Origin of the sequence: Pseudomonas sp. IPO3747, assembly GCF_013385245.1 — a bacterium.
Classification (GTDB): Bacteria; Pseudomonadota; Gammaproteobacteria; order Pseudomonadales; family Pseudomonadaceae; genus Aquipseudomonas; species Aquipseudomonas edaphica.
In genome coordinates this window covers 541,254-597,739 of record NZ_JACAQL010000022.1, presented here as the reverse complement: position 1 = coordinate 597,739, position 56,486 = coordinate 541,254, and the positions used below count along the sequence as shown (strand labels likewise).

At 59.3% G+C, this 56,486-nt stretch carries 53 protein-coding genes (1 of these 53 only partly in view); 29 read left to right on the top strand and 24 right to left on the bottom strand.

The genetic code is table 11. The annotated features are described in order from the left end of the window. Positions 1-317, top strand: the 3' portion of a protein-coding gene (locus HX790_RS24150) for a lytic polysaccharide monooxygenase auxiliary activity family 9 protein (protein ID WP_138450233.1). 313 nt of this gene lie to the left of the window's left edge; only the last 317 of its 630 coding nucleotides appear in the window; the start codon falls outside the window, past its left edge; it ends in the stop codon at positions 315-317. Positions 318-323: 6 nt separating this feature from the next. Here the strand turns inward: HX790_RS24150 and HX790_RS24145 are convergent, their stop codons facing one another. Next, a complete protein-coding gene (locus HX790_RS24145; protein ID WP_176992288.1) occupies positions 324-878 on the bottom strand; it encodes a UPF0149 family protein in 555 nt (184 codons plus the stop codon). Between the two features lie 41 nt (positions 879-919). Continuing rightward, positions 920-2,209, bottom strand: coding sequence for a chloride channel protein (locus tag HX790_RS24140; protein WP_138453595.1), 1,290 nt, complete (start codon positions 2,207-2,209; stop codon positions 920-922). Positions 2,210-2,401: 192 nt separating this feature from the next. Here HX790_RS24140 and HX790_RS24135 point away from each other — a divergent pair, with 192 nt between their 5' ends. Next, a complete protein-coding gene (locus HX790_RS24135) occupies positions 2,402-3,214 on the top strand; it encodes a crotonase/enoyl-CoA hydratase family protein (RefSeq protein WP_017139109.1) in 813 nt (270 codons plus the stop codon). A 5-nt stretch (positions 3,215-3,219) separates the two neighbouring features. Then, a complete protein-coding gene (gene nudC / locus HX790_RS24130) occupies positions 3,220-4,053 on the top strand; it encodes an NAD(+) diphosphatase (protein ID WP_176992287.1) in 834 nt (277 codons plus the stop codon). Here nudC and HX790_RS24125 read toward each other — a convergent pair. From HX790_RS24125 to HX790_RS24115, 3 genes are all read right to left on the bottom strand, one after another. Next, the gene (locus tag HX790_RS24125) at positions 4,021-4,800 is read right to left on the bottom strand and encodes a TSUP family transporter (RefSeq protein WP_017139107.1); all 780 of its coding nucleotides are present in this window, start codon (positions 4,798-4,800) and stop codon (positions 4,021-4,023) included. The genes nudC and HX790_RS24125 overlap by 33 nt on opposite strands. Positions 4,801-5,063: 263 nt before the next feature. After that, positions 5,064-5,783, bottom strand: coding sequence for a phosphatidylcholine synthase (gene pcsA, locus HX790_RS24120; RefSeq protein WP_017134682.1), 720 nt, complete (start codon positions 5,781-5,783; stop codon positions 5,064-5,066). Between the two features lie 149 nt (positions 5,784-5,932). Further along, complete coding sequence (locus HX790_RS24115) at positions 5,933-6,847, bottom strand: class I SAM-dependent methyltransferase (RefSeq protein ID WP_017134683.1); 915 nt, start codon at positions 6,845-6,847, stop codon at positions 5,933-5,935. A 191-nt stretch (positions 6,848-7,038) separates the two neighbouring features. Here HX790_RS24115 and mdeB point away from each other — a divergent pair, with 191 nt between their 5' ends. Beyond that, positions 7,039-9,717: an alpha-ketoglutarate dehydrogenase gene (mdeB, locus tag HX790_RS24110; RefSeq protein WP_176992286.1), complete on the top strand. Its 2,679-nt coding sequence runs from the start codon at positions 7,039-7,041 to the stop codon at positions 9,715-9,717. Between the two features lie 7 nt (positions 9,718-9,724). On the opposite strand, the gene HX790_RS24105 is transcribed toward mdeB, so the two are convergent. Further along, entirely contained in the window at positions 9,725-10,588 is an 864-nt protein-coding gene (locus HX790_RS24105) for a LysR family transcriptional regulator (protein ID WP_099548300.1), read from the bottom strand. A gap of 112 nt (positions 10,589-10,700) precedes the next feature. On the opposite strand from HX790_RS24105, the gene HX790_RS24100 reads away from it, so the two are divergent. Next, positions 10,701-11,309 (top strand): LysE family translocator, encoded by a 609-nt coding sequence (locus tag HX790_RS24100; protein ID WP_017134686.1) that lies wholly within the window; start codon positions 10,701-10,703, stop codon positions 11,307-11,309. An 8-nt stretch (positions 11,310-11,317) separates the two neighbouring features. Here HX790_RS24100 and HX790_RS24095 read toward each other — a convergent pair whose 3' ends face one another. Continuing rightward, a complete protein-coding gene (locus HX790_RS24095) occupies positions 11,318-11,806 on the bottom strand; it encodes a DUF1289 domain-containing protein (protein ID WP_176992285.1) in 489 nt (162 codons plus the stop codon). A gap of 130 nt (positions 11,807-11,936) precedes the next feature. After that, positions 11,937-13,187, bottom strand: coding sequence for a ribonucleotide-diphosphate reductase subunit beta (locus HX790_RS24090; RefSeq protein WP_005788524.1), 1,251 nt, complete (start codon positions 13,185-13,187; stop codon positions 11,937-11,939). 248 nt (positions 13,188-13,435) lie between these two features. Here HX790_RS24090 and HX790_RS24085 point away from each other — a divergent pair, with 248 nt between their 5' ends. The 5 genes from HX790_RS24085 (at position 13,436) to HX790_RS24065 (ending at position 18,552) form a co-directional block, all read left to right on the top strand. Continuing rightward, positions 13,436-13,903, top strand: a complete 468-nt coding sequence (locus HX790_RS24085; protein WP_017138438.1) for a GNAT family N-acetyltransferase — start codon at positions 13,436-13,438, stop codon at positions 13,901-13,903. 116 nt (positions 13,904-14,019) lie between these two features. Further along, complete coding sequence (gene fae, locus HX790_RS24080; RefSeq protein WP_017138437.1) at positions 14,020-14,532, top strand: formaldehyde-activating enzyme; 513 nt, start codon at positions 14,020-14,022, stop codon at positions 14,530-14,532. A 10-nt stretch (positions 14,533-14,542) separates the two neighbouring features. After that, the gene (locus HX790_RS24075) at positions 14,543-15,577 is read left to right on the top strand and encodes an aldo/keto reductase (protein ID WP_138450686.1); all 1,035 of its coding nucleotides are present in this window, start codon (positions 14,543-14,545) and stop codon (positions 15,575-15,577) included. Beyond that, on the top strand, positions 15,574-17,007 hold the full coding sequence (locus tag HX790_RS24070; RefSeq protein ID WP_176992284.1) for an NAD-dependent succinate-semialdehyde dehydrogenase: 1,434 nt from the start codon (positions 15,574-15,576) through the stop codon (positions 17,005-17,007). The genes HX790_RS24075 and HX790_RS24070 overlap by 4 nt, the downstream gene beginning before the upstream one ends. Positions 17,008-17,175: 168 nt before the next feature. Further along, positions 17,176-18,552, top strand: a complete 1,377-nt coding sequence (locus HX790_RS24065) for an MFS transporter (RefSeq protein WP_138454051.1) — start codon at positions 17,176-17,178, stop codon at positions 18,550-18,552. On the opposite strand, the gene HX790_RS24060 is transcribed toward HX790_RS24065, so the two are convergent. The 8 genes from HX790_RS24060 to HX790_RS24025 form a co-directional block, all read right to left on the bottom strand. After that, entirely contained in the window at positions 18,499-19,374 is an 876-nt protein-coding gene (locus tag HX790_RS24060; RefSeq protein WP_138454052.1) for a LysR substrate-binding domain-containing protein, read from the bottom strand. The genes HX790_RS24065 and HX790_RS24060 overlap by 54 nt on opposite strands. A 362-nt stretch (positions 19,375-19,736) precedes the next feature. After that, positions 19,737-20,906, bottom strand: coding sequence for a hypothetical protein (locus tag HX790_RS24055; protein ID WP_017135439.1), 1,170 nt, complete (start codon positions 20,904-20,906; stop codon positions 19,737-19,739). A gap of 82 nt (positions 20,907-20,988) precedes the next feature. Beyond that, the gene (locus HX790_RS24050; protein ID WP_017135440.1) at positions 20,989-22,626 is read right to left on the bottom strand and encodes an ABC transporter ATP-binding protein; all 1,638 of its coding nucleotides are present in this window, start codon (positions 22,624-22,626) and stop codon (positions 20,989-20,991) included. Positions 22,627-22,628: 2 nt separating this feature from the next. Further along, a complete protein-coding gene (locus HX790_RS24045; protein ID WP_017135441.1) occupies positions 22,629-23,465 on the bottom strand; it encodes an ABC transporter permease in 837 nt (278 codons plus the stop codon). Next, entirely contained in the window at positions 23,462-24,415 is a 954-nt protein-coding gene (locus HX790_RS24040; protein ID WP_176992283.1) for an ABC transporter permease, read from the bottom strand. Before HX790_RS24040 ends, HX790_RS24045 begins: the two co-directional genes overlap by 4 nt. 63 nt (positions 24,416-24,478) lie before the next feature. Further along, positions 24,479-26,113: an ABC transporter substrate-binding protein gene (locus HX790_RS24035; RefSeq protein ID WP_017135443.1), complete on the bottom strand. Its 1,635-nt coding sequence runs from the start codon at positions 26,111-26,113 to the stop codon at positions 24,479-24,481. A 294-nt stretch (positions 26,114-26,407) separates the two neighbouring features. Next, positions 26,408-27,634, bottom strand: a complete 1,227-nt coding sequence (locus HX790_RS24030; RefSeq protein WP_176992282.1) for a Xaa-Pro peptidase family protein — start codon at positions 27,632-27,634, stop codon at positions 26,408-26,410. Positions 27,635-27,685: 51 nt separating this feature from the next. Beyond that, on the bottom strand, positions 27,686-28,567 hold the full coding sequence (locus HX790_RS24025) for a hypothetical protein (RefSeq protein ID WP_017135445.1): 882 nt from the start codon (positions 28,565-28,567) through the stop codon (positions 27,686-27,688). Between the two features lie 105 nt (positions 28,568-28,672). On the opposite strand from HX790_RS24025, the gene HX790_RS24020 reads away from it, so the two are divergent. Continuing rightward, positions 28,673-29,587 (top strand): LysR family transcriptional regulator, encoded by a 915-nt coding sequence (locus tag HX790_RS24020; protein WP_138453137.1) that lies wholly within the window; start codon positions 28,673-28,675, stop codon positions 29,585-29,587. Here HX790_RS24020 and HX790_RS24015 read toward each other — a convergent pair. Continuing rightward, entirely contained in the window at positions 29,525-30,757 is a 1,233-nt protein-coding gene (locus HX790_RS24015) for an MFS transporter (protein WP_176992281.1), read from the bottom strand. The genes HX790_RS24020 and HX790_RS24015 overlap by 63 nt on opposite strands. 285 nt (positions 30,758-31,042) lie before the next feature. Between HX790_RS24015 and HX790_RS24010 the strand changes: the two genes are divergently transcribed. Both HX790_RS24010 and HX790_RS24005 read left to right on the top strand, forming a co-directional pair. Beyond that, entirely contained in the window at positions 31,043-31,972 is a 930-nt protein-coding gene (locus tag HX790_RS24010) for a LysR substrate-binding domain-containing protein (RefSeq protein WP_176992280.1), read from the top strand. A 69-nt stretch (positions 31,973-32,041) separates the two neighbouring features. Further along, on the top strand, positions 32,042-32,392 hold the full coding sequence (locus HX790_RS24005; protein WP_138453467.1) for a hypothetical protein: 351 nt from the start codon (positions 32,042-32,044) through the stop codon (positions 32,390-32,392). A gap of 408 nt (positions 32,393-32,800) precedes the next feature. On the opposite strand, the gene HX790_RS24000 is transcribed toward HX790_RS24005, so the two are convergent. Further along, complete coding sequence (locus HX790_RS24000; RefSeq protein WP_138453466.1) at positions 32,801-33,313, bottom strand: hypothetical protein; 513 nt, start codon at positions 33,311-33,313, stop codon at positions 32,801-32,803. A gap of 283 nt (positions 33,314-33,596) precedes the next feature. Between HX790_RS24000 and HX790_RS23995 the strand changes: the two genes are divergently transcribed. From HX790_RS23995 to HX790_RS23940, 12 genes are all read left to right on the top strand, one after another. Further along, positions 33,597-34,379, top strand: a complete 783-nt coding sequence (locus HX790_RS23995) for a Fic family protein (RefSeq protein WP_171045895.1) — start codon at positions 33,597-33,599, stop codon at positions 34,377-34,379. 94 nt (positions 34,380-34,473) lie between these two features. After that, positions 34,474-34,692 (top strand): bacteriocin, encoded by a 219-nt coding sequence (locus tag HX790_RS23990; RefSeq protein WP_138453464.1) that lies wholly within the window; start codon positions 34,474-34,476, stop codon positions 34,690-34,692. Between the two features lie 47 nt (positions 34,693-34,739). Continuing rightward, positions 34,740-35,132 carry a hypothetical protein gene (locus HX790_RS23985; protein ID WP_138453463.1) on the top strand — a complete coding sequence of 131 codons (393 nt, stop codon included), beginning with the start codon at positions 34,740-34,742 and terminating at the stop codon, positions 35,130-35,132. Further along, positions 35,119-36,348 carry a retropepsin-like aspartic protease gene (locus tag HX790_RS23980; protein WP_138453462.1) on the top strand — a complete coding sequence of 410 codons (1,230 nt, stop codon included), beginning with the start codon at positions 35,119-35,121 and terminating at the stop codon, positions 36,346-36,348. Before HX790_RS23985 ends, HX790_RS23980 begins: the two co-directional genes overlap by 14 nt. Next, positions 36,305-37,291, top strand: a complete 987-nt coding sequence (locus HX790_RS23975; RefSeq protein ID WP_176992279.1) for a tetratricopeptide repeat protein — start codon at positions 36,305-36,307, stop codon at positions 37,289-37,291. The genes HX790_RS23980 and HX790_RS23975 overlap by 44 nt, the downstream gene beginning before the upstream one ends. A 73-nt stretch (positions 37,292-37,364) precedes the next feature. Then, positions 37,365-38,621 carry an HlyD family efflux transporter periplasmic adaptor subunit gene (locus HX790_RS23970; RefSeq protein ID WP_176992317.1) on the top strand — a complete coding sequence of 419 codons (1,257 nt, stop codon included), beginning with the start codon at positions 37,365-37,367 and terminating at the stop codon, positions 38,619-38,621. A gap of 11 nt (positions 38,622-38,632) precedes the next feature. Then, complete coding sequence (locus tag HX790_RS23965; protein ID WP_176992278.1) at positions 38,633-40,807, top strand: peptidase domain-containing ABC transporter; 2,175 nt, start codon at positions 38,633-38,635, stop codon at positions 40,805-40,807. Further along, positions 40,804-42,219, top strand: a complete 1,416-nt coding sequence (locus HX790_RS23960; protein ID WP_138452807.1) for a TolC family protein — start codon at positions 40,804-40,806, stop codon at positions 42,217-42,219. Before HX790_RS23965 ends, HX790_RS23960 begins: the two co-directional genes overlap by 4 nt. 174 nt (positions 42,220-42,393) lie before the next feature. Further along, on the top strand, positions 42,394-43,818 hold the full coding sequence (gene aldA, locus HX790_RS23955) for an aldehyde dehydrogenase (RefSeq protein ID WP_099549896.1): 1,425 nt from the start codon (positions 42,394-42,396) through the stop codon (positions 43,816-43,818). 76 nt (positions 43,819-43,894) lie between these two features. Then, on the top strand, positions 43,895-45,202 hold the full coding sequence (locus HX790_RS23950) for a nitrate/nitrite transporter (RefSeq protein WP_026013562.1): 1,308 nt from the start codon (positions 43,895-43,897) through the stop codon (positions 45,200-45,202). Between the two features lies 1 nt (position 45,203). After that, positions 45,204-46,421 (top strand): mandelate racemase/muconate lactonizing enzyme family protein, encoded by a 1,218-nt coding sequence (locus tag HX790_RS23945; protein ID WP_017135452.1) that lies wholly within the window; start codon positions 45,204-45,206, stop codon positions 46,419-46,421. 27 nt (positions 46,422-46,448) lie between these two features. After that, complete coding sequence (locus HX790_RS23940; RefSeq protein WP_017135453.1) at positions 46,449-48,059, top strand: GMC family oxidoreductase; 1,611 nt, start codon at positions 46,449-46,451, stop codon at positions 48,057-48,059. 357 nt (positions 48,060-48,416) lie between these two features. Here the strand turns inward: HX790_RS23940 and HX790_RS23935 are convergent, their stop codons facing one another. Continuing rightward, positions 48,417-49,520, bottom strand: coding sequence for a DSD1 family PLP-dependent enzyme (locus HX790_RS23935; RefSeq protein ID WP_138453397.1), 1,104 nt, complete (start codon positions 49,518-49,520; stop codon positions 48,417-48,419). Positions 49,521-49,590: 70 nt separating this feature from the next. Between HX790_RS23935 and HX790_RS23930 the strand changes: the two genes are divergently transcribed. Continuing rightward, positions 49,591-50,217: a transcriptional regulator gene (locus tag HX790_RS23930; RefSeq protein ID WP_017135455.1), complete on the top strand. Its 627-nt coding sequence runs from the start codon at positions 49,591-49,593 to the stop codon at positions 50,215-50,217. On the opposite strand, the gene HX790_RS23925 is transcribed toward HX790_RS23930, so the two are convergent. Together HX790_RS23925 and HX790_RS23920 are read right to left on the bottom strand one after the other, a co-directional pair. Continuing rightward, complete coding sequence (locus HX790_RS23925) at positions 50,205-50,585, bottom strand: RidA family protein (protein WP_017135456.1); 381 nt, start codon at positions 50,583-50,585, stop codon at positions 50,205-50,207. The two genes, HX790_RS23930 and HX790_RS23925, sit on opposite strands and share 13 nt — an antisense overlap. Beyond that, positions 50,582-51,547: a threo-3-hydroxy-L-aspartate ammonia-lyase gene (locus HX790_RS23920; RefSeq protein ID WP_017135457.1), complete on the bottom strand. Its 966-nt coding sequence runs from the start codon at positions 51,545-51,547 to the stop codon at positions 50,582-50,584. Before HX790_RS23920 ends, HX790_RS23925 begins: the two co-directional genes overlap by 4 nt. A gap of 173 nt (positions 51,548-51,720) precedes the next feature. On the opposite strand from HX790_RS23920, the gene HX790_RS23915 reads away from it, so the two are divergent. Beyond that, positions 51,721-52,239 (top strand): sigma-70 family RNA polymerase sigma factor, encoded by a 519-nt coding sequence (locus HX790_RS23915; protein WP_017135458.1) that lies wholly within the window; start codon positions 51,721-51,723, stop codon positions 52,237-52,239. Then, entirely contained in the window at positions 52,236-53,156 is a 921-nt protein-coding gene (locus tag HX790_RS23910; protein WP_017135459.1) for a FecR domain-containing protein, read from the top strand. Before HX790_RS23915 ends, HX790_RS23910 begins: the two co-directional genes overlap by 4 nt. Positions 53,157-53,298: 142 nt before the next feature. On the opposite strand, the gene HX790_RS23905 is transcribed toward HX790_RS23910, so the two are convergent. From HX790_RS23905 to HX790_RS23895, 3 genes are read right to left on the bottom strand one after another with little or no spacing between them, the layout of a single operon-like run. Beyond that, positions 53,299-54,015, bottom strand: coding sequence for an ABC transporter ATP-binding protein (locus HX790_RS23905; protein WP_017135460.1), 717 nt, complete (start codon positions 54,013-54,015; stop codon positions 53,299-53,301). Continuing rightward, positions 54,012-54,839: an ABC transporter permease gene (locus HX790_RS23900; protein WP_017135461.1), complete on the bottom strand. Its 828-nt coding sequence runs from the start codon at positions 54,837-54,839 to the stop codon at positions 54,012-54,014. Before HX790_RS23900 ends, HX790_RS23905 begins: the two co-directional genes overlap by 4 nt. Positions 54,840-54,849: 10 nt before the next feature. Beyond that, positions 54,850-55,821, bottom strand: a complete 972-nt coding sequence (locus HX790_RS23895; protein ID WP_176992277.1) for an aliphatic sulfonate ABC transporter substrate-binding protein — start codon at positions 55,819-55,821, stop codon at positions 54,850-54,852. A 318-nt stretch (positions 55,822-56,139) separates the two neighbouring features. On the opposite strand from HX790_RS23895, the gene HX790_RS23890 reads away from it, so the two are divergent. After that, positions 56,140-56,355 carry a molybdopterin-binding protein gene (locus tag HX790_RS23890; protein WP_003173733.1) on the top strand — a complete coding sequence of 72 codons (216 nt, stop codon included), beginning with the start codon at positions 56,140-56,142 and terminating at the stop codon, positions 56,353-56,355. Positions 56,356-56,486: the final 131 nt, after the last annotated feature.

Below are 56,486 nucleotides of genomic sequence, written 5' to 3'. Positions count from 1 at the left end.
AGGCTGGCCAGGTGTTCAAGGTGCAGTGGGAGTACACCGCCGCCCACGTCACCCGTGGTTATCGCTGGCTGATCACCAAGGATGGCTGGGACCCCAAGCAACGCATCAGCCGTGCGCAACTTGAGGCCAAGCCGTTTTTCGAAGACTTCTACACCCAGGTGCCGTACTACCAGCACGCCGATGAAATGAAGGCCAAGGTCGAACACCAGGTCACGCTGCCCAAGGGCAAGAAAGGGAGGCATGTGGTGGTGTTGATGTGGATCGTGGCCAACACCGGCAACGCGTTCTACCAGGCGTTTGACCTGGACTTCAAATAAGCGCTGTTACCGCTGGGCCAACCAGTAGTCATGCAGCGCCCGCGCGGCGGGTTCGATGGCTCGAACCCGCTGCTGGTGGGCGTTTACATCCAGGTAGGCCGGTAGTTCGAAGTTGTCCTGCTCGGCGCACCAGGAAATCTTCTCCAGCAGCGCCGCCTGTTCGGCCGGCAGTTCTGGCCAGTTGCCAATCGCGGCGCCACGGATATAACCAAAGCACCATTCCTCGGCAAGCGTGACGGTTTGACCTTGGTGCTCGGTGTCATCGAAGCGCGCCTTGAAGCCTTGCGCATTGGTGGCCAATTGCGCCGCCAGCATATTCATATGGTGCACGCACAGCTCGAGGAAGCGCTGGGCTTCTTCGACGTTTTCCCACTCCGGGTTCTGCCCACCCCAGATCGCCGGGAACCACTCACCCACGTCCACCTGTGCCGGGCTGGAGACCAGCGCGGTGAAGTAGCCGTCGAGTTCAGCCAGGTTCAGCACCGAATGATCGTCGCCGTATTTCAACAGCGTTTCGTCGATGAAGTCGAAATCGGCAGGGGTGAGGGGTTGGGCGAGCATGGGCATATCCTTTAAACGTCGAGCGCCGCGAAGTGGGCGGCTTAAAGCGCAGAGGATGGCGCTTGGGCGGGCTTTTTTCCACTTATTTCCCAGCGCTGACACAGCTTGCTCACGCACATCGAACCCACCACCGCCAGAATGATCGGCACCAGAAAGTCATGCTCGATGCGCGTAAATTCGGCCACCAGCACAATCGCGGTCAGCGGCATGCTCATGCTGGAGGCCAAAAACGCCGCCGCGCCGATAATCGCAAACGCGCCGAGCGGCACCCCGGGCCACACCAGGCTCCAGGCACCGCCGAGCAGAATCGCCAGCAGCGCGCCATTGGCCAGGCCCGGCGTCAGCAGGCCACCCTCGGCGCCCGCGCGCAGGCTGCTCGCAGTGATCAGCACCTTGACCAGCAGCAGGATGGCGGCCAGGCCTATCGTCAGCTCATTGTCGAAGCCCAGTTGCGCCGGGCCTTTGCCATTGCCCAGTATCTGCGGCAGCAGCATCGCCAGCCCGCCGATAATGGTGAAGTTGATCAGCGACATGACTGGCAGGCGCCAGCCGCGCGCGGCGTTGGCCCTGGCGGCGCCGGTAAAACGGCTGAACCCATAAGCGGCCACGCCAAACACCGGCCCGCACACTACCGCCCAGGCGATCAGCGCCGGGCTGAGCACAAAGTGCGGCACTGCATATTGCGATTCCGCACCCAGCCCGATCCACGCCACCGAAGCGCCAATCGCCGAGGTCGCCAGCGCAATCACCGCCGCCGGCCAGCTGAAGGCGCCCACCAGCACTTCCAGCACAAAGACAGCGCCGCCCAAGGGCACGTTATACACCGCCGCCAACCCGGCACCGGCACCGCAGGCCACGATCAAACGGTGCATGTGCGGTTCCAGGCGCGCGCGTTGTGACAGCCAGGTCGCGGCCAGCGCGCCGACTTCACGCGGCGCCACTTCACGGCCCAATGGCGAGCCAAGCGCCACGGTGATGATCTGCAGCACGGCGTGGGCGAGGGTGGTCTTGGGCGGCATGATCGGCATCTTTTCAGACACGGCCTGTTTGATGCTCACCAGCGGGCGACCATAGCGATAAATCGTCCACCAGCCCAGCCCGGCGACCAGGCCGCACACCACCAGCACCAGCAGACGGCGCTCCGGTGCGGCAGCGGTGACGCCCCACAAAAAGGTTTCGTGGCTGACCAGGCTGTCGAGGCTGTAACCGTAGGCCAGGTGCTGGATGCCGTGCAGCAGCAACGCCAGCAACATCCCGCCCAGCCCGGCGCCAATGCCGGTCAGCACGACCACCAGGGCCAGAATCAATGATGAACGAAAGGTGGACGGCATAGCGGGCTCCAGGCAATGGCCCTGAGTGTATAGCCGATAAAGTGCGGTGCCTGGGTGAAATGTATCGGCAGGTCATAAACCCCGCGCCCACAACATTTCATTACTTTTGCCAGTCCCGTTTTTGGCCGATGCGCCGTCATGCTCCCTTGTTATAGTTCGAGCCTTATTACTCGCCAGTCAGGGATCACTGCCATGTCCGAATACCAAGCTTTCATCGTCGAACTCACCGGCAACGTTGCCCATGTGCAGATCAACCGCCCGGAAAAAATCAACGCGATGAACGCGGCGTTCTGGACCGAAATCATCGACATCTTCCAATGGGTCGAAGACACCGACGCCGTGCGCGCCGTGGTGCTCAGCGGTGCCGGCAAGCATTTCTCGTCCGGCATCGACCTGATGATGATGGCCTCGGTGGCCAATAGCTTTGGCAAGGACGTGGGCCGCAACGCACGCCTGCTGCGGCGCAAGATCCTCGAGCTGCAAGCCTCGTTCAATGCCGTCGACACCTGCCGCAAGCCGGTGCTGGCGGCGATCCAGGGTTACTGCATTGGTGGCGCCATTGACCTGATCAGCGCCTGTGACATGCGCTACGCCGCCGAAGGCGCGCAGTTTTCGATCAAGGAAATCGACATCGGCATGGCCGCCGACGTCGGCACCCTGCAACGTCTGCCACGCATCATTGGCGACGGCATGTTGCGTGAACTGGCCTACACCGGTCGCCCGTTCGGCGCAGAAGAAGCGCGCAGCATTGGCCTGGTCAATCGTGTGTATCCCGATCAGGACAGCCTGTTGGCCGGTGTAATGGAAATCGCCCATGAAATCGCGAGCAAATCACCGATTGCCGTGGCCGGCACCAAAGCCATGATCAGTTATATGCGTGACCACACAGTCAATGATGGTCTGGAATACGTTGCCACCTGGAACTCGGCTATGTTGCAATCCAACGACCTGCGCGTGGCCATCGCGGCCCATATGAGTAAGCAGAAACCCGAATTCGTGGATTGACTGACATGACCCCAGGCTGGATTACCACAACGCTGCTGGACAACGACGCCCCTGGCGGCTGGGCCGTCGCCCGCAGCCGCGCGGGCTTTTTGCATGACACCAACGGGCCGCTGTTCCCGCGTGAATGGCTCAAGCGCCAGGACCTGTCGGTGTTCGCCGAACACGGCATCGGCCACCTTGACGGCGAGCCTGTTTACTTGCTGGAGCTGAACGCGGCGGCCGAGGTGCCAGGTTGCAGTTGGCAGGGTTTGCGCGGCTTTATGTTGCAGGGCGACCACACCCTGTACAAAGTGCTGGGCTACGCCGCGCAGATCGGCACCTGGGCGCGGGAGCATCGGTTCTGTGGCAGTTGCGGCCAGGCCATGGTGCAGGTGCCGCGCGAACGTGCGATGTATTGCCAGGCCTGCGACCTGCGCAGCTACCCACGCATTTCGCCGAGCATGATTGTGCTGGTGACCCGTGGCGACGAGATCCTGCTGGCACGGTCGCCGCGTTTTGTCACGGGTGTGTACAGCACGCTGGCGGGGTTCGCCGAGCCGGGGGAGTCGGCCGAAGACTGCCTGATCCGTGAAGTGCGCGAAGAAGTGCAGGTGGAGGTCAAGAATATTCAGTACATGGGCAGCCAGTGCTGGCCGTTCCCGCACTCGATGATGCTGGGCTTCCATGCCGAATACGCCGGGGGTGACATCGTGCCCCAGGCTGATGAGATCGAAGACGCGCAGTGGTTCAACATTCACGACTTGCCGCCGTTGCCGGCGTCACGTTCGATCGCGCGTTACCTGATCGACCTCTACCTGGCGCGCCGTTTAGGCCACGCTGAACCAGTGTTGCCAGGCTAGGCGCACCGTCAGGCCGAGGACCACGGTGATAAACACCGGGCGAATGAATTTGGCGCCGCCGCTGATTGCGCTGCGTGCGCCAAAGAACGCGCCACACATTACCGAGAAGCCCATCGCCAGGCCGACGATCCAGTCCACCGAGCCATTGAAGATAAACACCGACAGCGCCGCTGCGTTGCTGACGAAGTTCATGCTGCGCGCCACGCCGCTGGCTTTGACCAGGTCGATGGGGTGCAGCAGCATCGTGCTGACTGTCCAGAACGCGCCGGTGCCGGGGCCGGCCACGCCGTCGTAGAAGCCCAGGCCGAAGCCTTGGGTCGATTGCCATTTCTTCTTGATCGGTGCATCGGCATCCAGCGGCGCCTTGGGCGTGCCGCCGAACAGCAAATACACACCACAGGCGAACACGATCACCGGGAGCATTTTGTTCAGGGTTTCGGCGGGCAGGTAGTGGGCGACCACGGCACCCGCCAATGCGCCGACCAGCGTGCCGACGATGGCGTGTACCCATTGGCGCGGGTGGAACAGCTTGCGCCGGTAGAAGGTGAAGCTGGCGGTGGCGGAGCCGAAGGTCGAGCTGAGCTTGTTGGTGCCCAGCACCAGGTGCGGTGGCATGCCGGCGGTGAGCAATGCCGGTGTGGTGAGCAGGCCGCCGCCGCCGGCGATGGCGTCGATAAAGCCGGCAATAAAGGCCACGCAGGCAAGAATGGCGAGGGTGGTCAGGTCAACGCTGAGTTCGAAGGGCATGGGCAGGGCTTATTATTGGCAGGGCGCAGAAAAGGGCTGCGCCAAAGGCCGGTATCTTACTTGTATCTTGTTGTTCTACGCGATCCAAATGTGGGAGCTGGCTTGCCTGCGATAGCGGCAGGGCAGGCCCAACTGCTGTAACTGACCCGACGCCATCGCAGGCAAGCCAGCTCCCACCTTTAAACCGTGCCCGCCTGACTGTGATCGTTCCCACGCTCTGCGTGGGAATGCCGCCTCTGACGCTCTGCGTCTGCTCTGGATCTTCAGCTGTGACGTTTGTCCAGCCACTCCAACGCCGTGCGCCACACACAAATCCCCAGAAAATACGCCGACATCACCGACCACAACCCGAACGTCCACGGGTTGGTATTGGGGTAGTCCACCACCATCAAAAAGCTGCACAGCAACCAGATGGTGGTCACGGCGATGTTGATCGGCATAAAGCGCTTGACCCGGAAGGGGTGTAGAAACTTCATCGGTGTCACGGTCAGCAGCGCCAGGCCGATCACTGTGGCCAGGGTCACCCAGGCGTCCGGCTGGATGATGTAAACGCACAAGGCCACCACATTCCAGGCCGCGGGAAAGCCGACAAAATAGTTGTCCTTGCTCTTCATGTTCACATTGCAGAAGCAGAACAGCGACGACACCAGGATCACCGACACGGTAAACAGGTGGGTAAAGTCCGGCAGGTCGATATAGCGGTAGATAAACAACGCCGGAATAAACACATAGGTCAGGTAGTCAATCACCAGGTCCAGCACCGAGCCATCAAAGCTGGGCAGTACCGTGCTGACATTCACCCGTCGCGCCAGCGAGCCATCCACGCCATCGACCACCAGCGCCAGGCCTAGCCACAGCAGGCAGGCCTTGGGTGAGTTTTCCAGCAATGCCAGGGTGGCCAGGAACGCCAGCACCACACCGGTGGCGGTAAAGCCGTGGGCGCCCCAGGCTTTGAGTCTGGCTACATGCAGGGTCGATATCACGGGCGGCTCTCCAAAAGATGAAACAGGGCAGCCGACGACGTAACGCCGTCGAGTCTGGCCGGGGAATGCAGGTATCGACCGGGAAGGAGGGAATAAGGTTCACCGCCCCGGTGTATCACTTAGCGTAGCAAGGGTCAGACGTTTCGGCATCAACCCTGACGGAACACCAATGCCTTCAAACCGCTTTGCGGGTCGACATCGGGAAATTCCGGCGGGTTTTCCAATCGCTGCACAAAGCGCAGGCCCGGTGCTTCGCGGGTTACGCCGTCAATCAGGAAGTCTTCACCGAAGGCCGGGTCGTTCATGCAGGCCAACACCGTGCCGTGGGCTGTGAGCAAATCCGGCAGGCGGCGCAGCACGCGTTGGTAGTCTTTGGTCAGCAGAAAGCTGCCTTTCTGGAACGACGGCGGGTCGATGATCACCAGATCGTAAGGGCCGCTGTTCGTCACCTTGGCCCACGATTTGAACAGGTCGTGGCCCAGGAAGCTGACGTTACTCAGGTCATGACCATTGAGGCGATGGTTGTCGCGCCCGCGACTCAAGGCGCCACGGGCCATGTCCAGGTTTACGACATGGTCGGCGCCGCCTTCGATGGCGGCCACCGAGAAACCACAGGTGTAGGCGAACAGGTTGAGCACGCGCTGGCCCTTGGCCTGTTCGCGCACCCAGTTGCGGCCGTAGCGCATGTCGAGGAACAGGCCGCTGTTCTGTTTTTTACCCAGGTCGATCAGGTAACGCAGGCCGCCTTCGGTAATGGTCAGCTCGTCAACGGCCTCGCCCGAGAGCCATTCGGTGGTGCTTTGCGGCAGGTAGCGGTGTTGCAGGGCAACGGTGTAAGCGCTGAACTGCGTTTGCAGCAGTTGTTTAAGGGCTTCGAGCTGCGCAGGCTCGGGTTCCTTGAACAACGAGACCAGCAGCACGCCCTGCAACCAGTCCACCGTCAGTTGCTCCAGGCCCGGCCAGCAGCGGCCACGGCCGTGGAACAGGCGCCGGGTTTCACTCGGCGGGTTAGCCAGGGCGGTGAGCAAATGGGCGTGCAGGGTAGCGAGTGCGTCTGGGTTCATCGTTGAGCGTCAGTCGTTGAGCGGGCGGCATTTTAAACACAGTTGCGGTGCTTCGTCGTGTTTGAGCACAACGTGCTGCAAAAAAGATGATTGGCAGTGATTCATGCTCAAAATGCTTGAGCCTGCGCTTGATAACAGGCAAAAAATCCTCAGGCACCGACATAAACTGGAAAAAAAGCCCGGAGGTGCCCATGAACGGTTTCGCGAGTGCAGTCAATCACACAGCCCAAGACCCGCAAGAACTGGATGAGTGGCGCGACGCCCTGGCCTCGCTGGTGGCCAATGCCGGGCCAGAACGGGCGCGCCAGATCCTCGACCTGCTGGCCCGCGAAGGCAGCGCTGCGCCCATCGACTGGAAACCGCGCCACGGCACGCCCTATATCAACAGCATCAGTGTTGAGCAGCAACCGGCGTTTCCCGGTGACCTGGCCACCGAAGAACGCATCGCCTCGCTGGTGCGCTGGAACGCCTTGGCCATGGTGGTGCGCGCCAACCAGGCGTATGGCGAACTCGGTGGCCATATCGCCAGTTATGCCAGTGCGGCGGACTTGTTCGAAGTCGGCTTCAATCACTTCTTCCGGGCGCGCAGCGACACCTTCGGTGGCGATCTGGTGTTCTACCAGCCGCATTCCGCACCGGGTATATATGCCCGTGCTTATCTGGAAGGGCGTCTGACGGAAAACGACCTGGCGCACTACCGCCAGGAAATCGGCGGGCCAAAAGCCGGCGCACGCGGCCTTTCCAGCTACCCGCACCCGTGGCTGATGCCGGACTTCTGGCAGTTTCCCACCGGCTCCATGGGCATCGGCCCGATCAGCTCGATTTTCCAGGCGCGCTTCATGCGCTATCTGCAACATCGCGGCTTGCTGGACACCACCGACCGGCACGTCTGGGGTGTGTTCGGCGATGGCGAAATGGACGAGCCGGAAAGCATGTCGGCCCTGACCCTGGCTGCCCGCGAAGGCCTGGACAACCTGACCTGGGTGGTTAACTGCAACCTGCAGCGCCTCGACGGACCGGTGCGCGGCAACGGGCGCATCATCGACGAACTCGAAGCCTTGTTTGCCGGTGCCGGCTGGAACGTGATCAAGCTGGTGTGGGGCTCGGACTGGGACGCCTTGCTGGCCAAGGACACTGACGGTTCACTGGTGGAAACCTTGTCGAACACCGTCGACGGGCAATTCCAGACCTTTGCCGCCAAAGATGGCGCCTATAACCGCGAGCACTTCTTCGGCCAAAGCGCGTCGCTGGCGGCCCTGGTGGCGGGCATGAGCGATGAGCAAATCGACCGCCTCAAGCGCGGTGGCCACGATATGGTCAAGATCCACGCTGCCTACCATGCCGCGCGCCGGGTAAAAGGCCAGCCCACGGTGATCCTGGCCCAGACCAAAAAGGGCTTCGGCATGGGCGAAGCCGGGCAGGGCAAGATGACCACGCACCAGCAGAAGAAGCTCGATCGCGACGCGCTGCTCGCTTTTCGCAATCGCTTCCAGTTGCCGCTCACGGATGCGCAGACCGAATCCTTAAGTTTTTTCAAACCCGCCGAGGACAGCGTTGAACTGCGTTACCTGTATCAACGTCGGCACAAACTCGGCGGTTATGTGCCAAGCCGCAGCCCGCTGGCCGCACCCGTCAGCGTGCCGCCGGTGGCGGGTTACGCCGGTTTCGCTACGGCAGCCGAGGGTAAGGAGATGTCCACCACCATGGCGTTTGTGCGCATGCTCACCAACCTGCTCAAGGACAAGGCTCTCGGCCCGCGCATCGTGCCAATCGTTGCGGATGAAGCACGCACCTTCGGCATGGCCAACCTGTTCAAGCAGATCGGCATCTATTCCAGTGTTGGGCAACGTTACGAACCCGAAGACATTGGCTCGATCCTCAGCTACCGCGAGGCCACCGACGGGCAAATTCTCGAAGAAGGCATCAGTGAGGCCAGCGCCATCAGTTCCTGGGTGGCGGCCGCCACCAGTTATTCGGTGCATGGGCTGCGCATGTTGCCGTTCTATATCTATTACTCGATGTTCGGCTTCCAGCGCGTCGGCGACCTGATCTGGGCTGCCGCCGACCAGCGCGCCCGTGGTTTCCTGCTCGGCGCCACCGCCGGGCGCACCACCCTGGGCGGCGAAGGCCTGCAGCATCAGGACGGCAGCAGCCACTTGGCAGCCGCGACGGTGCCCAACTGCCGCGCCTACGACCCGGCGTTTGCCGGCGAGTTCGCGGTGATCCTCGACCACGGTATGCGTCAGATGCTGGAGCACGATGTGGACGAGTTCTACTACGTGACCCTGATGAACGAAAACTACCCGCAACCGACGCTGCCAGCGGGCGTGGAGGCGGCGATTATCAAGGGCATGTATCGGTTGCAAGGTGCTGCGGATGCCAAGGTGCGCCTGCTCGGCTCGGGCACGCTGGTGCGTGAGGCCCAGGCGGCCGCGCAGTTACTGGAGGAGGATTGGCAGGTGGCGAGCGAGGTGTTCAGCGTGACCAGTTTCAGCGAGCTGGCACGGGATGCGCGACAGGTGGAGCGCTGGAATCGGTTGCATCCTCAGGATATGAAGCGCTCCAGTCATGTGAATGCATGTTTGCCTAAAGGTGTACCGGTGATTGCGGTGTCCGACTATGTACGGGCGGTGCCGCAGATGATCGCTTCGTATCTGGACAGCAGCTACACGGTGTTGGGCACCGACGGCTTTGGGCGTAGCGATACTCGGGCAGCGTTGCGTGATTTCTTTGAGGTGGATCGCTATCACATTGTGCTGGCGGCGCTGACGGCGTTGGTGGAGCAGGGCCGTCTGGAACCCGAGGTTTGTCAGCAGGCGATCGAGCGGTATGGCGTACAGGCGGAGCGCGAGCCTTCCTGGACCTCTTGAACCCCTGTTAAGCCTGCTGCCTCAGTGAGCTGATGATGAATGCATGCAGGCTATCAACCGCTTCAGACCCGCGCGAGGCCCGGCTTCGCAGGATTGAAACCTCCATGGGTTCAATCCTGCCCAAGCCGTGCTCGCTGCCCAGAACCTGAAGCGATGCCTGCACGGTACATTGGGTGATTGCGGCAATCGCCAGCCCACCTTCAACGGCGGCTAGTTGGCCGGCAAGGCTGGAGCTGTTGTAAACCACCTTGAATTCACGTCCCTTTTGGCTCAGTGAGTTCACCGCATAACGTCTGGCCAGGCTTGCACTTTCGTAGACGGCGATAGGTAGCGGATCGCGCCTCCACAGTTCGAACTGGGGCGAACCGACCCATACCATGGGTTCCTTAAACAGAAAAGTGCCGCTTTGAGGGGCGTCACGCGACACGAGTGCAAGATCAAGGTCGCCGCTGCGCACACGCGGGATGAGTGCGGCCGACTGTTCGCAAGTCAGTTCTATTTCCACACCCGAATAGCGCGGCAAAAAACGCTTGAGCACCGGCGTGAGATACATCGCCGCGTAGTCTTCCGCAACGCCAAGGCGGATGCGTCCGGTCAATTCTTCACCGTGAAAGGCCGCTTGGGTCTCGGCGTGCAGTGCGAGCAGGCGCCGGGCGTAGCCCAGCAGTAGCTGACCGTCCGCCGTCAGTTGAAGGTGACGCGGGCCACGGCTCAACAACTGCCGCCCCAGCGCTGCCTCCAGTTTTTTCATTTGCATGCTGACGGCGGACTGCGAGCGGTTGACCTCATGGGCCGCGCCAGAGAGCGAGCCGGCATCCACCACGGCCACAAAGCATTTGAGCCAATCGATCTGCAAATTGCTGGCAGGCATCCAGGTGACCTCTATTCGTTAATCGAATGGCTGTGACGTAAATTATGCGCTTTTCAAGAGGTTTGTTCACTCGCAAAATCCTCGCCTCAACCCCTGCCTGCTGGATTTGACCATGCCATTCGACACCTGGTTGCTCTACCTGGTTACCTGCTGCGGCATCGCTATAGTGCCAGGGCCCAATGCGTTATTAGTGCTGACCCATGGCGCCATTCACGGGCGTCGCAAAACACTCTTCACGATTTCGGGCGGCGTGCTCGGATTTGCCGTGGTGCTGTCGTTTTGCGCTTTAGGCTTGGGGGCACTGATCCAGGCGTCTGCCACCTGGTTCACGGCATTGAAGGTGGTTGGCGGGCTGTACCTGATCTGGCTGGGGTTTGGGTTGTGGCGCTCGGCGCCTGTGAGTCTTGAGGCAGCCGTTACGACCAGCCTGCGAAGCTGGCCGCTGTTTCGCCAAGGGCTGGTATCGGCGATTTCAAACCCCAAGGCGCTGCTGCTGTTCACCGCCTTCATTCCACCTTTTCTGGACCCACACCGAAGCCTCATCGCGCAGACGGCCGCTATTGCGCTGACCTACGCCGTGGTGGAGTTTGTTGTTGAATATCTGGTGGCCAGCGCAGCACATCGGGTCAGGCCCTGGTTAGCCCGAACCGGACGCCGATTCAATAAAGTCTGCGGTGGTTTTTTTGTGCTGTTCGGGTTAGCGCTGCCTGTCCATAGCTGACGGCAAGTCTAGAAGGTGGCGATCAGTGCTGGCCCAAAGGCTTCTTTCAAGAAGCCCGGCGCGATATAGCGTTCGTAATGCGCCTCGGACAGCAGGAAAAACTCGCGGTCAATCGCATCACGCAAATCTGCCAGGTGACGCTCGCGAAACTCCGGCAGCAACGCCAGCCCATACGCGTCCAGCTTGGATATCACCCGCGCGCCCCGGGCAATCAACTGGTACGCCCAGCAGTACGGCGACTGGTGTGGCATAAAGCGAATTTTGCGGGTTTCAAGTTGCTGGCGCAAAAGCTGCGGGTCAAACACCTCAAGCTTGCTGGCCATCACCTGCACCAGCAACTGTTCCAGGCGCAGCCACACCGCCTGCTTTTCGTCGGCGTTGTAGCCATTCCATTGAATGACTTCATGGTGATAACGCTTGCAGCCCCGGCAGACCAGGTCGCCGTAAACGGTCGAGCACAGGCCGACGCAGGGCGTTTTGATGGTTTGGTTGGGCATAAAGTTTGTACGCAAGTCTAAAAAATACCGCTAACCCATGTGGGAGCGGGCTTGCCCGCGATAGCTGAGTGTCAGCCAATATATGCTTAACTGACCCGCCGCCATCGCGGGCAAGCCCGCTCCTACATTTTTAATCCCAGCTCAGCGCGCCGCCAGTCTGGTACTCGATCACACGGGTTTCGAAGAAGTTTTTCTCTTTCTTCAAGTCCATGATCTCGCTCATCCAAGGGAACGGGTTAGTCGTCCCTGGGTACTCTTCTTTAAGACCAATCTGCGACAGGCGACGGTTAGCGATGAACTTAAGGTAATCCTCCATCATCGCCGCGTTCATGCCCAACACCCCACGCGGCATGGTATCCCGCGCATATTCAATCTCCAGTTGCGTCCCCTGCAGAATCATCTGGGTCGCTTCTTCTTTCATCTCGGCATCCCACAAATGCGGGTTTTCGATTTTGATCTGGTTGATCACATCGATACCGAAGTTCAGGTGCATCGACTCGTCACGCAGGATGTACTGGAACTGCTCGGCCACGCCGGTCATTTTGTTGCGGCGGCCCATGGAGAGGATCTGGGTGAAACCGCAGTAGAAGAAGATGCCTTCCAGGACGCAGTAGTAGGCGACCAGGTTGCGCAGCAGCTCTTTATCAGTCTCGACGGTGCCGGTTTCGAACTTCGGATCGGAGATCGAACGGGTGTATTTGAGGCCCCAGGCGGCTTTTTTAGCCACCGATGGGATCTCGTGGTACATGTTGAAGATCTCGCCTTCATCCATGGCCAGGGATTCGATGCAGTACTGGTAGGCGTGGGTGTGGATCGCTTCTTCGAAGGCCTGGCGCAGGATGTACTGGCGGCACTCCGGGTTGGTGATCAGGCGGTACACGGCCAGCACCAGGTTGTTGGCAACCAGGGAGTCGGCGGTGGAGAAGAAGCCGAGGTTGCGCATGACGATGCGGCGTTCGTCGTCGGTGAGGCCTTCGGGGTTTTTCCACAGGGCGATGTCGGCGGTCATGTTGACCTCTTGCGGCATCCAGTGGTTGGCGCAGCCGTCGAGGTACTTTTGCCAGGCCCAGTCGTACTTGAAGGGTACGAGTTGGTTGAGGTCGGCGCGGCAGTTGATCATGCGCTTTTCGTCAACGGCGACGCGGGCGGCGGAGCCTTCCAGCTCGGCGAGGCCTTCGGCGACGTCGAGTTTGTCCAGGGCGGCCTTGGCGCGGATGATCGCGGCCGAGTCGTTGGCGGTCACGTTGCGCGCTTCCAGAGCAGCAGCGGCGCCGGCACCGTCAAGGCGGTCCATGTTGGCTTCGCTGGCGTGGCCGGCGTTGGCGCCTTTGATCACCGCTGCACCGGTGTCTTCGTTGTCGACTTCATCCCAACTCAACATTGAAATTCTCCTTCCTGGTACTCGAAAAATAGGTTTTTGCAGGCTTCAAGGCATTGAAATACTGCGCAGAGTGTGGTCGGTAAATACCGATACTGCACACTATGTAGTGGTGATTTGTGTTTGTGGGCACACTATATGGTGTGTAACAAAACAGGTCAACGCACAAGATGTGCGGTCTTGGGTCGCGGCACATCGCCGGTTGAGCTATAAAACCTGGGTTCATTGGCTGCCGGTGGAATTTCAAGGGAATGAAAAACGTACTGATCCGATCCGCCCTGCTGGACGACGCGCAAAGCATCTTCGAGGTGCATAAGCATTCCGTCGAAAACCTCTGCACGGGCGACTACGGCCCCGAGCAGATCGCCATGTGGCTCAACGGCCGCTCACCCGCCACCTACCGCGAGGCCATTGCTGCCGGCAACCTGTGGCTGGCACACACCGACAGGCTGCAGGGTTTTATCGAAATCGACGGCCATGAAATCAGCAAACTGTTTGTGCGCGGCGATGCCGCCGGGCAGGGCATTGGTGCGCGCCTGCTCAATGAGGCCTTGCAGCGCATCAAGAACGCCGGCCATGCCAAGGCCTGCCTGGAAGCGACCCTCAACGCCGAAAACTTCTATGCCGCCTTCGGGTTTCGCAAGGTCGGCGAGGGCACCTTCAGTCGGGGCAACAGCCCGGTGTCCATCGAGATTATCAAGATGGAGCTCGCGCTGTAGCGGGGGTATGATAAAAACTCACAGCCCCATGACTTTTAATGGTTACGGGCGCTTTTGCCGTCAGTGCTAAAAATTCGCCAACCAGCTCCCCATAACAACAATGAGCGTTTGCGAAAATGAAAGCACTTGATCTGTACATCGGCGAAGGCTTCGAAGGCCCAGGCGTCAATGCTGCCCACATCAATATTCTGATCGGCCCCCGCAACGGCCCTGCCGGCCAAGCGTTCGCCAACAGCCTCGCGTCCCCAAGCCAGGGCCATTGCCCGTTCATGGTGATTGCCCAGCCGAATATCCCGGTCAAACCCATGACCCTCTACGTCAACAAAGCCGCGATCGGCAGCGATCTGCATGGCAACGCCACTTGGGGCGCGTCCCAGGCCGGCATCGCCAAGGCGGTGCTCGAAGCCTTGCTGGACGGCACCTTGCCGCCGGAAGCCGAAGACGAGTGGGCAATTGTCACTGCCAACTGGGTCAACCCGGGCTGCGACGACCTCGATGCGGTCTACCTGAACAACTACAACGCCTGCCGCACCGCCATCCGCGCGGCCCTCAATGGCACGCCGTACACCGCGCAACTGGCGGATGTGGTCAACCACATCAGCAACCCTTTCTACACGCCAAAGGCCTGAGGAGACTGCCATGCAATACATTCGTTTGGGCAACTCCGGCTTGCAAGTCTCGCGTCTGTGCCTGGGCACCATGAACATGGGCACCCCGGACTGGAAACCGTGGATTTTCGATGAAAAGCAAAGCGAGCCGATCGTCGCCCACGCCCTGGACAACGGGGTTAACTTCATCGATCTGGCCGACTTCTATTCCGCAGGCGTCGGCGAAGAAGTGGTGGGGCGCATCCTCAAGCGCGTGGCACGGCGTGAAGACATTGTGGTCACCACCAAGGTCGGCTACGGCACCCGCAGTGGCATCAATGCCAGCGGCCACTCGCGCAAGCACATCATGGACAGCATTGACGCATCCCTCAGCCGTCTGGGCATGGATTACGTCGACGTGTTCATGCTGCATTACTTCGATGTGAACACCCCGGTCGAAGAAACCATGGCGGCGATGAACGACATCGTGCGTTCCGGCAAGGCTCGCTACATCGGCGTGTCGACCATGCTCACCGGTCAACTGGCGAAAATCCTCATGGCCTGCGAACGCAATGGTTGGGTCAAGCCGATCAATATGCAGCTGCAACTGAACTGCGCCTACCGCGAAGAAGAGCGCGAGATGATCCCGTTCTGCCGCGACCAGGGCCTGGGCGTCTCGGTGTTCAGCCCGCTGGCCCGTGGCCTGTTGACCGGCGAAGTGCAGTCGACGCGCAACCAGACCGACTTTTTCACCCAGCAGATGTACAGCGACCAGGCCTCGTTCGACATCGCCCATTCGGTTCAGCGTGTGGCGCGTGCCCGTGGCGTGTCCAATGCACAGATCGCCCAGGCCTGGGTCGCCAACCACCCAGGCGTCGACGTGATGCTGGTGGGCGCCGATACCACCGCGCAGTTCGACAGCGCGCTGGCGGCCTTGGACACCCAGCTCGACGCCGAAGAACTGCACGAGCTGGAACGCAATTACACCCCGTGCGACGTGATTAATGATTACACCGCCGGCAAGCGCATCCTGCGCGAGGCCCGCCCGGGCCTGGACCGTTTCAACCTGATCGAGGCCGTGGCATGAACCCGCTGATCCGTACTGGCAACTACATCGATGGCCAATGGTCCAGCGGTGGGCCGAGTTATCCGGTGGTCAACCCGGCCAATGGCGCGCTGATCGTTGAGGTGCAACGCGCTGGCGCTGAAGAAACCCACCTGGCCATCGACGCCGCCAACCGCGCACTGCCGGCCTGGCGCAAGCTCACCGCCAAGGAACGCAGCCAGCGCCTCAAGCGCTGGAGCGAGTTGATGCTCAGCAATCAGAAAGACCTGGCCCGGCTGCTGAGTCTGGAGCAGGGTAAACCTTTGGCCGAAGCCATGGGCGAAGTGGTCTACGCCGCCAGCTTTCTGGAGTGGTTTGGTGAAGAGGCCAAGCGTGCCTATGGCGACGTGATACCGACCCACAAGGCCGACGCGCGCATTATTGTGACCAAGGAAGCCATTGGCGTGGTCGCGGCGATCACGCCGTGGAACTTCCCGCTGGCCATGGTCACCCGCAAGGTCGGCCCGGCGTTGGCGGCCGGTTGCACGATGATTCTCAAACCATCGGAAGAAACGCCGCTGTCGGCGTTTGCCCTCGCGGTACTGGCCGAGCAGGCGGGCATTCCGGCCGGGGTGTTCAATATTGTCTCCGGCGATGCGGTGGCCATCGGCGGCGCGCTGCAAGCTTCCAGCGTAGTGCGCAAGCTGTCATTCACCGGCTCCACGCGCATCGGCAAACTGCTGATGCGCCAGGCCGCCGACACGCTGAAAAAAGTCTCGCTGGAACTGGGCGGCAACGCGCCGTTTATCGTGTTCGACGACGCCGATCTGGACGCCGCCGTCAAAGGCGCCATGGCGTCCAAGTTCCGCAACACCGGGCAGACCTGCGTGTGCGTCAACCGTTTCTTTATCCAGGACAGCGTTTACGACGCCTTCACGCGCAAACTGGCCGAAGCCGTCAGCACCATGCGTGTGGGCAGTGCGCTGGACGGCGACACCGAGCAAGGCCCGCTGATCAATGCGGCGGCCTTGGCCAAGGTTGAAGCGCATGTGGGCGATGCGCTGGAGAAGGGCGCCAAACTGCTCTGCGGCGGCCGTCGCCATGCATTGGGCGGCACCTTTTTCGAACCGACCATTCTCACCGAAGCCCATGGCGACATGCTGATCGCCCAGGAAGAGACCTTTGGCCCGGTAGCCGCGTGCTTGCGCTTCAAGGATGAGACCGAGGTGCTGCAACGTGCCAATGACACGCCGTTCGGCTTGTCCGCCTACTTCTACAGTCGCGATATCGGCCGGGTGTGGCGCATGGCCGAAGGCCTGGAGGCGGGCATGGTCGGCATCAACGAAGGGATCATCTCCACCGAGGTTGCGCCGTTTGGTGGGATCAAGGAATCAGGCCTGGGCCGTGAAGGTTCCAAGTATGGGCTGGATGATTACCTGGAGATCAAATACCTGTTGATGGGAGGGCTGTAAGACCACGCAGTCCTAATGTGGGAGCTGGCTTGCCTGCGATAGCGGTGGGTCAGTTCCCGATCATTTAGCTGATCCACCGCTATCGCAGGCAAGCCAGCTCCCACGTAGAGCAATTATTCGGCATAAGCCCGCTGTTACTCCGTCAAGAACAACAAAATGGAGAACACCATGACCGCTCAACCCGTCAAAATCGACGACCTGCCCATCGGCCGTTTTCACCTGAAAATTGCCGGCCTCACCTTCGGCGCGCATTTCACCGACGGCTATATCCTTGGCCTGATCGGTATCGCTTTCACCCTGCTCAGCCCACAGATGCAATTGGATGCCTTCTGGCAAGGCCTCATCGGCGCTTCGGCGCTGATCGGGCTGTTTGTGGGCAGCCTGTTTTTCGGCTGGATTTCCGACAGCCTCGGCCGGCAGAAAATCTTCCTGGTCAGCTTTGTACTGATTACCGTCGCGTCAGTGATGCAGTTCTACGCTGAAACGGCCATGGGCCTGTTGCTGTGCCGCATCCTCATCGGCATTGGCCTGGGCGGTGATTTCAGCGTGGGTCACGCCATGCTCGCCGAGTTCGCGCCGAAGAAGCATCGCGGCGTGTTGCTCGGCTCCTTCAGCGTGGTCTGGACCGTTGGTTATGTGGCGGCAACCTTTGTCGGTACCGCGATGCTCAGCCTCGGCGACGACGCCTGGCGCTGGATGCTGGCGTCGTCGGCGATTCCGGCCGGGTTGATCCTGATCGCCCGAATCGGCACACCGGAATCACCGCGTTGGCTGGTCAACCGTGGGCGCATCGCCGAGGCCCGTGCCATCGTCAAAAAGCACTTGGGCGAGCATGTGGTGTTGGATGAAGAACCGCCGACGCAGACCCGTTCCGGTTATGGCGTGTTGTTCAGTCGTGAGTACCGTAAGCGCACCGCGTTCAATTGCCTGTTTTTTGTCTGCATCGTGATGCCGTATTTCGCGATCTATACGTTTCTGCCATCGATCTTGCAGAAGATGGGGTTGTCCCAGGGGTTCGGTACTGAGTTGCTGCTTAACCTGTTGCTGATTGTCGGTGCATTGATAGGTATTTGGTGCACGGTGAAGTTTTCGCGGCGGGGCTTCCTTATCAACTCATTCATCATCCTCGCGGCGGCGTTGTTTTTACTCGCTGTTTTGCCAGGGAGTATGGCGTGGTTGATGGTGCTGACCTTTGGTGTGTTCACGCTGGTGTTGTCGGCGGTGAGCAACTTGGTTGGCGTGTTCCCGGCCGAAAGCTTTCCTACCGAAGTGCGTGCCAGCGGGATTGGCCTGGCGACAGCGGTAAGCCGGTTGGGGTCGGCGATCAGCACGTTTTTGCTGCCGGTGAGTGTGGCGGGCATTGGCTTGAGCCCGACCATGGGGATTCTCGCGGCTATCCTGATGTTGGGTGCGATCATCTCTTGGGCCTGGGCGCCAGAGACCAAGGCGTTGACCTTGAGCCAGGCGTGCAAAGCCCAAGCGCCGTCGGTGTCAGGGATTGCTGACCTGGCCCAGCCACTGCGTAAACAAGCGAACCTTGGATAAGCCCTGCTTGTCTGCCGCCACATCCAGCCAATAACCATAGGGGCCGATCACTTCCACGGGAGTGATCGGCACTAAACTGCCATTGGCCAATTCACGTTCGATCATCTGCCGGTCGATCACCGCCAGGCCACCGCCGGCCAGGGCGGTATGGATCACCTGGTCCAGAGTGCTGAATTCCAGGCCCTGGCCCGCATCGATGTCGTCTCGGCCCATGGCCGCCAGCCAGTTCTCCCAAACCTTCAAACGCTTACCGTCGTGCAGGATATGCAGCAGTGGGAAACGCCGCAGATCCGGCGGCTGGTCACCTTCGAACAACTCCGGGCTGGCTACGGCGATATGCCGCTCCATCACCAACAGCTCACTGCTGCAATGCGGGTCCGCATGCAGGCCGAAACGAATCCGGCAGTCAATCTCCGCGAGGCTGTCGTGGGTGTTTTGGTGGGTGACACTGAGGTTGATATCCGGGTAGCGCTCGCAAAAGCGCCGCAAGTGCGCCGACAACCAGCGCGTGGCCCAGGTAGGCGGTGCGACCACGCGCAGGCGCTGGCGCAGGTTGGGCACGCGTACGGCTTGCAGGGCGCGCTCGATATGGTCGAAGGCGTCGCTCAGGTGCGGCGAGAGGGCAAAGCCGGCTTCGGTCAGGGACAGGCCCTGGGGCGTGCGAATGAACAGGGCAACGCCGAGGTAGTCTTCCAGTTGCTTGATCTGGCGGCTGACCGCGCCCTGGGTCACGTTGAGGCCCACGGCGGCCTGGCTGAAGCTGCGATGGCGGGCGACTTCTTCGAAGACGCGTAGCATGGTGAGGGCGGGCAGGTGACGCATGGGTGTGGTCCATACTTGTTATTTTTATGGTGTTTTTGCTGGCTTCATCGCAGCATAGGTATCTACACAACTTTTGAAGGCCGCCACTTTCTCCTGTGGCGAGCAGGCTTGTCCTGCGTTGGGCCGCGAAGCGGCCCCAAACCCTGACACTGAGAACTTTCAGGAAAATTGCAGTGCCTTTACTGGGGCCGCTTCGCGGCCCAACGCAGGACAAGCCTGCTCGCCACAACAGCTCACTGGCCACAGACTTCGTGTTAACCGGTTGTGTAGATACCTATGCTCATCACAGGCAAGCCCACTCCCAAGCTGGCAACGCATTTCAATGTGGGAGCTGGCTTGCCTGCGATAGCGTCAGTGGCCTATTAGAAGTAGTAACCGATGTTCATGTACAGCTGATTTTCCAACTGATTACTGCCGCCTGCGCCCAAACTCTGGGTGTAGCTGCTGCCGCCAATGTACGGGTCGTTCTTGCCGATCAGCCACTCCGTCGCTACCCATAATTTACTGACCGAAAACGATGTACCCAGGATCAGTCGCTGTGAGGTTTTGAAGTCATTGTCAGACTTGTCAAAGGCACTGTAGTTGGCATACAGCTTCACACCGCTGATCTGATCGAACAGGTACTTGCCGCCCACGTCATAACTCAAATCCGCCACATACAAGTTGCCGCGACTGGCGACGTTGAAGGTGCCGTCATACCCGCCCAGCGTCACCACGCCGTCGGTGCCTTCGTTGCGCGGCGACATTTGCTGGCGTGCCGCCTGCAGTTGCACACCCCACGGGCCGTTCTTGCCCAGGTAGTGAATGGCCACGGCGTTGCGGCGGCCGTCGTTGCCGGTGTCTTTGTTCTCCAGGGTCGAGGTCAAGCCGGAGAGGCCGACTTCGGATTTCCAGTTACCCAGGTCCATAGCCTTGGCCACGCGTACCACCACGGTGTTGCGTTCCTGGTTGTTGCTGCCGTCGGCCACGTAGCTGTCGGCTTCGGAGACCACGCTGGAATAGGTCACGCCTTTGCTGGTGCCTTTACCTTGCCACGCCGGCCGCAGGTAGTAACCGGCCTGAATATTCCAGTCACCGCTTTGCTGGATGTATTTGGCGCCGACCTGTTGCACGTCTTCCAGACCAATCACATTGCCCAGGGTTTCGTAGAAGGTGCTGCCGAAATAGGGCTGCAAGCCGAACGGCACGGTGTTCAGACCCACTTGCACTTGCTGGTCGGGATTGAACTTGTAGCCCACCCACGCGAATTTGGCGAACTGGATATCACCGTAGTTCTTGGTGTACTGGTACGGGTACGAACGCCCGTAGAAGCGGTACTGCGCTTCACCGATCCAGGTGTCGGAGTTGTACTTGGCGCTGAGGAACGCGGTGTCGAGGCCGAACTTCTGGATGCCACGATCCGGGTCATAGTCCCAGCGCGCGCGTACGGCGCCCCCGAGGTCGAGGTTGTCGGTGACCTGGATGGCCATGGCAGGCGCCGCGAGGGTGCCGAGCACGGGGACCAGGGCAATAAAACGTAGGGTTGGTCGCATGGTTTTACTCTCGTTATTAGTTATTTTTGGCAACAGCAGCCCGTTGCCGCAGCGGACGCTGCGACGCAAGGAAAGGGAAAACTCAGTGAGCCGCGGGGCGGATCAACCTTAATGGCGGCCCGGCAGCCGGTAATTGCGTGGCGCCCGGTGCGGCGGCAAGCAGCGCCTGGGTGTAGCTGTTCTGGGGCCGCAACAGCACCTGTTCGGCGCTGCCGTATTCGACCACTTCGCCCTGGCGCATTACGGCGATGTGGTCGCTGATCTGCGCCGCCACGCGCAGGTCGTGGGTGATAAACAGGATGCTCAGGTTGAGTTGCTTTTGCAGATCGGCCAGCAGCTCCAGCACCTGCTTTTGCACCGACACATCCAGCGCCGAGACGCTTTCATCGGCGATCAACACTTCCGGGCGCATGGCCAGGGCGCGGGCGATGCCGATGCGCTGGCGCTGGCCACCGGAAAACTGCCGGGGTTTGCGCTTGAGCGCATCGCGCTTGAGGCCCACTTGTTCAAGCAAATCACCGGCCTCGGCCCAGGCGTCCTTGGCCGATAAACCACGCAGTTGCGCAGCACGGGCAATGATGTCGCCGACTCGATGGCGCGGGTTGAGCGACCCATACGGGTCCTGGAAGATCATTTGGATGCGCCGCCGATTGGCCGCCAATGCTGAGCCGCGCAAGGCCAGGAAGTCCGTATCACCGACCCATACATGCCCGCTGTCGCTGTCCACCAGGCGGATTGCAGCCTTGACCAGCGTGCTTTTCCCCGAGCCGGACTCGCCGACAATCGCCAGTGTTTTGCCGCGTGGCAGGTTCAGCGATACGTTACGCAAGGCCGCGACCGAACTGCCGCCGACGGTGTAGGTCTTGGTCAGGTTCTGGATGCGCAGCGCCAGCTCGCCGTCGGCACTGGGTGTGTGCAGTTCAGGATGCAGCGCCGGCACCGCCGCGATCAACTTGCGGGTGTAGGCGTGGGCCGGGGCGTTGAGCACCTGGTCGCGCTCGCCGATTTCCACCAGGCGGCCGCCTTCCATCACCGCAATACGGTCGGCAATCTGCGCTACCACCCCGAAGTCGTGGGTGATAAACAAAATGCCATGCTGGCCGCGCCCGCGCAGGTCGCGCACCAGCTTTAACACCTGGGCCTGGGTGGTGACGTCGAGGGCGGTGGTCGGTTCGTCGGCGATCAGTAAGTCGGGGTTCATCGCCAAGGCGATGGCGATCACCACCCGCTGGCATTGGCCGCCGGAGAGTTGATGGGGAAAGCTGTTGGCGATGCGCGGCGGGTCGGGCAACTGGGTGGATTCCAGCAGTGCGAGCATGCGTTCGCGGCGTTCGCGCTGGGGCATTTGCGGCGCATGGATATCGAAGATTTCTTCGACTTGCTTGCCGATCCGGATCGCCGGGTTCAACGCTGCCATGGGCTCCTGGAAAATCATTGCGATGCGGTTGCCGCGCAGCTGGCGCAGGCGGGTTTCGTCGAGGGTGCAAATATCATCGCCAAGAAAGTCGATCACCCCACCGGCGTGGCGCAAGCCTTTGGCGTAGTCGCCCATAATCGCCGCCGACAGCACCGATTTGCCGGAGCCGGATTCGCCGATCACACAGAGGATTTCGCCCTTGCGTACCTCCAGGCTGATGCCGTGCACCGCATGGCTGCGGTCTGCGCCGACAGGCAGTTCAATCGAGAGGTTTTGCACGCGCAATACAGGTTGTGGGTTCATGCTCAATTCCTTGCGCCTTGCTGGGCGTTTTCATCCAGGCCGTCCGCCAGCAGGCTCAAGCCCAGCATCAGGGTGGAGATGGCAATGCACGGGAAGATCACCAGGTGCGGGAAGGCGATGGCCATGGCGCGGCCGTCGTTGATCATGCCGCCCCAGTCGGGTGTGGGCGGCGGCAGGCCGAGGCCGAGAAAACCCAGGGCGCCAATCATGATCGCGGTGTAACCGATGCGCAGGCAAAAATCCACGATCAACGGGCCACCGCAGTTGGGCAAAATCTCCACCAGCATGATGCGCAGCGAGCCTTCGCCCTGGGTGATTGCACTGAGCACGTAGTCGCGCGAGCGAATATCGATGGTCAGCGCACGCATGATGCGAAAGATCGCTGGCGCACTGGTAAACGTCACCGCAATCAGGATGTTCAGCGCCGAGGCGCCGAGGGCAATGATGATCACGATGTACAACACCAGCACCGGGAACGACAGCACGGTGTCGGCCACATACGACAGCAGCGCATCGACCCAGCCGTTGAAGTAACCGGCACACAGGCCCATGGCGATACCGACGGCGAACGCCGTGAGCGTGGCCAGGATCGACCAGAACAGCACCGTGCGGGTGCCCCAGATCAGCCGCGAGAGGATGTCGCGACCGATCATGTCAGTGCCCAGCAGGAAGCTCTGGCCGTTGTCGCTGGTGGTCATTGGCGTGAGCAATGGGGTGAAGCTTTCCAGTGGGTCATGGGGCGCGAGCCAAGGCGCGAACACTGCGATGAGCACCCAGCCGCCGACCAGCAACAAACCGAGTAACGCCAGGGGATGTTTGAAGGCTTGCAGGCGATTCATTGAGCACCTCCGCCAAGGCTGCGCAGGGTGATGCGCGGGTTGAGCCAGGTGTAGGCCAGATCCGAGAAGATCTTGGTAACCCCCACCACCACGGCGCTGACCATCGCGCAGGCTTCGATCAGGTACACGTCATGGTTCAGCGATGCGGTGTAGAGCAGCGAACCGAAGCCCTTGTAGGCGAAGAACACCTCGACCACGATCACGTTGGACAGCAGCCACGGGATGTAGAGCATGATCACCGTGATCGGCGCGATCAGTACGTTACGCAGGGCATGGCGTACCACGATGCGCGCGGTGGAGGCGCCTTTTAGCCGCGCGGTGCGGATGTAGGGCGACTGCATCACTTCGACCATCGACGCCCGGGTGATCCGCGCCAGGTAGCCGATGCCGAACAGGCACAGCACCATCAACGGCAACACCAGTTGCACGGCGCTGAAACCATCGCTCATGCTGCTTACGCCTGGCAGCCAGTTGAGCCAGAACACAAAGATCGCCGAGACGAACACTGCACTGGCAAAGTCGGGGATCGAGGTGGTGACGATCGACAGGAACGACACCAGCCGGTCCAGCAACGAACCCTGGCGAATGCCGGCGAGAATGCCTAAGGTCAACGCCACGGGCACCATCACCAGCAGGGCCAGGCCGGCCAGGGTGAGGGTTTGCGCCAGGTTGGGCAGCAGCAGTTTGATCACCGATTCGCGAAAATACACTGAGGTGCCCCAGTCGCCGCTGACAAAGTCCTTGAGCCACAACAGATAACGCCACACAAAGGGTTGGTTGTAGCCATGTTCCACCAGCCACGCCGCACGCTGGTCTGCGGCGGAGTAGGGGCCGAGGACGTTGATGGCGACGTCCTCGATGTTCAGTTCCAGGGCCAGGAACACGATCAAGGACACTGACAGCAAGGTCGCCAGCAGCGCCAGTAGTTTGCGCAATAGAAAATGAGCCATGGGTGCATGCTCCGACGAAGGTTGGAATGCCTGCCCATGTGGGCAGGAAACGCGCGCCTTGACTCAGGCGCTCAGCCACACGTTACCCATGGGGTAAAAGTCGGAAGGATGCACCTCAAAGCCCTGCACTTTTTTGCTCACGGCGGTGAACTTGTCGCCCCAGAACGGCTGCACGATCACGCAGGCGTCCTGCAAAATCTGCTCGACGCTTTGCATCGCCACCGCGCGTTGCTTGGGGTCGATGATGCCCATGGCCTTGTCCAGCGCGGCGTCGAACGCCGGGTCGCTGTAGTGGCTTTCGTTCCAGGCGCCGCCGCCACGATAGGCCAGCTCCAGGGACATCACGCCCAGTGGGCGATGGGCCCAGTAGGTGAGACTGAACGCGGCTTTGTCCCAGATTGGCCAGTATTGAGCGGCAGGTATCACCTTGAGGTTGAGGCGAATCCCGGCTTCCAGGCAGTTCTGTTGCAGGATCTGCGCGCAGTCCTGCTCATAACGGCCCTGGGTGTTGCCGACGATCAAGTCGATGTCCAGACCGTTGGGGAAACCGGCGTCGGCCAGCAGCTTTTTTGCCGCCGCCACGTCACGCTCGCGTTTGGGCAACGGGAAATATTCGGGGTGAGAGGGGGCCACATGGTGGTCTTCGCCCAAGGTGCCCATGCCGCGATAGGCGATCTTGAGCATCTGCGCGTTATCAGCGCACAGCACCACGGCTTTGCGGATGCGCAGGTCGGTGAAGGGCTTCTGGTCGCAGGCCATGCGCATCACCACGGTTTGCGCGGATTTGCAGGTCAGCAACTGCGCGCCCGGCAGGCGCTTGGCCAGGTCCAGCTCGGCCACCGTCACCCGGTACAGCACGTCGACTTGCCCGGCTTGCAGTGCGGCAAGGTGGGTAGACACGTCGGTGCCCATGTCGATGTAACGCAGCTCGTCGAGGTTGGCGGGTTTGCCCCAATAATCGGCGCGCTTGGCGAAGGTCGCCTGCTTGTTCACTGCGAACGCCACCAGCTTGAACGGCCCGGTGGCCAGCGGGTTCTTGGACCAGTCGTCGCCGGCCTTGAAGCTGCGGTGCACGATGGCACACGTGAAGGCGTTGAGCATTTCCGGAATCGCCAGGATCGGCCGTTTCAGTTGCAGGCGGAACTGGTAGTCGCTGACTTTTTCGAAGGCTTTGATGTCCTGGAACGCGGTGCGGTTGACCGACTTGGAGTCGGCAGCGATCCAGCGTTCGATGTTGTGCTGCACGTCGTCGACGTTGAAGCTGTCACCGTTGCTCCATTTCACGTCCTGGCGCAGGTTGAAGGTCCAGGTGGTGAGGTCGTCGGACGGGCTCCAGCTTTCTGCCAGGTACGGGTGGGTGATGTTGTCGGCGTCGACCCAGGTCAGGTACTCCAGCGAATTGCGCAACAGGTTCGAGGCTTCGATCCAGGTGATCAGCATCGGGTCCTGGATTTCCTGGATCGCGCAGGCAAAGCGCAGGCTGCCGCCCTGGCGGGCCGGTGTGGCGTCGGCGGCCTGGGCGTCGCTGCCCAGTAAAGCAGAGCCCAGAAAGGTGCTGGCGCTGGCGACGGTGACGCCCAATAGCGCGGCGGTGCGCAGGAACTGGCGGCGGTTGATTTCAGCGCTTTTAACTTGCACACACAGGTCGTTGATGGCTGGATGCGGCGGGGCGCCGTCCAGGGTAGTCAAGTCTTTCATAAGCCTCTCCGGTACTTGCGAATATGCGTTTTTGTTGAACCGCAAGGGTCAGTGGCAAGCGCAGCAACGGCGCAGCACGAACCGCTGTGAAACCGGCAGAAGAACAAGGCGCAACGAAGTCAGAAGGCGGGCAATGGGATAGGACATAGGGGCAGCTCTCATGTTGTTTTTATTAGAGATGCCCGCAGTTTTGTCATTTGCGCAAAGATGGACAAACGACAAATTCTGCGCAGTAACCTTCTATAAATGCATGTTACGGATCCTTCCCAAGGCCACCTCTCGAGCTAGACGTGTTCAGCGTGGCAACAGGCGCGGGTCGAACGGGTAATCAGAGAGCAACTCGATACCGTGTTCGTGGATATAGATCTGTTCTTCGAGCTTCACGCCTTCGCCGCCGTCATCGTGGCCGATGTAGCTTTCCACGCAGATGGTCATGCCGGCTTCGAACACGTCGTCATAGCCCAGCGCGTCGATGTCTTCGCGGTGTACCACGTAAGGGTATTCACCGGTCATGCCAACCCCGTGCGCCAGGGCGAAGTAGCGGTTGTTTTTGTAATGTTCGGGAATTTTCCAGGCCATCTCGGCGTACTCCTTGAAGCTGCGCCCGGCCTTGAGCATTTCTACGTTGGTCTGCACTTGCTCGTAGGCCAGTTTGTACAGTTCCTGTTGCTTGGCGGTGGCGGCCTGGTCGCCACAGAGGAAGGTGCGCGAAAAGTCGGCGTAGTAGCCGAAGCGCCCGACCACGTCGGTGTCCAGCGCGACCAGATCACCGGCTTCGATGGGCCGCGTGCTGCACTCTTGGAACCACGGGTTAGTGCGTGGGCCGGAGGACAGCAGGCGAGTCTCGACGTAATCACCATCGGTGGCGATCACATGCTGGTGCAGATGCGACCACAGTTCGTTCTCGCTGATGCCCGGCACCAGTTTACTTTCCATCAGGCGCACACCCGTTTCAGTGGCGCGCAGGCTGGCGCGGATCATTTTCAGTTCGTTGGGCACCTTGATGCAGCGCGCACGCTCCAGCGGTTCCTGGGCGTCAAACACTTGGTAACCCAGCCGTTGCAGTTCGAACGCGGCGGCCGAGGTGGCGCTTTCGATGGCAATGCGTTTACCGCCGCCGCACTGGCGCACCAGTTCATCTATCTCGGCGGCCCAGTCGGCCGTCACATTGTTCAAGAAGCTGTCGCAGAAGTAGTAGGAAATGGCTTTGGCCGGGCGCACTTCATTCACGGTATTCAGGCTTTCGGCCAGGTGCAGACAGCCGCCGAACTCGAAGATCACCACCGGGCCTTCTGCCGGTATAAAGGCATAACGCGCCGGGTTGCGTGCCGAGTACACCTGCATGTTGCGTGAGCCGGTGGCGTAGCGCATATGGGTGGGGTCGAACAGCACACAAGCGGCGTAGTCACGTTTTTTCAGTTCGTTGCGTACCCGTTGCAGGCGGTCCAGCTGGATTTGCTGGATTTCGTCATAAGTGGGCTCGCAGTCGGCGGGGTTGCGGTTGGGGCCTGACAGACTCATGGGTGTTCCTCGCAGGGCAAAGACGGTTTTTTGGTTTTTTATGGGCGTGAATCAGTCGAGCAACTGGTCGCTGCGCACCAGGTTGCGTTCGGCTTGCAGGTGGGCTTCGGACAGGCGTCCGTAAAGCTGTTTGGTGCGTTGGGCGCGGCCAATGATTCCGGGTTTCTCGGAGTAGGCGAAGATCGCGGTGTTGCGCTCGGTTGAGCCTTCCACGCGGGTGACGCGGTGCACCGAGAAACGGCCCTTGAAGATCTGCAAATCACCGGGGTTGAGCGCCAGATTCTGCACCCGAGAGCGGTCTTCGCCGCGCACCACTTTGCCGACGGCGCCGAGGTTCTCCTGGCTGCGCGAGCGGATCATCGGCGCGTACTCGAACAGGCCACCGGCCTCGGGCTTCTGGGTCATCATGCTGACGATGAATTCGTTGGTGTCGAAGTGCCAAGGCTGCTCGGTGCCCTCGGGCATCACGTTGATCACCAGGCCGGCGAAAGGGTCGGCGTATTCGAAAATCTCCGGTTCGTCGAGGCAGGCGCCGATAAAGCGCTTCATCATTGGCGACACGTACAGGCGATGGATGATCGCGTCGGGGGCGATCATGTCGCGGGTCACGAATCCACTGGTGCGCTCCATGAACGTGCGGCGCGGGTCATCCTGGGGCAGGCTGGGGTCGTCTTCGGTGAAGTAGGGGTTGACCTTGCGCACCGAATAGAACGTTTTGCCCGACAGCGCCTGGCCTTCCAGGCGCGCCTGTTCCAGCACTTCGGGGCGCAGGAAGTTCTTCAGCAGGCAGCAACCGTCTTCGGCCAGTTCGGCACGCGCATGTTCAATTAATGCGCGCAGTTGAACATGGCCCGAATCATGTATGGGATACAGCGCTGTATTAATGATATCGCTGATATCACCGGTTTCGGCATCGGCAAGTTTAAGACTCATACACGGCTCCTGAAGTAGGCTGTTGTGTTGAGTCGATAGTTGCGTAAACCGGTTTGAAGTGGAAATTACAAGTTGTGATCGAATCCATCGGCAGGGGCGATAGTTATGTCAGGCGAACTGGATGGGGGCTTACTTAAAGTGTTTGTGGCAATTATCGAATGCCAGGGGTTTTCGGCGGCTGCTGAGCGTTTGCATAAAACCCAGTCCACCGTCAGCCAGAGCTTGCAGCGCCTGGAAGAGATCGTGGGAACGCCGCTTATTCACCGCACCAGCCGCTCCATCGGCCTCACGCCGAGCGGCGAAACCTTTCTGATCTATGCGCGGCAGATCCTCAAGCTGCACCTTGAGGCGGTCAGCGCGGCTCAATTACCCAATGAGCAGGTGTGTATCCACCTGGGTATGCCCGAGGACTACGCTCAATACTGCCTGGGCGGGATGCTCAAGGACTTTCAGGCGCAGTTTGCCCAGGTGCGCCCGGATATTTGCTGTGAGATGTCTACCGCGCTGGTCAGCCGCTTGCATCGCGGCGAGCTGGACTTGGTGCTGGGTGTTGAGCATGCGGGCCTGCAGCCGGGGGAATACCTGTGTGATGAGCCGTTGGTGTGGGTGGCGGCACCGAGTTGGAGTGGCGTAGGGCGCCAGTCGGTGCCGCTGGCGGTGTACGCCGAAGGGTGTGCGTTCCGTGCCAATGCCGTGCAAGCGCTGGCCCAGGCTGGGCGTTCGTGGCAGGTGGTTTATACGAGTCAGAGCCCGCGCGGTATTGCGATTGCCATCGAGCAAGGCTTGTCGGTGGGCGTGATGGCACGGCGGCTGGTGCCGGAGGGCTGGCAGATTCTGGATGAGCAGCAAGGCTTCCCAGCCATTGCCCCGGCGCGCCTGATGTTTTGGCGCTCGGTGGGTTGCCAGGTTCCGGAGGTGGAGGCGCTGGTGGAAATTTTGCAGCGCCAGTTGGGACGTTCAGGGTATTTGCACGGCCAACGCGTCCACGGCCTGCCGATGGGCCATGCGCTTGAGCAGTAGCAAACTTGCCAGTACCCAGCCGGCAATCCAGGCATGTACCACGGTAAATTCGCCACTGACCTGCAACAGCCAACCGCACAGCCCATTGGCCGAAGCACTGGCCAGCCCGTAGCTGACCATGCTCAGGCTCACCACTTGCAGGCTTTGCACCGGATCGAGGCGTGCACTGAGGTAGGCGGCCATCAAACCCCATGAAGGGAAATAGAACAGCGCGAACAATCCGGCAGCGCACCAGCTCAGTAATAGGCTGGGATGCCCCAGCAGGCCGAGCATGGCGAGGCCGAATGCGCTAATGCTCAGCGCCAGCACCCGCAGTGCGCCCCAGCGATCCGCCAGCGAGCCCAATAGCAGCCCGCCGATGGCGCCGCCAATGCCGATCAACGTCCACATCGAGCCCGTAACCGCCGCACCGGCGTGCAGGCGGTCACTGACAAAGGCCGATAAAAAGTTGAGGAACGGTCCACTGATTGCGCCGATAAATCCGCTGAGTAACACAATGTGCAAGGCCACTGGCTGGTCCACGCACAGTTGCAGCCATTGTTTGAGCACTTGGGTGAATGCGGGCGGCTGGACAGAGCGGGGCGCTTGTTCGACGTGCGCAGCCAAGGTCCACAAGGTCAGCAGCGTGACCAGCAGCGTCAGGCCTGCACAGATCAACCAAAACTGGCGCAATGACAGACCTTGCAACAGTGCGATCAATAGCCCATTCAAGCAAATGGCAAAAGCGGCCCCCGACGACGCCAACCCCAGCACGCGGCTGCGATGAGTCGCCGGGATCACTTCTCGGGCCAATGCGGCAATCGCGTTCCAGTTCGACACCGCGCAGGCCGACACCAGCGCCAGGCATAGCGCAAACGGCACTACCCAAGGCGTGGCGACGGCCAGTGCCAGCAACACCGGGCTTAACACGATGGTCAGGCGCACCATATTGCGTGGGCTCACCCAGGCCGCGGCGATGCCGCTGGCAATCGAGGCACCCATGTAGAACAGCTGTAGCACGGCTGCAATCAAGGCGGCCTGGCTGTAGTTCAGTTCAAATACCCCACGGATCTGCGGCAATAAGGCGGAGTACAGAAAAATACTGAAACCGTGGGTGGTCGCGTTACAGGCGGTAAATACCAATGCCAGTAAACCGATACTTCGTCGCGTTGAAATAGGGGGGCTAGACATGGCGCGGCCTCGATTTAGTTGGCGAAGAGCCAATAGACTTAGTTGGAGGGAAGACTAACTTTTGTAGTGCGCGGGCAGCCAATGCTTAATTGTCTTAGTGTGCATGCGTTATACGCGTGCTATTTATTCGTCAGCGACGTGTTTAGTCCAAAAACGACATGATTGATTTCGGTCGAGTATTTTTCTCTGTGGGGGGAGTGCTACCGCTGGCCCAATACAAAAAGGTATGTTGTACGGGTATTTCTCTGCTCAATCTTCCTTGTTGATCGTTGTCGAGTGCTCTCCATGAAACGCAAAATGCCTGGTCTCAATGCCCTCAAAGCCTTCGAAGTCGCCGGCAGCACCGGCAGCTTTACCCGGGCTGCCGAGCTGTTGAACGTGACCCAGAGCGCGGTCAGTCGCCAGGTACGCCAGTTGGAAGAACAATTGGGGGAGAGCCTGCTGGAACGGCGCCACCATCACCTCGAGCTCACCAGCGCCGGGCGCGTGTTGTTGCGGGCGTTGCACCAGTCGTTCGACAAGATCGAGCTGACAGTGCGCAGCATCCAGCAGAAAACCCATTCCAACCGGTTGCACATCAACGCGCCGCCGACGTTTACCAGCCGCTGGTTGATGCCGCGTTTGGGGCGTTTGCGCGAGGCGCATCCGGAGTTGGAGCTGAGCATCACCACGTGCCTGCAAGACAGCCTGGCGCAGACCAGCACGCTCGATTGCGCCATTCGGTTCGGCAATGGCGAGTGGGATGGCCTGGACAGTTCGTTGCTGATTCAGGAGCGGCACATCGCGGTGTGCGCGCCGTCGCTGTATGCCCGGGAATGCAGCGATGGCGTGGATCTGAATCGCATGACCTTGTTGCATGTGTTGGCCAGTGAAGATCAGCGTTACTTGACGTGGAAGCATTGGCTGGACGCGGCGCGGATTCATGGGGTGGATACCCAGGGCGGCTATGAATTCGACTTGCTGGACCTGGCGATTCGGGCGGCAACGGATGGGTTGGGGATTACCATTGCCGACTGGCACATGGTCGCAGCGGAACTGGCCAGTGGGCAGTTGACGCAGGTGCTGAATGTGCATGTGGAAGGGCATCAGTCCTATTGGCTGGTGACCCGGCCGGAGCAGACGGATATGCCGCAGTTGCAGGTCTTCGGGCGGTGGTTGCAGGAGGAGATCTGGTTAGCGCAGCGGCAGTTGGAGCCTTCTACGGCGGCGGTTTAGCGCCTGAAGAACAGTCACAATAGTGTATTAGAGTACTGTTGATCGCTGCTAAGGATAAGGAGCCTGCTATTGAAATCGTTAGGGTTGGCGTTTGTGGTTTTGAGTATTTCCAGCAGCCTGGTGAACGCAGGCTCCGCGAGTAGAGAACAGGTGGACGAGGAGGCTATAACGGCATGCCGGCTGGTCACAAGCCTGGTGAGTCCTTCAATACTGAAATCATCCGCTTATTTTCCTGCGCCTGACGAAGTTGTCGCCTTTCTGATTCAGGGTATGAAGCCGCCACCTTCGATGAAAAATCAATTGGGGGCAGAGCTATGTTTATATTCCTTGCGCACTAAATCAGCACACTTGGCGGCGTGGGATGTGATGGCGAATTTTAAACGGGCACCCACGCCGATGCCCTCCGCAAAAGAGTTTTGAATTGGATAACTGTAGAGAACGTTGTCACCCGGCTCACGCGGTGAGCCGGGCAGTGTTAATTACATCGTCCATGACTCTGGAGAATGCACATCGTCGGGGTCATGGGCCGAACCGTCATCAGGATGAGGGCCTGGGTCATGTGATATCGGGTCGGTGTTGGAACCGCCTGAAACGAGCAAAAGTTCTTTCTCTGTCAATTCTCGCATTGTTCACTCCGTTTTATAGACTTTCATGGTGTCTGATCGCAGGTATTTTATGTGCAGTCAAGTTGAACGTTTAAGATTAAGTATGCACGGTACGAGCGACTAAACCTGCTTTTGAGGGCGGGCTATTGAGATTTAAATACATTTATATTTCTGAAATGTGCGATGGGAGTTACAGTTTATTTAAAATAGCTCGGGTGCGTTCTCAGTGCTTACAGTCGAGTAGAATCAAACCGGTCGGTACGCCGTCGCCATTTTTCCTCTGGGTATACAGCACCGAAAAAAACAACGCGGATTTCCACATGATGAGTGGGTGAGTATCCATGGGGATCAATCTGGCATCCAGGTCCTGCGCTTTCATCTGCCGTTGCCATTGTTGAAGGTCAAGCACGCTTGTTTCGGCGTTCATCGAGTAGAACAGTACGCAATCCAAATCGCCTGGGATGACTGTTGAGTCCAGAAAACTTCCACCTATCAGTATGATTTCAACGCTGATATCAGCCATCGCCAACTCTGCTATAGCAGCCTTAAGCCGTGCGCAGAGCAAGCGCCTTTTAGGATCTTTAGGCTCTGCAAAAAAGCGTGAAAGGGACGTTATATAAGGTGTTGAATTGATTGGGTTGCAGGTGGACTTATTGCCTATGAACGCTGGGAACTCCAGGGTCTTGGCGTTGGCGTAATGCTGTGAAAAAATCGAGTCTAAGTCGGTGTGGGTCATTCTGAATTTTCCCATTTAATAAAAGACGCTGTGTGAGGTGAAGACTGTTTTTGTTTTAATTGGGTGGGGCTGCGGGAGTGGACAATGTATTACGTGTCTGCTGAAGGGCGCAACGTGTTAAACCGGGGAGACTAACAAAGTAACGGATCAATAAAAGCTTCACACGGATTTTGGCAAAATGTCACATTTCGTTGGTAGCGTGATCGTTCCTGAGGAAATAGCTATTTCCAAGTGGCGTTGTCGCAAGCGTTATTTGTGCATGAGGCACAGGGGCGGAAATGAAATGGATTTTGTCATGGCAAAAGTAAAAGCACATTTTAGAAAGTCCCTGATTTATCCAGTTGGAGCGGTGCTGACTGAGGAAACGGTTAAATCGGTGTTTAACGCTCAGGCTAGGCTTGAGATGTATAAGCATAAGCCATGGCCTGTTTCGCCCGGATCGGTATCGGTTGTGTTGGCGCGCGAAAGTAAATCGCGGTGCTTCCAACATCCGCTGTTCGAGCATTATGCAACGAATAATGCGTTGGAGCCCTTGAGCAATAGAACGCCTACTGAACAACAGTATGTTGAGGTGTTTTCATCAGCACTTGAACAGTCTCTGGTCACTCTGAAGTACTCGACGATTTGTAAAATGTTGGAAGCCGCTGCCTGCGCACTCACAGGCACCATTGTGACAATCAGAGCGACGCGAGTGGGTGTCAGGCCTGATAAGCGTGGCTGCACAGTAGAGTTTGTTCAGCCATCTGATATACCAGCGGCACTTATGGCGCTTTGGAAGTATATGGCCGATTTACCGAGCAGTCGCCAAGACTTATTGGGTGCATCCGTTGCTACCGTAGGGTTGATGAATTGTCATCCATTCTTGGATGGTAATGGGCGGTTGGCACGCGTGTTGTTCAATGCCCTGATGGGGCGTACATCGCAAAACTACATTCCCTTATATGACTTTTATAACTGTTCGCCCGGCGCTCATGTATTGCGTATCCGGCAGGCTGAGCTATTTGGTGAGTGGGATGATTGGGTGCGCTTCCATTGCGACATCATTGGCTTTATGGCCGGGCACTAGGTTTATTTCCTCAGAGGGAGTTGAGGCGCCCATCAGGGCAAATAACCAACGGGCGGGTCATGGAAGGCTCTTTCCGTCACCAGGGAGTTATCAAATGCGTGTACTGACGGAAAAAGAATTGGCGCTTGTATCGGGCGGCCAGACGACGGTTGAGCCTGTTACTGATTGGGACCCAGGAGAGTTTGAGTGGTTGGGATCAAATGGCGGTTACACAGGACCGACCTGGACTTCGGGTAATACCAGCGTCACCGTAGGCGGCTCTGCTTCGGGAGGCGAGCTGTCGGGGGGAGTAGGTGTAACTGTTAAGTTCTAAGTTAAAAAGTGTGCCTTGATTGGCACACTTTCTATGAGTGACCGAATATGAAAAATACCTTATTCGCCTTGGCGCCGTTGCTGTTTTACACCGTCGCTCATGCTGCTGACCCGGCCAGTGTGCTAGGCCACGCATTCGGTTCTTTGAGCTGTGTGGAGCAGGAGGATCCTGATGGCCGCAGTACCTGTGAAGCCAGGGCACTGTCAAATGGAAAGGGTTGCTATGGCTTGTCCAGCCAGACTATGCGGGATAAGTGTTTGGATGAGGCCTTGTACCCCGTGAGCAGCGGAGAAATTGCATCAAAAGTAAAAAAGACCACTCTGGTCAACCCGCTGCCGTCGCCGGAAAAGGCGTTCACCGTGCCACCGAAGCCGCTGCTGTCGGAAGACGAAATTAAAAGGCTCGAGCGATCATTTGGACTAAAGAATGTGCCGCAATAGCCTCACTCTATGCGTGGTCGCACTCTTGCTGTCGAACCCAGTGAGTGCTGTCGAGTTGCAGGACATACAAGCCAAACTGTATGCCCCGAGTTCTATTCCATTACGCGGTCTGGAAGCATCAAGAATAGACGCTAATACGCTGCTTTCCGCCGTTCTGGCCAGGGCCCAGTCCAAGAAGCCCGCGACGCAAGTCAGCCTTGCTGATTGCGCAGTCCTCAATGTGGAAAATACGGCGACCGCCTGCAAACTCATACTGCTCGGTAATCACTTGAATGATGGGCACTTCGCGGCTTATGCGCAGGTCCTGGCGTCCATGACTGCTGAACAGCGTCGCCGAGCCGAACAGTTTATTGCTCAGTTGGATGTCGATACGCTCAAACGTGTGGGCGATCGGCAAGCCGGCTTATTGAAGCGCACTCAAATAGTATTAAGTAGTGAAGAAAATGATTATCTCAAAAGCGCTACCGACCCTTTGCTTGAAGTTGAAGTCAATGGCCACGCGGCAAAGGTCTTGTTTGATACGGGCGCGAGCGTGACAGTTATCAGCGAGTCTGATGCCCTCCGATATGGCGTTGAATTGATTAAGTTGCCGGTGGAAATCAATAGTTATTACAGCCGGCAATCGGTGAATGCCCAGTACGGCTTGATCAGGGAGATTAACCTTTCGGGCATTGAACTCAGGAACGTTCTGGTTGTAGTGGGCGGGTCGCTCAGTTTGTTTGGTTTGGACCTGATGTCTGGCTTCGACAATGTCATTGTTGGAAGTGAGCATATCACACTGAACGTAACCCCAGCGGAAATAGAGGCACTTGAAAAACAGTGCGTGGGCAGCGTATTTCTAGGCAGCTCTTATTCACGACAAACTCAGTTTTTATATGTGCTCGCTAATGTGGACGGTCAACAAACCGCTGCTTCCCTTGATACCGGTAATCTTTACTACTTAAGTGGTGGCGAAGCCAAGGTCGGTTCAGCGGGGAATGATCAGCAAAGCAAAATAATGACCGATGTGAGTGGTACCTCTCCCCGAACCATCACCCAGGCCACAATCAATCTGAACATTGGAGGGGGGGCGAAAGATGTTTCCTATACGACACTGGCCGAGCAAAAGTACCTGACGCCCTATGTCTTGGGATGGCCAGCGTTTCAAGACTACGAATTGATATGGAATACACATGAATCAAGAGCTTGCTACAAACAAAAAATCCCAGTTCAATAAGCGGCTGATGGCTGCCTGCTGTGCCCTGTTTCTTTCAGTCGCGCACGCGGCAAATATAGATGACGCGCGGGCGGCCTATAACCGTGATGACTATGCAAGTGCCTATTCTCTGGCTTCTACGCTAGCCAAGCAAGCTAACGATCCTGATGCTAGAAATATGCTCGCCGGATTGCTGTTCACGGGAAAGGGGCACAACCGCGATGTCAACGCCGCCCTAAACTTATGGGCTGACTTGGCCCAGCAAAACTATGCCGCTGCACAAGCGACTTTGGGCGCCTTGTATCTGGACGGACAGGCGATTGGCGCAACTGACTATGTTAAGGCCAAGCATTATCTGGAACTTTCGGCAGCACATGAAGACCCGACCTCTATCTACAATTTAGGTTTTATGTATGAGTCCGGTCTGGGGGTAAGCAAGTCCATGCCCCAAGCCATTGAGTACTATAAAAAATCGGCACAACTAAATTATTCAAAAGCATTATTTCGCTTGGGCTCCTTGAGTGCTAACCACCTGATCGCGGACGCTAGCCCTGAGTCGGCTTGTCAATACTATGAAAAGGCAGCGAAAGCCGGACTTGGTGAAGGCGCTTTTCTAACTGGTAAATGTTTCGCCACGGGTGTTGGCATGCCCAAAAACCTGCCCATGGCCACCCAATGGTACACAGAGGCAGCGATGCTTGACGTGCCTCAGGCGCAAGCGAATCTTGGCTATATCTTCGAGAAAGGGCTTGGTCAGGCAGTCAATTTACCCGAAGCCTACAAGTGGTATTGGCTAGCCAGTGCACGGGTTCCCGAAGCCGGCAAGCGCCTGGAAGTTATCGAGAAACAAATGCCCACTCTCAGTGATGCTGCCGACGAGCAGACCAAAGCTGCATGGCGAAAGCAAATACAAATGTTCATCAACGATAACAATAACCGGCGCGGGCTAATGATCAATAAGTGAAAGCAACCATGAACGGATGCTGAGTAAAGCATCGGGCGTGCAGGGGTGTCAGGAGTGATTTGTGGGCGACAGGATATTTCGCAGGGCCGCGTCTGAAGCGCAGCGCGTCAAATGGCTGGGGGAGATTGTGCTGATCCGGCCGACATCCTTCACTTTTCTCATTATGTTCGCCTTGGGAATGCTGGTCTTGGTAAGCAGCTTTTTTATCTGGGGCTCTTACACCAAGCGCAGCACGGTGAGTGGTCAACTGGTTCCAGCCAACGGCCAGATAAAGGTCCGGACGCCGCAAACCGGAGTGGTGCTGCAAAGGTTTGTCGTCGAAGGGCAGTCCGTTGTCATGGGTGATCCTCTGCTGACTATTTCCAGTGAACGTTATGATGCCGGCGCCGACCCGGTGCAGGCACGCGTGAGTTATCAGCTCAAGCAACGGAGGGAGTCACTGGAGCAGGAACTCGATAAAACCCGGCAACTGCAACAGGCCGAGCGCAACAGTTTGACCAGTAAGGTGAGCACACTGCGTGATGAGCAAGCCAACCTGGCTGCGCAATTGGTCAGCCAGCGCGAGCGCGTGGCGCTGGCGGGGGATGCGTCAAATCGCTATCAGGGATTGATGCAAAAGGGCTATATCTCTATGGACCAGTTCCAGCAGCGGCAAGCCGAGCTTTTGGGACAGCGTCAAGCCCTACAGGGCCTGGATCGCGAGCGCAGTTCAATCACCCAACAATTCACCGAGCGCAACAACGAGTTGGCGGGGCTTGAAACACGCCAAGCCAATGCACTGGCGCCGATACATCGACAACTGTCGGGTATCGAACAAGAGCTGGCAGAGAGTGAAGCCAAGCGTACGGTATTGATCACCGCTCCAGGAAACGGTGTGGCAACGGCAGTTCTGACGGAAGTCGGCCAGACAGTGGACCCGTCGCGTACGTTGTTGAGCATCATGCCCCGTGACGCCCAACTGCAGGCTGAGCTCTACGCCCCGAGCAAAGCGGTGGGGTTTATCAGGCCGGGGGACGCCGTGCTGATCCGCTATCAGGCCTATCCCTATCAGAAGTTTGGCCAATATCACGCTCAAGTGGTGTCTATTTCGCGCACTGCCGTGCCCTCTGCGGATCTTGCCATTATGACGGGTGAGGTACCGGGGCTTTCGCGCAACGGCGAACAGCTCTACCGCTTGCGTGTACAACTCGACGAGCAGACCGTTATGGCCTATGGCAAGCCTCAGTTGCTGCAAAGCGGAATGCTGTTGGATGCCGACATCCTGCAGGAAAGCCGCCGCCTTTATGAATGGGTGCTGGAGCCTCTCTACAGCCTCACCGGCAAATTCTAGGAACCCCTCCCATGACTTTTCTTGACGCCATAGCCTTGCGTCCCGGGCGTCGTCTGCCCGTGGTATTGCAGACCGAAGCGACTGAATGCGGCCTGGCTTGCCTGGCGATGATTGCTGGATACCACGGGCATCGGGTCGATATGCTGGATTTGCGCCGCCGTTGCAGCGTCTCCCTCAAAGGTATTGCCCTCAAACAACTGATCAACAGTGCTCAGCAACTGCAACTGGGTGCTCGTGCTGTCACGTTGGATGTGGACGGCCTCGGCCAGCTCAAGCTGCCTTGTATTCTGCACTGGAACTTCAACCACTTTGTCGTACTCAAGTCCGTCGATCGGCAAGGCGTGGTTGTACATGATCCTGCGCGAGGGTTGCGCCGGATCAATCATGAAGGTTTATCTCAAAGCTTCACCGGCGTAGCACTGGAATTGTGGCCGGACAGCGGTTTCGAGCTGCAAGAAGACAAACCAAGAATCAAACTCCTGAACATGATGGGGCGTATTAGCGGGCTGTATCGCTCGTTGGTGCAAGTACTGCTGCTGGCACTGACGCTCGAGGTCTTTTCCCTGATCACCCCGTTCTTGCTTCAGTGGACGATCGACAACGTCATTATCAGCGCCGACCACGATCTGCTCAGTACACTGGTACTGGGCTTTACCTTGTTATTGTTGATGCAACAAGCGGTCAGCGGCGTGCGTGCCTGGGTCATGATGCATTTGAGTACGCTGCTTTCCGTGCAGTGGCGTGCGAATGTCTTCAGCCACTTGTTACGGTTGCCCAGCCAATACTTTGAGAAGCGCTACTTGGGAGATGTGGTGTCGCGTTTCGGCGCCGTAGACACTATTCAGCAGACGCTGACGGCGGCGTTCCTATCGGCGATTCTCGACGGTCTTATGTCCGTCGCGACCCTTGCAATGATGCTGCTCTACAGTCCGGCCCTGGCCGCTATTGCGATCGCCACTATGCTGCTGTATGCCGTTGGACGCTGCCTTTGGTATCGACCGCTGCGCAATGCGACCGAAGAGCAAATCATCCATGCCGCACGTCAGCAAAGCCATTTTCTGGAAACGGTGCGTGGCATTCGCCCCTTGAAACTGTTTCAGCGCCAGGAAGAGCGTCGTTCAGCCTGGCTTGGTTTGTTGGTGGAGCAGATCAACGCTGGATTGCGCACGCAAAAGCTGCGGTTGCTCTATCAACAATTGAATGGGTTGCTGTTTGGCATTGAGAACTTGTTGGTGATTTGGTTTGGCGCAAGCATGGTGATGGATGGCCAGTTCAGCGTCGGGCTGTTGATCGCGTTTATCGCCTATAAAACGCAGTTTGATACCCGAGTAGGTAACTTGATAGACAAGTTTTTCGAGCTGCGTATGTTGCAACTGCAGGGCGAACGGCTGGCAGATATTGTTCTGCACCCACCGGAAGCAACCGCTTCCAGTGTCGACCTGCAGACACTCATGGATTGTGATGCGAGCATTGAAATCCAGGGATTGCACTACCGTTATGCCGAGCAGGAGCCCTGGGTGCTGGACAACCTCGACCTGCATATTGCTGCGGGTGAATCGGTGGCTATCGTTGGTCCGTCGGGTTGCGGCAAAAGCACGCTGATGAACGTCATGCTCGGTATCCTGCCGGCCACTCGGGGGCAGATTCGTATCGCCGGTATTGAATTGGCGCAACTGGGCCTGGATGGTTTGCGGCAACTGGTAGGTACTGTGACGCAGGACGATGTGCTGTTTGCGGGATCTTTGCGCGATAACATCAGTTTCTTCGACCTCAACGTGGATCAGTCCTGGTTGATCGAATGTGCCCGGATCGCGTCGATTCACAGTGATATCCAAGCCATGCCGATGGGTTACAACACTTTGGTGGGAGACATGGGCACGGTGCTCTCCGGTGGGCAAAAGCAGCGCGTGCTGCTGGCCAGGGCCCTGTATAAGAAACCGCGAATACTCTTTCTGGACGAGGCCACCAGTCACTTGGATGTCGCGTGTGAACAGCGTGTGAATCAGGCCATTCAGGGGTTGCGAATTACGCGCATCATGGTTGCCCACCGCCCTGAAACCATCGCCTCTGCGGACCGTGTCATCCGGATTCTGGCCGGTAGGGTGGTACATGGCGATGCTGACGGACCAACGAATAGCGCACATACCGCGAACACTTCGCCAGAGATGAAACAGGGCCAGGCATGAAGCAATTATCCTCGATCTTGATGATGGCCTTGTTGTGTTGTTCACGTTCTGCATGGGCCTTTGAGCCAGACGTTTTTGACACTGCACGCAACGTTTCCCGGCAAGCGGTGTATGACGATGCACGTGGCGAGCTGTCGTGTAGTTTTGGCCGGTTACCTGAACGTTTGCCGTTAGAGCAGGTGGTTGAACGGATTTTGTGCCACGACCCACAGACGCGTATCAGTTGGGCCAATGCCAAGGCTCAGGCTGCCCAGGTTGGGCTCAGCCAGTCGGCGTATCTGCCGCGCCTGGATGGGCGCGTTGGCAGTAATCGCGGCAATGGTCGGGTTGACTACGATGAACCGGCCTTACGTTCTGGTGAAGGGCACCGGCGGCGCGACAGCGCCAGTCTTGAGCTCAGTTGGGTGTTGGTGGACTTCGGTCGACGCGGGGCCGCCTTGCGCAATGCCCGCCAGTTGCTGGTGGCTGCCAACGCTACCCAGGACGCCATGTTGCAGCGTACTTTTGTTGAGGCAGCGCAGGCTTATTACGATGCCTTGTCATCTCAGCGCAGCTTGGCCGCCTCGGTGCAGATCACCGAATTGGCGGCTCGCAACCTGGAAGCGGCGGATGCCAAATACAAAGCCGGTGCGGCCGCACTTTCTGATCGCTTGCAGGCGCAAACAGCGTTTTCCCAGGCTAATTTGCGCCAGATCCGCGACCGTGGAGCATTGCATAACGCTTTGGGTGTGATTGCCTTGCGCATGGGGCTATCACCCCAAACGCCTCTGCAGTTGGCGGGTGACCTCACTCCACTGCCGGACACTCAGTTCCTGCAGGCGGTCGATGAGTTGTTGACCCAGGCGCGTCAGGATCACCCGGCAGTACTCGCCGCACATGCTAGGCTCAGGGCCGCTCAGGCGGCCGTTGATGAGCGACGCGCTGCCAACCTTCCGAGCCTGGCACTGACCGCCGACCTGACGTACGCACGTAGCCAGCAATCGAAGATATTCAATGGCGATGAGCGTGAGCGGGACCGCAGTATCGGTTTGCAGTTGAGCATCCCGATCTTTGACGGTTTTGGCCGGACCTACCAGATCCGCCAAGCACAAGCTCGTGTCGACGCGGGCCGAGCAGAACTGGCTGAGGTTGAGCAAGAGGTCGCGCTAGACCTATGGGCCAGTTATCAGACGTTGAATATTGAGACCCAAAGTCTGCAGCGCACCAGCGAGTTGGTCGATCAATCACGCCAGTCGCTGGAGGTCATCCAGGGCCGTTATCACGCCGGGGTGGGCAGCATGATTGAGTTGCTCAATGCCCTGACCGCGTATTCCGGTGCCGAGCAAGAGCATATTCAAACCCTCAGCCGCTGGCAGACGTCACGCCTGAGGTTGGCGGCCAGTCTTGGTCGTCTGGGGTTTTGGGCTTTGTAACCCGTGTTGAGTGTTGACTTGAACAGTAGTCATCTGCACGCCGCTCAAATCCACACTCATCACTGCTAACCTGCATTTTCCTCACGTTACCCCACCCAATAAGTCGTTTGCACGCCCCCCAAGCAAATACAAAACTGCATGTCACTCGCAAAACAACAACGTTGGGCAAACCACATGCAATTCGAGCGCAATTTCTTTAACGGTCAATTCGTCGAACCCGCCAGCGACGCCCTGATCGCCGTCTACAACCCTGCCAATGAATCCCTGGTCGGCCATGTCAGCGCCGCCACCGCCGATGAGGCCATCGCCGCCGTCGACGCCGCCGCCCGCGCCCAGAAAACCTGGGGCACGCTCACCAGCATCGAACGCGCCGAGCACCTGCGTGCCTTCGCTGATGCCCTGGACAGCCACGCCGAAGCCATCGGTACGGCTTTGGCCAGCGAGTCCGGCAAGAGCGTCACTGACGCCAGCAACGAAGCCCGCTACGCCGCGCAAATTACCCGTTACCACGCCGAATGGGCCCGCCGCATCGAAGGCGAGATCATCCCCAGCGATACCTCGGACGAAAACCTGTTCCTGCACCGCGAGCCGATTGGTGTGGTGGCCTGTCTGATCCCGTTCAACTACCCGGTCTACACGCTGTTGCGCAAGATTGCCCCGGCGCTGATCGCGGGTAATACCGTGGTGGTGCGGCCCAGCAACAACACGCCACTGTCGGCGTTTAAAATTGCCAAGGCAGTGGTGACAGCCGGTATTCCAGCCGGTGTGATCAACATCCTGACCATGAACCACGCCACCGCCGCCAGCGTCTGCACGCACAAGGCCGTCGGCCTGATCACCCTCACCGGCAGCGTGAACGCCGGGCGTATCGTGCTGGATTACTGCAAGGCCAATATCGCCAAACCATCCCTGGAATTGGGCGGCAAGACCCCGGCAATCATCGAACCGGATGCCGACCTGGAAACAGCCGCCAGCGCTATCGTTGCGTCCAAGATCACCCACTGCGGTCAGCTGTGTACGGCGGTGGAACGCGTGTATGTGCACGAAAGTATTTATGAGCCATTCCTCGCTTTGCTGAAAGCCAAGATCAGCGCGGTGAAGTTCGGTGACCGTTCCACGGACGAAAGCCTGATGGGCCCGTTGGTCAACGCCAGCTCGCAAAAGAATATCCACGCCATGGTCGAGCGCGCCGTCGCTGCCGGTGCTGTACTGGAAACAGGTGGTGTGCTGCCAGCCGGGCCGGGCCATTTCTATCCGCCGACCTTGCTCAGCGGTTGCCGCCAGGACATGGAAATCATTCAGGAAGAAATCTTCGGCCCGGTGTTGCCGGTGCTCAAGTACCGCGACATCGACGAAGCGCTGGCCATGGCCAACGACCATCAGTTCGGCCTGTCATCGGTGCTCTACACCGAGAACTACCGCACGGCAATGAAAGTGGCGAATGCCATCGAAGCCGGAGAGTTGTACGTCAATCGCACGCCGGCAGACCCGTATCAGGGTTTCCACGCCGGCTGGAAACGCTCAGGGCTGGGCGGCGATGACGGTAAGCACGGGATGCTTGAGTTTACCCAGACCCGCCTGGTGGTCATGAAGTACTGATCCACGCGCACCTGTTGCACCTTTAATAAAAACAATTATCAGGGCGCCCGCGCAGCGGGTGCCTGAGGTCCACATGATGTCCAAGCCTGCACCCGTTGCCCAGGTTTCCGTTGCCGTGCCCGCGGCAAACGACACTGCCAGCCGTTATTTCCAATTGCTGTTGCTGGTACTCGCCGCCGGCGCGATCTACCCGATCCTCTACCTGCGCCAGGTCTACCAGACCACCATGCTCGACGTGTTCCAGATCAACCACAGTCAACTGGGCTACCTGTACTCCATGCTCGGCACGATCTTTTTGCTTAGCTACCTGCCCAGCGGATGGCTGGCCGACCGTTTGCCGCCACGCTTTTTGATCTTCTTCTCGCTGGTCGCCACCGGCGCACTGGGCCTGTGGTACGCCAGCGTGCCGTCAATGACCGGCCTGATGATCATTTTCGGTTGCTGGGGCCTGACCACTGGCCTGACGTTCTGGGCCTCGGTGCTCAAGCGCGTGAAGATGATTGCTCATCAGAGTGAGCAGGGGCGGTTCTTCGGCATTCTCGATGGCGGTCGCGGGCTGGTGGAAGCCTTGCTGGCGACCGTGGCCCTGGGCCTGTTTGCCTATGCCACCGAAACTCAAAGCCAGTCGGCGGCCCAAGGCTTCAAGCACGTGGTGTACCTGTACTCGTTTATCTGTATAGCCATTGGCTGCGGGCTGGTACTGCTCAAAGATCCCAAGTCTCTGGCAGAGACGCCAGCGGTAGAGAAGGGCAAGTTCAACCTGATCGCCGACCTGACCACCCTGGTGAAAATCCCCGAGCTGTGGCTGGTGACCGCCATCGTGTTCTGCGGTTATCACATGTTCTGGGCTACCTACAGCTTTTCCGACTACTTGCAAGGCAGCGGCATGACTGCGGTGATGGCCGGCACCATCACCACCATCAAACTGTGGATGCGCCCCATCGGCGGCATCGGCGGCGGCTGGCTGGGCGACAAGTTCTCGAACATCTCGGTGCTGATCGTCGCGCTGGTGCTGGTGACCCTGGCGATGGTCGGGCTGATCGTGTTCCCGGCGCTCAACAGCCTCGGCCTGCTGATCGGCACGGTGATCTTTATCGGCCTGATGACCTATGCGATTCGCGGTCTGTACTGGGCAATTCTCGACAGCTGCGACATTCCGCTGCGCATCACCGGCCTGGCCATCGGCATCGTCTCGGTGGTGGGTTACCTGCCCGACACCTTTATCCCGCTGATCAATGGCTACCTGACCGATACCTACCCAGGCAAGCCCGGTTACAACCTGTATTTCGGCTACATCGCCTTTATCGGCGTGCTCGGGACGCTTGCGGCCCTGACGCTGCGCGCTCGAATCAATCGTAAAAAATTCAACCAGACAGGTGCCTGAGATGAAAATCGTCGCCCTTGAAACCCATATCGTTGCCGTCCCACCACCGCATATCGGTGGCATGTATTGGCTGTTTGTCAAACTCAAGACCGACTGCGGCATTGAAGGTGTCGGTGAGATTTACGCCGCCACCTTTGGTCCCAAGGCCATGCTGCCGATCATCGAGGATGTGTTCGAGCGCTACCTGCTCAACCACGACCCGCACCACATCGAGCGGTTTTTCCGCCAGGCTTATTCGAGCGGTTTCACCCAGCGCCCGGACCTGACCATGATGGGCGTGGTCAGCGGCCTGGAAATGGCGTGCTGGGACATCATCGGCAAAGCCGCCAACAAGCCGGTCTATGAGCTGCTGGGTGGCAAGGTCAACGAGCGCCTGCGTTCCTACACCTACCTGTACCCGGTCAACAGCAAGGGCGAGTACGACTACGACGACCCGGACCTGGCCGCCGAGTGCGCCATCGAGAATATGAACAAAGGCTTCACTGCCGTGAAGTTCGACCCGGCCGGCCCGTACACCGCGTACTCCGGCCACCAGATTTCGCTGGAAGTGCTGGAGCGTTGCGAGACTTTCTGCCGCAAGATCCGCGAGGCGGTGGGCGACAAGTGCGACCTGTTGTTCGGCACCCATGGGCAGATGGTGCCGTCATCGGCGATCCGCCTGGCCAAGCGTCTGGAGAAATACGACCCGCTGTGGTTCGAAGAACCGGTGCCGCCTGGCCAGGAAGACGCGATGGCCCAGGTCGCGGCCAAGACCAGCATCCCGATTGCCACCGGCGAGCGCCTGACCACCAAGTACGAGTTTTTCAAACTGCTGCAGGCCGGCGGCGCGTCGATCCTGCAAATGAACGTGGCGCGTTGCGGCGGGCTGCTGGAGGCGAAGAAGATCGCCAGCATGGCAGAAGCCTATTACGCGCAAATCGCGCCGCACTTGTACAACGGGCCGATCGGCGCGGCGGCGAGTTTCCAGCTGGCCACGTGCACGCCGAACTTCCTGATCCAGGAAAGCATCATGACCTGGGGCGGTTTCCACGCCGAAGTGCTGACCAAGCCGCTGCAATGGGAGGACGGCTACATCATCCCGTCCACCGAACCGGGCCTGGGCGTGGAGCTGAACATGGACGTGGTGCGCAAACACACGCCGTACACCGGCGAGCGTTTGCACCTGCAGATGGCGCCGACGCCAGCTGACGTCAAAGACACTTCGCCCGCCAAGGGCTGATAAAAACGACTTACGCGGTAACCGTGAATGACATATGACTACATCATCGCCGGCGCGGGTGCTGCCGGCTGCGTTCTGGCCAACCGGCTTTCCGCTTCGGGCGAATACTCGGTGTTGCTGCTGGAAGCCGGTGGCAAAGACAGTTCCTGGTGGTTCAAGATCCCGGTCGGATTCGCCAAGATGTATTACAACCCGACCTTTAACTGGATGTACTACAGCCAGCCGCAAAAACACTTGGCTGGCCGGGAAATCTATGCGCCGCGCGGCAAGGTGCAGGGCGGTTCGGGTTCGATCAACGCCATGATCTACGTGCGCGGTCAGGCCCATGACTTCAATGACTGGGCGGCCAATGGTAACGACGGTTGGGGTTTCAAGGATGTACTGCCGTACTTCCGCAAACTGGAAAATCACCCGCTGGGCGACACCGAGTACCACGGCGGCAGCGGCCCCATCAGCATCACACCGATGAAGGGCCAGACCCACCCGATTTGTGACGTGTTTCTCAAGGGCTGCGAACAGCTCGGCTACGGCCTCAGTGATGACTTCAACGGCCCCCATTTCGAAGGCGCGGGCCTGTATGACGTCAACACCCGCAATGGCGAGCGCTGCTCAAGCAGCTTTGCGCATTTGCATCCGGCGCTCAGTCGCACGAACCTGACCGTGGAGTTGCATGCACTGGTTGATCGTGTGCTGTTTGATGACCAGCAACGCGCCAGCGGGATTCGCGTGTCCCAAAAGGGCGTGGTGCGCACCTTTAAGGCACGCAAGGAAGTGATCCTTTGCGCGGGTGCCGTCGACACGCCGAAGATCCTGCAACTGTCCGGCGTGGCCGATCAGCAACTGCTGGCTGAACACGGCATCCCACTGGTCAAGCACCTGCCGGCCGTAGGTGAAAACCTGCAGGACCACTTGTGCGCCAGCTACTACTACAAGGCCAATATTCCCACCCTCAATGACGAACTCAGCTCTTTGTTCGGCCAGCTGAAACTGGGCCTGAAATACCTGTTCACTCGTAAGGGCGCGTTGGCGATGAGCGTCAACCAGGCCGGTGGTTTCTTTCGCGGCAACGACCAGCAGGCGGACCCGAACCTGCAGTTGTACTTTAACCCGCTGTCGTACCAGATTCCGAAAAACAACAAGGCCAGCCTCAAGCCCGAGCCGTATTCCGGTTTCCTGCTGTGCTTCAACCCGTGCCGGCCGACCAGTCGTGGCACTGTCCGCGTCGCCTCGAACAACCCACGGGATGCGGCGTTGATCGATCCGAACTATCTGAGTACGCAAAAGGACATTGACGAAGTCATCCAGGGCAGCCGCTTGATGCGCAAGATCATGCAGGCACCTGCGCTCAAAGGCATCACGGTGGCCGAGGTGTTGCCCGGCGCGGCCGTGCAGAGCGACGAGCAGATGCTGCAATACTTCCGCGAAAACAGCGGCTCGATCTACCACCTGTGCGGCTCCTGTGCGATGGGCTCGGACCCGCAGGTGTCGGTGGTGGACAAGCGCTTGAAGGTGCACGGGTTGCACGGCTTGCGCATTGTGGACGCGTCGATTTTCCCGAATGTGACCTCGGGTAACACCCATGCGGCGGTATTGATGGTGGCGGAGAAGGGCGCCGACCTCATTCTTGAGGATGCCTGAATGTGGGAGCTGGCTTGCCTGCGATAGCGGCGGGTCAGTTGGCCCATTTGCTACTGGGAGACCGCCATCGCAGGCAAGCCAGCTCCCACAGTGTCTGTGGCAGCCTCGCAGAGTTTGAATTGAAATACAGCCAGCTCCTACAGGGTCTGTGACAGCCGCATCGAGCTTGATTTGAAATACAGCCAGAATTGTGGGATCTGGCTTGCCTGCGATAGCGTCGGGTCAGCTGGCCCATTTGCTACTGGGAGACCGCGATCGCAGGCAAGCCAGCTCCCACAAGGTCTGTGGCAGCCTCGCAGAGTTTGAATTGAAATACAGCCAGCTCCCACAGGGTCTGTGGCAGCCCTTGAAGGTCGGCTACCAGCCGCGCAAGCGTTCCCAGCGTTGCACTTCACCGTTGTGCAACACGGCGTTATAGTTGCCGAACTGCGCCCCCGTGGCGCACGCATGATTGGGCAGAATACGCAGGCGCGTACCGAGCGGAAATTGCGTCACCACATCCACGCCGCCCGCTTCGAACCGCGCCACGCCATGTTCCTGGTTGGCGCTGCTCAACAGCAAGCCGTCGATCAACTCCCCGTGCTCATTGCACACCTGGCCATAACCAAAGTCGCGTTTTTGCGCTTGCGTGCCGCGATCCCGGCTCATGGCCATCCAGCCGGCATCGGTGATGATCCAGCCTTTTTCCGCTTGATGGCCGATCACTGTGGTCAGCACGCTCAAGGCCAGTTCCTCGGTGCGGCATACGCCGATGTTGTGCATCACCAGGTCAAAAAACGCATACACACCCGCGCGCAGTTCGGTCACGCCTTCAAGGCTCACGGCTGACAATGCGGTAGGCGTGGAGCCGACACTGACCTGATCGCAGGCCATCCCGGCGGCACGGATACGTTGCGCCGCTTCAACGCAGCGTGCGCGTTCCTGTTCGGCGATGGCCTGTAACGCTTCAGGCGTATCCAGGCCGTAGCTTTCCCCTGCGTGGGTCAATACGCCGACGAGGCTGTCACCGAGCAGTTGGGCGATGTCGAGCAATAACGCGTCCTGCGGCTTGACCCCGGAACGGTGGCCGTCGCAATCAATCTCGATCATCACGGCAAAGGTTTCACCCTGCGCGGCGCCGAAATCGACGATGGCCCGGGCGCCGGCGAGGCTGTCGGTGATCAGCGTCAGCGCGCAACCCCGGCGGCGCAGCGCCAGGGCCTGGGGCAGTTTGTGCGGGGCCATGGCGACGGCGTAGAGGATGTCCTGGATGCCCAGCTCAAAGAAATATTCGGCTTCCTTGAGCGTCGATACGGTGATGCCACGGGCACCGGCCGCTATCTGCGCGGCCACCACTTCGGCGCACTTGTGGGTTTTGACATGGGGGCGCAAATGCACACCCAGGCTGTCGGCACGCTGTTGCATGCGCTGGATGTTGCGCTGCATTTTCACGCTGTCTAGCAATGCTGCTGGGGTGTCCATGGTTAACGCTCCACAAGGGCGGACAGCGGCCAAATTGACGGCCTGTCCAGGACTGGATATGTTGTCTTGCATGAAAAAGACCTCTCCCGAAGAAACCACCCTGATCAGCCAGCTCGAACAGATTGCCGAAGGCTTGAGCAAAACCTTCAGCCCGTTCTGTGAGGTCGTGCTGCACGATTTGCGCGACCCGCAGCAGGCGATCCTGGCGATCCATAACAACCTCTCCGGGCGCTCGCCGGGCGACCCGACCACCGAGTTGGGCCTGGCGCGGATTGCCGACCCCGACTACCCGCAGATCATTGCCAACTACCGCAACCAATTCAGCGATGGGCGCCAGGTCAAAAGCACCTCGATCGGCATCAAGGACACCAGTGGCAAGTACGTCGCGGCCTTGTGCATGAACGTCGATCTCTCATTGTTTCGTGGCCTGCAGGGCATGCTTGAGCAATTTGGCTCGGTCACTGGCGACACCCTTATCGAATCCCTGGAGCCGTCCGGCGCCGATGTGATTCGCACCCGCATCGACCAGTTCGCCGCACGCCTGGCCACCACCCCGCGCGCGCTCAAGGCGGCGGATCGACGGCTGTTGCTGCAAGAGCTCAAGGACTCGGGCTGCATGGACATTCGCCGGGCCATGGAGACCGTGGCCGCGCACCTGGGCGTGTCACGGGCGGCGGTCTACACCTACGCCAAGTAGCGCGCCACAGCTTCAATCTCCACCAGATAACCGTGGTGCAACTCGGGCACCGGCACCACCGCGCGGGCAGGGCGGTGCTCGCCCAGCGCGGCGGCGTAAATACGGTCGAATTGCGGCCAATGCTGAACCCCGGCCACATACACCGTGACCTTCACCAGATCCTGGGGCGAGCCGCCGGCGGCTTTCAAGATGGCCAGCAGGTTAGCCAGCGCCAACTGGGCCTGTTCGGCAAACGATGCTTCAAGGTTGTGGCGCCCCTGCGGGCTCACCGGTAATTGCCCGGAGATATACAGCGTGTCGCCGTGGCTGACGGCCTGGGAGTAATGCCCGGCGGGCGCCGAGGCGGCCTCGGTGTGGATGATGTTCATGACGCCTCGCTGAGCAACGCGGCGTAGCGCGCGATGTCGACATTGCCACCAGTGACGATAATGCCCACGCGCTGGCCCTTGAACCGCTCGCCCAGCTGGCGCAACGCCGCCAGGCCCAGGCAGCCGGTGGGTTCGACCACCATTTTCATGCGTTGCATAAAGAACTTCATCGAGGCCACCAATTGCGCGTCGGAGACGGTGAGGATGTCGGTCACCTTGTCGCGGATGATCGGGAAGGTGTAGTTGCCCAGGTGTTGGGTTTGCGCACCGTCGGCGATGGTCGCCGGGGTGTCGATGTGCACGATGCTGCCGGTCTGGAATGAACGCTGGCCGTCATTGCCTGCTTCGGGTTCAACGCCAAACAGCTGGCAATCGGGTGCCAGCGCACGGGTCGACAACGCGGTGCCCGAGAGCATGCCGCCACCGCCCAGGCCGACGAACAGGGCGTCCAGAGGGCCGGTGAATTCCAGCAGTTCCTTGGCGGCCGTGCCTTGGCCGGCAAGGATGTGTGGATGGTCATACGGTGGGATCAATGTCATGCCGTGCTCAACTGCCAGGGTGCGGCCTATCTGCTCACGGTCTTCGGTGAAGCGGTCATACAGCACCACGCTGGCGCCATATTCCCGGGTCGCGGCCACTTTGGCGGCCGGCGCGTCGGTGGGCATCACGATGGTCGCCGGCATGCCGAGCAATTGGGCGGCCAGCGCAATACCCTGGGCATGGTTGCCGGAAGAGAACGCCACCACCCCGGCCTTGCGCTGGTGTGCGTCAAACTGCGACAGGGCATTAAACGCACCGCGAAACTTGAACGAGCCAGCGCGTTGCAGGTTTTCACACTTGATGAATACCTGGGCACCGGTTTCAGCGTCGAGGGTGCGTGAGGTAAACACCGGCGTTTGATGGGCAAAGCCTTGCAGGCGTTGGGCGGCGGCGACGACATCTGAATAGTCAGGCAATTGCATGGGCGGACCTCGTGGGCGGACTTGGATAAAATATCCATATCAAGACAAATAGTAAAGGATGGCTTGTCACCCAGTGCATAAACGCAATGTTGAAAAGAGCGTGGTGATCAGCAGCGATATTAAATAGAATGAATCTCATTTGAGACTCACTCGCGCTGCGCAGGTTGCTTTTCATGACTGATGCTGTTGCCCCGACCCACACTGGCGAAATGACCCTGTCGCGTTTGTACCGCGACCATCGCAGCTGGCTCGAAAGCTGGTTGCGGCGGCGCCTGGGCAATGCCTGGGATGCGGCGGACCTGAGCCAGGACACCTTTGTGCGGGTGCTGGCCAGTGCCCAGCCGATTGCGCAGATGCAGGAGCCACGGGCGTATCTGGTGACGGTCGGCAAGCGTTTGCTGGCCAACTTTCATCAGCGCCGCAGCCTTGAGCAAGCCTATCTGAAGGCGCTGGCGAATTTGCCCGAAACCTGCGTGCCGTCGCCCGAGCAACGCTGGCTGGTGCTGGAGACCTTGCACGCTCTGGATGAGTTGCTCGACGGTTTGCCGCGGGGGGTGCGGCGCGCGTTTCTGTGGAGCCAGTTGGAAGGCCTGGGTTATCGCGAAATTGCCGAGCGGCTCGACGTCTCTGAGCGCACGGTCAAGCGCTACATGGCCCAGGCCTATGAACATTGCCTGTTGGTGGCCCTATGAGTCACGAGGTTGCGCGTGCTGCGGCGCAGTGGTTGGCGTTGTTGGAGTCCGGAGCGGCCACCGAGCGTGACCACGCCAATTTGCAGGCTTGGCGCGACAGCCACCCTCAGCACGAACAGACCTGGCAGAAAGCCCAATCGCTGCGCCAGCGCTTGCGTGACTTGCCCCAGGCCGTGGCGATGGCCAGCCTCGACCGCCCGCAACCGGGGCGACGTGCATTGCTCAAGCGGGCCTTGGGCGTAGCGGCGCTGGTGCCGACCGCCTGGCTGATCAGCCGTCAGTTGCCCATCGAGGCATGGCGGGCTGATTTGCACACCGCCACCGGCGAGCGCAAACGCCTGCCGTTGGCCGATGGCAGCAGCCTGCAACTCAACACGGCGACGGCGGTGGATGTTGACCTGGCACAGCGGCGCATCACGCTGGTGGACGGCGAGTTGGCGCTGACGGTGCCAGGCGCGGCAGCGATCAGTGTGCACACGCGCTACGGCCAGGTAGAGGTGAGCCAGGCTGAAGTGTGCGTACGGCAATTGGCGTCCGGCTGCCGCGTGTCGGTGTTCAAGGGCGCGGTGCAGGTGCGTGATCTGGCCGGGCAATTGACGACGTTGAACAGCGGTCAGCAAGCCTCGTTAAAGCCTCACGGGCTGAGTGCAAGGGCGGCGTTTGATGTGCAGCAACTGGGCTGGCGTGACGGTGTATTGACCGCACAGAACCAACCCTTTGGGGATTTCCTGCGTGAGCTGGAACGTTACCGCCCTGGCGTGTTGCGCTGGGACCCGAGCCTGGAAACGCTGCGGGTCACCGGCAGCTTTCGCCTGGATGACACCGACCGCATCCTCACACTGCTGGCCCAGACCCTGGGGTTTGAGGTGCGAGCGCGCACGCGGTATTGGGTGACACTCAGCCGAACCCTGGCTTGACGCTTCACGCTGGCCATCAGGCTCCTAGTGGCAGAGGCTTGTTTGTGGCGAGCAGGCTTGTTGTGGCAAGCCTGCTCGCCACAACAGGTGGGCTTGGCATAACAGTCCTGCTGCCACAGGAAGTTAATCCATTTCCAGGGACCTAAATCACATGCGCGCGCTGCAATTCGGTCAAAGACTGTGCCTTGAGTTGCGCCAGCGCCGGGTCACGCCGGTCCCTTGGGTGTGGCAGGTCGACTGCCAGTTCCCGGCGAATACTGCTCGGCCGGTTGTCCATCACCAGCACCCGGTCACTCAAGTAGAGCGCCTCGTCGACATCGTGGGTCACCAGCAGCAAGGCGATCCCATGGTGCTCGGCCAGTTGCAGCAGCAAGTCCTGCAGTTTCATGCGGGTAAAGGCATCCACTGCGCTGAACGGCTCATCAAGCAATAACACCTGCGGGCGTGAATACAGCCCGCGTGCAATGGCCACGCGTTGCGCCATGCCGCCGGACAAGGCTTTGGGCAGCGCCTGGGCGAAGCCGGTGAGGCCGACTTCTGCGATCAACTGGGTAACCCAGGCCTTGTCATAGTGGTTGTCATCGCGCAAACCGATGTTCTGTTCCACCGTCAGCCAGGGCATCAGCCGTGGTTCCTGGAACACAAAGGCAACTTCGCCTTCGGGGCTGCGCAGTTCGCCCTGGAAGTCGGTCTCCAGGCCGGCGACGATGCGCAACAACGTGCTTTTGCCACAACCGCTGGGCCCGAGCAGGCTGACGGTTTCGCGCGGTTGCAGCGCCAACTGCACGTTGTTCAGCACCGTAATGCCGGCAAAGCTTTTGCGCGCCACGCGAAGCTCCAATAACGCTTTCATACTCATTGCTCCGCGCCTTCGCCTGTGAAGGTGTCGCGCCAGGCCAGGCAGCGTTTCTCCAAGGCTGCGAGCAGGCCATCGCTGAGCTTGCCCAGCAGTGCCAACACGGTAATGGCGGCCAGCACGATGTCTGGCCGTGAGGTTTCCCGACCATCGCTGAGCAAGTAACCGAGACCCTTGGTGGCCGCGATCAGTTCGGCCGCCACCAGGAACATCCACGCCAGGCTCAAGCCGCTGCGCAGCCCCGTGAACAGGCCGGGCAGGGCGGCGGGCAGCAGAATCCGGCGCACCAGGCGTGCTCGGCTGAAACCGTACATTTGCCCGACTTCCACCAGCTTGCGATCAATATCGCGAATCGCCGCGACACCGTTGAGGTACACCGGAAAGAACGCGCCAATCGCGATCAGCACGACCTTGGAGGTTTCATCGATACCCAGCCACAGCAGCAACAGCGGCACCCAGGCCAGGCTCGGAATCGAGCGCAGCCCGGCGAAGGTCGGTTCCAGATACGCTTCGGCTTCACGGCTCAACCCCACCCAGGCGGCAAACACCAGCGCCAGGCTGGCACCGATGGCAAACCCCGCCAGTACCCGCAGCAGGCTGGCGCTGATGTGTTTCCACAACGCGCCTTCGGCCAGGTCGGTGAGGGTCACTGCGATGTCGCTGGGGGCCGGCATCTGGTAGGACGGCAGCCAGCCGATGCGTACCACGCCCTCCAGTACCAGCAGGATCAGTACCGGCAGCACCAGGCCCTTGAGCCGTTTTGGCCAGGCGCTTCGGTTGATCACCACGGGTGCCGGTAGCGGCAGTGCTTGGCTTTTATCGGTCATCACGCCTCCCTTAAGGCTTGGGCAGGGTTTGGCCAAACGAAGTGTCGATCAACTGATCGATCACGGGGTCGACATCCACGCCACGACGGACTAATTCCTCGGACACCAGGATCGGCGCGGCGGCCTTGGATGACGCCACGTCCCTGGCGCTCAGCAGCGGGTTGCTCAAGTCGGTGCGCGACAATTGCAGCTTGGCCACTTCCAGCGGCAAGCCGGCTTCGTCTGCGAGCAATTTAGCGAATTCATCCGGGTGCTTCACGGCCCAATCACGCGCCTTCTCATAGGCCCCGAGGACCTTGGTGATGGTCTGCGGGTGCTGTTTGGCGTATTGCTCGGTGACGCTGATTACGCCGTAGCTGTTGAAGTCTTTATTGCGATACAGCAAGCGCGAACCGGCCTGGATTTCACTCGCGGCCATGTGTGGATCAAGGCCGGCCCAGGCGTCTACGTCGCCTTTCTCCAAGGCGGTGCGGCCGTCCGGATGCTGCAAATGCACCAACTGCACATCATCCTTTTTCAGCCCCGCCAGTTGCAGGCTGCGCAGGGTGAACAGGTACGGGTCGGTGCCTTTGGTGGCGGCGATTTTTTTGCCTTTGAGGTCCGTGACGGTGTTGAGCGGCGAGTCTTTGCGCACCACCAGTGCGGTCCATTCAGCACGACTGTAGACGTACACCGATTTGATCGGGCTGCCATTGGCGCGGCTCAACACCGCCGACAAGCTGGCAGACGAGGCAAAGTCGACGCCGCCACTGTTGAGGTATTCCAGCGAGCGGTTGCTGCCCTGGCTCAGCACCCAGCCGACCTTGGTGTGGGGAAGCGCCTGTTCGAGCCAGCCAAAATGCTTGAGCACCAGGCTCACGGGCGAATAGTAGGCGTAATCGAGGTTGACCTGGGCGGGGTCGGTTTCGGCGGCAAAGGCCTGGGGTTGCAGGCACAGGGCGAGGGCGAGGGCGCAGGCACTCAATAAAGCAAAGGGTTTCATGGAACAGCTCCAGACAAGGCGTTGAGAGAAGGCTTTTCTTATATTCAGAAAATTGAAACGGCATGTTCCATCATGCTTTAAAGGAATATGCAGTCTCTGTGCCACCTTGTGCGCAGCGTCTTTACGCGGGTTTCTATGGGGGCGGCTGTGGCGGGAGAGGGCAAAGTGTTGAATGGCTGTTGGCAGGCGAACACCTCATATATACCTTTATCGTATAAATAAAGACTTATTTATTCCTTTTAATGTTGGTGCCGATAACGCATTTTGAGGGCCTGCGCATTCGTGCGGATTGACCCAACAGCCAAAAGGAAAGCCGACATGACCATTAAAGCGATCAACGTGCGCAACCAGTTCAAGGGCGTGATCAAGGAAATTTTGCTGGGGGAAGTGGTGTCCGAAATTGATGTGCAAACCGCGTCCGGTATCGTCACATCAGTGATCACCACCCGCTCGGTGCGTGACCTGGAATTAAAAGTGGGCAGTGAAGTGATTGCCTTTGTGAAGTCGACTGAAGTGTCGATTGCCAAGCTGTAAATGTGTTCGCAAGTGTAAGAGCTGGGGTGCCTGTGATGGGGGGGCTTTTGGCGGGGTACATATCTGTTGTTGCGGTAACGGCGGCTTATGGTTCCGCTCTTACAGCGGGTCACTTTTGCAAGGACCGGAAT

What these genes read in the sequence shown, in the direction of transcription:
- nudC (WP_176992287.1), top strand. Translation starts at nt 3,220, where the DNA reads ATGACCCCAGGCTGGATTACCACAACGCTGCTGGACAACGACGCCCCT.
- HX790_RS24070 (WP_176992284.1), top strand. Translation starts at nt 15,574, where the DNA reads ATGAACCCGCTGATCCGTACTGGCAACTACATCGATGGCCAATGGTCC.
- HX790_RS24075 (WP_138450686.1), top strand. Translation starts at nt 14,543, where the DNA reads ATGCAATACATTCGTTTGGGCAACTCCGGCTTGCAAGTCTCGCGTCTG.
- HX790_RS24030 (WP_176992282.1), bottom strand. Translation starts at nt 27,634, where the DNA reads ATGAGTCTGTCAGGCCCCAACCGCAACCCCGCCGACTGCGAGCCCACT.
- HX790_RS23905 (WP_017135460.1), bottom strand. Translation starts at nt 54,015, where the DNA reads ATGAGTATGAAAGCGTTATTGGAGCTTCGCGTGGCGCGCAAAAGCTTT.
- HX790_RS23920 (WP_017135457.1), bottom strand. Translation starts at nt 51,547, where the DNA reads ATGCAATTGCCTGACTATTCAGATGTCGTCGCCGCCGCCCAACGCCTG.
- HX790_RS24090 (WP_005788524.1), bottom strand. Translation starts at nt 13,187, where the DNA reads ATGTTGAGTTGGGATGAAGTCGACAACGAAGACACCGGTGCAGCGGTG.
- aldA (WP_099549896.1), top strand. Translation starts at nt 42,394, where the DNA reads ATGCAATTCGAGCGCAATTTCTTTAACGGTCAATTCGTCGAACCCGCC.
- HX790_RS23925 (WP_017135456.1), bottom strand. Translation starts at nt 50,585, where the DNA reads ATGAACATCATCCACACCGAGGCCGCCTCGGCGCCCGCCGGGCATTAC.
- HX790_RS23935 (WP_138453397.1), bottom strand. Translation starts at nt 49,520, where the DNA reads ATGGACACCCCAGCAGCATTGCTAGACAGCGTGAAAATGCAGCGCAAC.
- HX790_RS24135 (WP_017139109.1), top strand. Translation starts at nt 2,402, where the DNA reads ATGTCCGAATACCAAGCTTTCATCGTCGAACTCACCGGCAACGTTGCC.
- HX790_RS24115 (WP_017134683.1), bottom strand. Translation starts at nt 6,847, where the DNA reads ATGAACCCAGACGCACTCGCTACCCTGCACGCCCATTTGCTCACCGCC.
- HX790_RS23895 (WP_176992277.1), bottom strand. Translation starts at nt 55,821, where the DNA reads ATGAAACCCTTTGCTTTATTGAGTGCCTGCGCCCTCGCCCTCGCCCTG.
- HX790_RS24100 (WP_017134686.1), top strand. Translation starts at nt 10,701, where the DNA reads ATGCCATTCGACACCTGGTTGCTCTACCTGGTTACCTGCTGCGGCATC.
- HX790_RS23945 (WP_017135452.1), top strand. Translation starts at nt 45,204, where the DNA reads ATGAAAATCGTCGCCCTTGAAACCCATATCGTTGCCGTCCCACCACCG.
- HX790_RS24040 (WP_176992283.1), bottom strand. Translation starts at nt 24,415, where the DNA reads ATGGCTCATTTTCTATTGCGCAAACTACTGGCGCTGCTGGCGACCTTG.
- HX790_RS23980 (WP_138453462.1), top strand. Translation starts at nt 35,119, where the DNA reads ATGTGCCGCAATAGCCTCACTCTATGCGTGGTCGCACTCTTGCTGTCG.
- HX790_RS24050 (WP_017135440.1), bottom strand. Translation starts at nt 22,626, where the DNA reads ATGAACCCACAACCTGTATTGCGCGTGCAAAACCTCTCGATTGAACTG.
- HX790_RS23995 (WP_171045895.1), top strand. Translation starts at nt 33,597, where the DNA reads ATGGATTTTGTCATGGCAAAAGTAAAAGCACATTTTAGAAAGTCCCTG.
- HX790_RS24145 (WP_176992288.1), bottom strand. Translation starts at nt 878, where the DNA reads ATGCTCGCCCAACCCCTCACCCCTGCCGATTTCGACTTCATCGACGAA.
- mdeB (WP_176992286.1), top strand. Translation starts at nt 7,039, where the DNA reads ATGAACGGTTTCGCGAGTGCAGTCAATCACACAGCCCAAGACCCGCAA.
- HX790_RS23890 (WP_003173733.1), top strand. Translation starts at nt 56,140, where the DNA reads ATGACCATTAAAGCGATCAACGTGCGCAACCAGTTCAAGGGCGTGATC.
- HX790_RS24035 (WP_017135443.1), bottom strand. Translation starts at nt 26,113, where the DNA reads ATGAAAGACTTGACTACCCTGGACGGCGCCCCGCCGCATCCAGCCATC.
- HX790_RS24140 (WP_138453595.1), bottom strand. Translation starts at nt 2,209, where the DNA reads ATGCCGTCCACCTTTCGTTCATCATTGATTCTGGCCCTGGTGGTCGTG.
- HX790_RS24010 (WP_176992280.1), top strand. Translation starts at nt 31,043, where the DNA reads ATGAAACGCAAAATGCCTGGTCTCAATGCCCTCAAAGCCTTCGAAGTC.
- HX790_RS24125 (WP_017139107.1), bottom strand. Translation starts at nt 4,800, where the DNA reads ATGCCCTTCGAACTCAGCGTTGACCTGACCACCCTCGCCATTCTTGCC.
- HX790_RS24095 (WP_176992285.1), bottom strand. Translation starts at nt 11,806, where the DNA reads ATGCCCAACCAAACCATCAAAACGCCCTGCGTCGGCCTGTGCTCGACC.
- HX790_RS24105 (WP_099548300.1), bottom strand. Translation starts at nt 10,588, where the DNA reads ATGCCTGCCAGCAATTTGCAGATCGATTGGCTCAAATGCTTTGTGGCC.
- HX790_RS23940 (WP_017135453.1), top strand. Translation starts at nt 46,449, where the DNA reads ATGACATATGACTACATCATCGCCGGCGCGGGTGCTGCCGGCTGCGTT.
- HX790_RS23975 (WP_176992279.1), top strand. Translation starts at nt 36,305, where the DNA reads ATGAATCAAGAGCTTGCTACAAACAAAAAATCCCAGTTCAATAAGCGG.
- HX790_RS23930 (WP_017135455.1), top strand. Translation starts at nt 49,591, where the DNA reads ATGAAAAAGACCTCTCCCGAAGAAACCACCCTGATCAGCCAGCTCGAA.
- HX790_RS24000 (WP_138453466.1), bottom strand. Translation starts at nt 33,313, where the DNA reads ATGACCCACACCGACTTAGACTCGATTTTTTCACAGCATTACGCCAAC.
- HX790_RS23960 (WP_138452807.1), top strand. Translation starts at nt 40,804, where the DNA reads ATGAAGCAATTATCCTCGATCTTGATGATGGCCTTGTTGTGTTGTTCA.
- HX790_RS23900 (WP_017135461.1), bottom strand. Translation starts at nt 54,839, where the DNA reads ATGACCGATAAAAGCCAAGCACTGCCGCTACCGGCACCCGTGGTGATC.
- HX790_RS24085 (WP_017138438.1), top strand. Translation starts at nt 13,436, where the DNA reads ATGAAAAACGTACTGATCCGATCCGCCCTGCTGGACGACGCGCAAAGC.
- HX790_RS23915 (WP_017135458.1), top strand. Translation starts at nt 51,721, where the DNA reads ATGACTGATGCTGTTGCCCCGACCCACACTGGCGAAATGACCCTGTCG.
- HX790_RS24060 (WP_138454052.1), bottom strand. Translation starts at nt 19,374, where the DNA reads ATGCGTCACCTGCCCGCCCTCACCATGCTACGCGTCTTCGAAGAAGTC.
- fae (WP_017138437.1), top strand. Translation starts at nt 14,020, where the DNA reads ATGAAAGCACTTGATCTGTACATCGGCGAAGGCTTCGAAGGCCCAGGC.
- HX790_RS24065 (WP_138454051.1), top strand. Translation starts at nt 17,176, where the DNA reads ATGACCGCTCAACCCGTCAAAATCGACGACCTGCCCATCGGCCGTTTT.
- HX790_RS24015 (WP_176992281.1), bottom strand. Translation starts at nt 30,757, where the DNA reads ATGTCTAGCCCCCCTATTTCAACGCGACGAAGTATCGGTTTACTGGCA.
- HX790_RS24025 (WP_017135445.1), bottom strand. Translation starts at nt 28,567, where the DNA reads ATGAGTCTTAAACTTGCCGATGCCGAAACCGGTGATATCAGCGATATC.
- HX790_RS23910 (WP_017135459.1), top strand. Translation starts at nt 52,236, where the DNA reads ATGAGTCACGAGGTTGCGCGTGCTGCGGCGCAGTGGTTGGCGTTGTTG.
- HX790_RS24055 (WP_017135439.1), bottom strand. Translation starts at nt 20,906, where the DNA reads ATGCGACCAACCCTACGTTTTATTGCCCTGGTCCCCGTGCTCGGCACC.
- HX790_RS24045 (WP_017135441.1), bottom strand. Translation starts at nt 23,465, where the DNA reads ATGAATCGCCTGCAAGCCTTCAAACATCCCCTGGCGTTACTCGGTTTG.
- HX790_RS23965 (WP_176992278.1), top strand. Translation starts at nt 38,633, where the DNA reads ATGACTTTTCTTGACGCCATAGCCTTGCGTCCCGGGCGTCGTCTGCCC.
- HX790_RS23990 (WP_138453464.1), top strand. Translation starts at nt 34,474, where the DNA reads ATGCGTGTACTGACGGAAAAAGAATTGGCGCTTGTATCGGGCGGCCAG.
- HX790_RS24020 (WP_138453137.1), top strand. Translation starts at nt 28,673, where the DNA reads ATGTCAGGCGAACTGGATGGGGGCTTACTTAAAGTGTTTGTGGCAATT.
- HX790_RS23985 (WP_138453463.1), top strand. Translation starts at nt 34,740, where the DNA reads ATGAAAAATACCTTATTCGCCTTGGCGCCGTTGCTGTTTTACACCGTC.
- HX790_RS23950 (WP_026013562.1), top strand. Translation starts at nt 43,895, where the DNA reads ATGTCCAAGCCTGCACCCGTTGCCCAGGTTTCCGTTGCCGTGCCCGCG.